The sequence below is a fragment of the Pseudoalteromonas sp. SR44-5 genome (genome assembly GCF_014163675.1).
In the GTDB taxonomy this organism is placed as follows: Bacteria; Pseudomonadota; Gammaproteobacteria; order Enterobacterales; family Alteromonadaceae; genus Pseudoalteromonas; species Pseudoalteromonas rhizosphaerae.
Map to the genome: position 1 here is coordinate 115,343 of NZ_JACJDT010000008.1, position 51,047 is coordinate 166,389.

A 51,047-nucleotide genomic window follows, 5' to 3' on the forward strand; every position below is an offset into this window, starting at 1 on the left:
AATCCTTTATCAGTTGCTCTGAAGGAAAATCGTCCTGTTGCTATGGCTATAAACACGCAGTTAATTAGCCGGCAAGGTATGCTGCACCGAGTCGAAGATAGTGCGGCTCCAATATTAGATAAGGATGGTAATAAGCGTGGTGCAGTAATGGTTTTTCAAGATGTTAGCGAAGTCCTTGCTATGTCAGTTCAAATGACTTATTTATCTCATCACGACCAACTAACTGCATTACCCAATCGCGTATTGCTTCATGACAGGTTAACTCAAGGAATAGCTAGAGCCTCATTTAATAATACTAAAGTGAGCCTGATGCTTCTTGACTTAGATAAATTTAAGTACATAAATGATGCTTTAGGACATCATATTGGTGATGAAATAATTGCCCATATAGGTCATAGCCTTGATAAATTTGCATGTAATGATATTACTGTTGCAAGAGTGGGCGGCGATGAATTTGCACTTGTTGTTCCCTATGAAAAAGACACATTCGGTCTTGAACCGCTTATTAGTCAAGTGCTAGATGTCATCGCTAAACCTTTCAGATTAGCTGATGAGCAACATGTCCTTTCAGCAAGCTTGGGGATAAGTGTGTATCCTGATGATGCATCAAGTGTAGAGGAAATGCTTCGTCATGCAGATTCAGCAATGTATAAAGCAAAACAAGAAGGCGCTAATAGCTATTATTATTTTAGTAATGATCTCCAAGTTGAAATGACTAAGCGTTTAAAAGTGGGTAATTGCTTACGCAACGCGCTAGATAACAATGATCTTGTTGTGCTTTATCAGCCAAAATATGACTTAGTGACTCACGACGTTATTGGTGCTGAAGGATTAGTGAGGCTAAAAGATGACACTGGAGAATTTATATCTCCACTTAATTTTATTGAATATGCCGAAGAATCAGGACTAATTTACCGTTTAGGTGAACAAGTTTTGGAGCAAAGTTGTATTGATGCTAAAAAGTGGCTTGATGCAGGATACCCAAAGAAAGTCGCTGTTAATATTTCAGCTAAACAATTCACTGGTATTTCGCTGGTTGATACGGTTGCATCGATATTAGAAAAAACTAAGCTACCAAGTCGTTATTTAGAGCTGGAGGTAACCGAATCAGCACTGATTGATAATTTCGAACAAACGATAAAGCAATTACAGGCGATCGCTGATATGGGGGTTAGCCTTGCGCTTGATGATTTTGGCACGGGGTATTCTAGTCTGTCATATTTGAGACTATTTCCTCTTGATGTGCTGAAGATTGATCAGTCTTTTGTGCGTGATATGATTAGTGACTCTCAATCGCTTGATATTGTTACTGCAATTATCGACTTGGCTAATTCATTAAGCCTACAGATCGTGGCGGAAGGTATTGAAACAAGCCAACAAAGAGATAAGCTACAATCTCTAGGCTGTGCCATTGGTCAGGGATACTTACTTGGTAAACCAATGCCCTTTTTAGAGATGATGGACGTGCTTACTCAAGCCAAAAATAAAGGAAATATATGCACCTAGCTCTTAAGCCATTAACGCAATGTAAAATATTAATAGTTGATGATGATGAAATAATTCGCTTTTCACTACAGGCTATCATGGAAGATTACTTTGAAGTCGAAACACTAGCTATGGGCTTACAAGCGTTAGATTATTGCAAATCCAATATCCCAGATCTCATTTTACTTGATGTAAATTTGCCAGACATCAGTGGCTTAGATGTATGCAGAGCGTTAAAACAGGATATATTGTTTGCGCACGTTCCTATTGTATTTATTACTGCAACTTATGATACTGATTCTCAGAATGCTTGTTGGGAAGCTGGTGCAGCAGATTTTATTGATAAACCAGTAATTGCCTCAACGCTTATACATCGAACTACAAATCACGTAGAGAATAAGCTGCGCTTAGAAGTGTTGATGAAGTTGACTTATAAAGATTCTCTTACAGGACTTTATAATCGGCACTATCTAGACAAGGAAGTCAGTAATGCGCTGAAACAATCAGAGCGTGAAAAAAAGCCGTTTAGTGTGTTAATGACCGATATTGATCATTTTAAACTTTATAACGACCATTATGGTCACCTTCAAGGTGATATTTGTTTAAAACAAATTGCCGATGTGTTTGCCAATAGTTTAAAAAGGCCTCATGACGTAGCGATTAGATTTGGAGGTGAGGAGTTTCTGATTGTGCTGCCTTATACCGACATTGAAGGGATGTCGCACGTATGCAAACAAATAATTCTACAACTTAATGAGTCAAATATTGAGCATAGTCAATCATCCATTGGGCACGTTACTGTTAGTATTGGCGGAGTAACGTATGAGAAACAGGGCACAATGGAGCTTAATGAGTTGATCTCATTGGCTGACGAAGGACTATATTGCGCCAAGCGAGATGGCCGTAATTGCTATAAATTACAGGTTGTTTAATTTGGCTCCTTAGTAGTTTTAATTAATTATGAGATCTAATTTGCTGTTTTTTTTATTGTTTAGTCTATACTTTTTCTCTTAGGGACATTGGTATTGGATAAATAATAATGAGTTATTCACCTGATCGTAGACACTTCCTGCGTACAGTTGGTGCCGGGGCCGCTGTATCAACACTCGCATTCAAAGCGCCTTATGTATTTGCTAAAAAAGTAACAACTTTGCGCGTCATGGGCACTCACGTTACATTGCAAGAAGAGCTTCGGCAGCGAGCAATGCGAGAGCTAGGTATAAATTTACAATTTATACCTATGGGTAGTGCAGCTGTTTTACAAAAAGCTGCTGCGGATCCAACTTCTTTTGACCTTTATGAACAGTGGTCAGACTCAATAAATATCCTATGGCAAGCCGGTGCTATTCAACCAATAGACGTCGATAGGCTTGTCTACTGGAATGAAATAAATGACCTTACTAAAATAGGTAAAATAACCCCCTCGGCCAAACTAGGGGCAGGTGATGCACCAAACAAAATTTTATTTGTTCAAAATGATGGCTCATTAGCAAGTACACCTACAAAAAAAATAAGCTTTATGCCATATGTCCACAATGTTGACTCATTTGGCTATAACACAGATTACATCGAAAAGGGGCAAGCCTATGAAACTGAGTCTTGGTCTTGGTTGCTGGATGATAAAAATAAAGGAAAAGTGGCCCTTGTTAATGCACCAACAATAGGCATATTTGATGCTGCGCTTGCTGCTCAGGGCCAAGGTCTGATGACATTTAACGACATTGGCAACATGAGCATTGGCGAATTAGATAAATTGTTTGCAATTTTATTATCGAAAAAAAGGCAAGGCCACTTTTCTGGTTTCTGGACATCAGTACCGCAGTCAGTGGATTTTATGAAGACAAAGCGCGTTAATATCCAAAGTATGTTTTCACCGGGTGTGAGTGCCTGTAGAGGCCAAGGTATCCCTGTTGTCAATGCATCCCCGAAGGAAGGGTATCGTGCTTGGCATGGTGTTATGTGTTTATCTGCTAATACCTCGGGGCATGTAAAAGATGCGGCTTATGAATATATGAATTGGTGGCTATCTGGTTATCCTGGAGCCTTTATTGCTCGACAAGGTTACTATATATCTAACCCACAGCGTAGCCAGCCGTTAATGTCTAAGCCTGAGTGGGATTATTGGTACGAGGGAAAAGAAGCAACCACTGAGCTGATTGGAACGGATGGTAAAATTTCTGTACAAGCTGGCCAGACTCGCGATGGTGGAAGTTATATTAAACGTTTTTCAAATATAGCTGTGTGGAATACCGTAATGCAAAATTACGATTATAGTTTAGATAAATGGTATGAACTACTTAATGCTTAAGGACGTCGTTTGGTACATTTAATATCGCGTTCTATTGCAGCGAAAATGACATTAGCGTTAGCACTGGTGGTAATTACACTCAGTATCAGCTACATCGTCATGGATAAACGCTTAGAAGCAATTGATACATCGGTAAATAATATTACGGATATTAGTAGTCATGCCATTGGTATTTTACGAATAAACAAAGATATTGTTGAAATGCAACGTGATATTTCGGTCTATGGCGCATCAGGGAGTGATGCGGTATTTGCTAAGATTGAACAGAACTACCAAAGTATTGACCAGCGTTTAAAAGCAATAGATAAAAAAAATAATGAAGTTGACGATAAAATTTATATCGATGCCATGTCTGAACTCGTGCTTAGGTATGGTGATAATCTAAGCGTGCTAAAAAAGCGCTATAATATAAAAACAGCATTGATAGATACAGAGCTGCCACGTATTTATTTAGGCGCTGTTGCCCATTTAACAGGCTTACTACAACTGACCGCAGATTTAAAAGATAAGTTGTTAATTACGCAAAATATAAATATATGGCACACATTACACCACAATGCGCAGCTTTATTTAACTAAAAAGGACTATTCTAAGCGTCAACAAGTCATTAAGGCGCTGCAAAGTCTCTCAAGCTCCAAATTAGCTTTGCAAAAGCAGCAAAACAGGATCGAAAACCCAACAGTTCAGTTAGCTGTAGATTACCAGCAAGCTTTTACTAAAAGCGTCCAAGCAAATCGTAACTATTTAAGTCTAGTTAATGTTGTTATGGCGGGTGATGCCATTGAGTTTAGTGCATTAGCAAATACACTTAGAGAGCAGTCACTGTCACGTTTAATTACAATAAAAGAAACCGGCTCAGTTAGTATTTCAAAAACAGAGTATGTTTTACAGCTACTCGGAGTAGGCGCTATCTTGTATATCATTGGACTAGCGTTATTTTTTCACTTTCATATAGCACATGCTATTAAACTATTGACCAAAAGTTTTCAAAGCTTTCTTAATGGTGACCTATCGGCGCCCATTCACGATTTAACACGCAAAGATGAAATCGGTTTGTTAGCGGGTGCTGCAAATCGTTTCAGGGCGTTAAGTAAAGACTTTATTTCTGCAAAAAAAGCAGCGGAACATACTTCTAAGGTCAAATCTGAATTTTTGGCAAATATGAGTCATGAGATCCGCACTCCTATGAATGGAATTTTGGGGATGGCGCGACAGCTTGGCAATACCTCTTTGACAGATAAACAAGCAAGAATGTTAGAGATTATTCAGTCTTCAGGCGCCAGCCTGCTAGTTATCATCAATGATATTCTCGATTTGAGTAAAATTGAAGCCGCAAAAGTTGAGCTTGAAAACCAATCAATCGATTTACATAAAATGCTAGATGAGTTAAAGCTACTATTTAGTGAACAAGCAAATGCAAAACAAGTGCAGCTTTTTGTTTCATCGCCGACAGACGAAGAGAATATTATTTTTGCAGGAGATGAAACACGCATAAAGCAAGTACTTATAAATTTGTTAGGCAATGCCATTAAATTTACTGAAAGAGGAAGTGTTGCATTAAATGTAAATGTTCAGAAAGAGGCGAATAATGAGCTTATATTGTCGTTTGGTGTGTCGGACACTGGTATAGGTATATCACACGAGCATATTGAGACACTCTTTGAAGCTTTTTCACAGGCCGATACCTCGATTACACGCCGATTTGGCGGAACAGGCCTCGGTTTAGCTATTACCAGTAAGTTATTAGCGCTTATGGATGCACCTTTAAAGGTAGAAAGTGAGCTTGGTAAAGGCTCGCTTTTTTATTTTGAATTAAAGACTCAAAGGGGTGATAAACAAGCGAGTCGACAACATGAAAATACTAAATTACCAGCACCGCAAGAGATTGATCTGTCTAACTTAAACGTATTAGTTGTTGAGGACAATGAGATTAATCAAATTGTTATTGAAGCGCTTTTGAAAGAGTTTAATATCACTTGTATCAATATAGCCGGTGATGGTGAGCAGGCGATTGCACAGTGCGAAATGTGTGCATTTGATATTATTTTTATGGATATGCAAATGCCTGTTCTTGATGGGCCTCAAGCAACACTTAAAATTAGAACGATGCCAGCTTTTTTAACAACACCGATAATAGCTTTAACTGCAAATGTACTAGGTAGCGATAAGCAGCGTTGTTTTGAATCTGGTATGGATGATTTTATCGGCAAACCAATAAGTTATGAGTGTTTAAGAGCGGTACTATTAAAGTGGTGTAATCCCCTAACTAAGCATTAGTAACAAAGGGCTAAAGATGAATATTTCCATGAAAGCAAATAAGTCAGTTGTATCTTCAAAGACGTTTCTTAGGTGGATCACGTTCTTTTTTGGTCTGTTGTTGGTTTTGGCGGTTTTACTATTTGAAACGCATGTAAAAAAAGATGTGTTAACGCAAATAGACAGCGAGTTTTCAACAACAAATCAGCGATTAAGGGAGGTGGTGACTTCATTTATATCTCGATCAAAATCAGATATTAGTTTTTTACACTCTACACCGCCGATTTCAGGGTTACCAAGAGCCCATTATAATAATGGTATAGACCCATATGATGGAACCACTTATAAACAGTGGAAAGAGCGATTAGAAACTATCTTTATTGGCTTTATGGAAAATAATTTAAATATTGAGCAATTGCGTGTTATTGCCGTTACCGCAACAGGAGAAGAGCTTATTCGTGTGCAGCGCCGAGGTGCTTCAGTTGAGGCTGTACCCGATTATTCGTTACAACCCAAAAGTGGGGAGCTGTATTTTTTACCGAGTTCGCAGCTTGAAGCTAAGCAAATATATTTATCGCCTATGTCGTTGAATCGCGAGTTTGGAGAAGTGACATTTCCATATAAGCCGATGTTACGGTTTTCTATCCCTATTTACAGTGAAGAAGGTAAGCGTTTTGCTTTCTTAATTATGAACGTTAGCGCAAATACCTTAATTGAAAAATTAACAACCACAGTGTTTGACTATTCTCAGCTTATAATTAGCAGCTCTGAAGGCGACTTTTTATATCACCCTATCGAAAAGTATCGATTTACAAGAGATTTAGCACCGAACATCACATGGGATACGCTATATGAGCAGTCGATCCAATATCAAGGACTTTATCGTGTGGATTCGAAGCAAAAAGTGGGCGAACAATACTATATGTTTTCCGATACAGTTCAAATGCGACCAGGGAAAAAGTTTAGTTATATTGATTTAAGTACTGTCGTTCCAAAGCTGTATATCGATAATATGATTAGTGATAAACGGCTTTTGACTTATGGGTTTTTATTGGTAATCATCTTTTTTACTGAAATACTGCTTATTACTTTTTATCGAAATGCAACCAAAAGCCAGGTGCTAGCTGAAGCACGTAGAGAGTCATCAGCCATTGTCGATGGTTCAATTGATGCCATTGTTGGATTAAATCTTCAAAGTGAACTAACCAGCCTTAACTTTAGTGCAGAGCGATTATTATCAACGTCTAAATCTTTATCTATAGGTATGCATACTAATGAATTGATATTACTCCAACAGCTGCCGATAGATAAGTATATTGCTGATTTGGAAAACTCGAAATCACAAATCAAAGATGAACGGTCCGTAGAGGTAAATGGGCAATCTTACTTTTTTGCTATTTCTGTAAGCCCGGTATTTTCTGAGCAGTTTGCACTCAATGGCCTTGCACTTATTATTAGGGATATTAGTAAAGAAAAAGCGGCCGAAGTTAAGGTAAAACGTTTGAACTCAGAGCTTGAGTCAAAAGTTAGAAACAGAACGAAAGACCTTGCTGAAGCGAAAGAGCAGGCTGTCATAAATAGTGATATTAAAAGCGCATATATTTCTAATATCAGCCATGAACTAAGAACCCCACTTAATGGTGTGATTGGAACATTAAATATTTTAAAGCGTGAAGAATTACCAGAAAAATCACGTAGGTTGATTAGTCTGATGGAGTTAAGTGCCACTAATTTAAACTTGTTGATAAACGATATATTGGATTTGTCTAAGATTGAAGCGGGTAAACTTGAATTAAATTTTAGAACATTTAATCCTAAATATTTGATTGAATGCTTAGTTGAATCGTGCTCCATAATGGCCTTTGATAAAGAGCTTGAGGTTTATCTTGATACACGAGGTTTAAATTGCCAGCGAGCTGTATCAGACCCATTAAGGTTAACCCAAATAATCAATAATTTAATTAATAATGCGATTAAATTTACAGAGCGTGGTTTCATAAAGATCAAAGTTGAATCAGAAAAGATTGAGGATCAAAAACACAAATTAATTATTAGCGTTCAAGACACCGGCGAAGGCATTGAATATAGTGCCCAGAAACACCTGTTTAAAGCATTTAATCAAGTCGATAGCACTATAAACGCTGAGTCTGGCGGTACGGGACTTGGATTATCAATATGCAAAGAGTTATGCCTGATGATGGGGGGGGATATAAAAGTCAGTTCGGTCCCACATAAGGGCAGTACGTTCAGTTTTGATATAATAATTGATAGTGAAAGTAGTGTGAATACACCACAGAACAAGCATTATTTGTCTAAAAAAGTCTTAGTTATTAATAATAATAAAGAATCACAAGAGCTACTAGGAGAGTTAATTCGTCATGAAGGGGGCGAGGTAGAACTCTCAAATTTTGAAGATTTAGCCGATATAACTGCTGAACCCTATGACATTATTTTCTTAGATGCAGAAGACAATAAAAGTGGTGAGTTAGAACAAATAATTGATGATTTCATACACCATAAATCAAACCTTAAAATTGTTGTGTTACATAAACCCGGATTGCCATTAACTAAAGGTATTTCAAGTAAGGTCACGACAATTAGTAAACCATTCACACAAAGTGATTTACTAAGAGCTATTGGATTAACTCTGAGTAAGGTTGAACAATTGCAGTTGCTTAGTGTAGAAGCAAGCGAAAACAGTAATATACCAGTACGAACTTTAGATCAAATTGATGGGGGGAGTATATTAATTGTTGATGATAATGAGATAAATATCGCAGTAGCAGTTGGAGCACTAGAATTTTTACCTATTTATGTAAAAACAGCAATTAACGGTGAACAAGCAATTGAAGCACTAAAGCTTAGCCGCATAGAAGGCAAGCCAATACGTTGTATTTTGATGGATTGTCAAATGCCTATCTTAAATGGTTACCAAGCTTGTGAGAAAATTCGTGCAGGAGATGCCGGTAATGAGTTTATAAATATACCTATTATTGCTATGACAGCTAACGCCATGATGGGCGAAAAAGAAAAGTGTTTATCGGTTGGCATGAACGACTATATTAGTAAGCCTATTCAAGCAAATGAGGCGCAAGCTAAAGTAATAGAGTGGACATTATCTAATTACGAAAAAAATGAACACTCTGTCACTGAAATTTTGGCTGAAAAAGAAGTGTTATGGGATCATGGTGCTGCACTTTCTCGTTTACTTAACAAAGAAGCTTTGCTTATTAAAATTTGTACTATGTTTATTAAAACAGCACCTGAAAAATTTAACCAACTAACAGAATTTGTCGATGATCATAATTATGAACAAGTTCGTCAAGTTGCGCATTCTCTTAAAGGTTTATGTGGTGAGATAAGCGCCGACAGGTTAAGAAGTTTGTTTGCAGAGATTGAATTACAAGCAAGCAAGGGGCAACTAGATATTGAAAAAGAGTTTTCACTTCTGGAAAAGCTGCTTCCTGCGTTATTGAATGACATGAATGAGTGGCTAGAAGAAAATAACAGTTAGATATGAGTTATTTCATGAAGTGGCACATATCAGCCTCTTAAGTTTTAACCGGATTGCGGTGATCATCTAAAACTATATGAAATTAAGCAAATAAAAATAATTCTCAATTTTATGCGATTATTAATTGCGAACTGTTTACGTTTAGATTAATATACAAGCTCGAATGTAATTGAGAGTGGTTTGTATTCATGTATATCTGTTTATGTCACGGTGTGACAGATAAAAAAATTGAACAAACAATCGACGAAGGTGCGACTACAATGCGCGAGCTTTCTAAAGAGCTTAAAGTCGGTAGCCAGTGCGGCAAATGCTGCGGCTGTACTAAAAAGATCCTCAATCGTAAACTTATCCAAATCGCTGATATTACTGAGCAAGTGGCGTAGCTATTGCTGGTGATTGTTTAATCTAAGTGACATTTATCTGTATTATAAAAACTAAAAAAGCAGCCTAAGCTGCTTTTTTTGATATTAACCAAACGTTATATTTGCGACTGCAGGTAGTTTTCAATACCGGTGCTTTTAATTAACTGTTGTTGCGTTTCTAGCCAGTCAATTTGCTCTTCTTGCTCAGATAAAATGTTATCGAGCGCTTCGCGGCTAATATAATCTTTTTTACTTTCAGCAAGTTTGATCGCATCTTTTAGATCAACCAATGAATCTAGTTCAAAACTCATGTTGCAAGCAATCATTTCTTCGCTGTTTTCGCCAATGCGTAAACGGCCAAGATCTTGAAGATTAGGTAGGCCTTCTAAAAATAAAATACGCTCAATTAAACGGTCAGCGTTTTTCATTTTTTGAATCGAGGTTTTGTAATCAGCTTTGTCTAATACGCTAAAACCAAAATCTTTAAACATACGGGCATGCAAAAAGTATTGATTAATGGCAACTAATTCATTTGCCAGTATTTTATTTAATGCAACAAGAACGTCTTTATCGCCTTTCATAATTTAGCTCCTATTCGCCCATTTGTGATTGGTGATAGTTTTGGCTACCAATTTTATCAATCAAACCAAGTTGTTGTTCAAGCCAGTAAACGTGATCTTCTTCGGTATCGAATAATAGCTTTTCAAGGATCTCACGTGACTGATAGTCTTTTTCTTGCTCACAGACTGCAATTACTTCTTTAACACATTCAACGACTTCAAGCTCTAGGGTTAAGTCATTTTGCATCATTGATTTAACATCATGACCAATAATAAGATCACGGCGTTTGGTCATGTTTGGTACGCCTTCGAGGAATAAAATACGCTTAATTAACCAATCAGCGTGATCTTTTTCTTCTTCCATTTCATGATTAAGGCGTACATAAAGTTTATCTAAACCCCAATCATCGTACATACGTGAGTGGATAAAATATTGATCGATTGCTGCAAGTTCATTTGCAAGCAATGTGTTAAAGCTGTCGATAACTTTTTGATTACCTTTCATAACGGCCTACCTTGAAATTCATAATTGCGACAAGTTTAGTGTAAAATCACAAGATTGCAAGTATTTTCCTTTTAAATCATATGGTTAATATTGCGTGTGATTCTCGTTTAAGTTTGCATTGTTGGTTGCTTTGTGAACAGATTGCTATTTATATTTAAGGTTAAAGATGAAATTAAGAAAGGCTCGTTCATTGCACCGCGCAATGAACGAGTTTAATGATGCTTAAAATTTATATTTAACGCCAACAGTTGCTGTTGTTCCTAAACCTTTGATGTTGTAGCCGCCGAATGTATATGACTGAGCACGGGCTGGAAAGTAATCTTCGTTAAATAAGTTCTCGATACCTGCAAACCCTTGCCAGTTATCAGCAAATTGGTATTGGCCAGTTAAGTTAAAAATATTATAATTTTCGACAGGACCCTGATCGCCCACATATTTGCCATCGTCATTTGCTGCAAAGCGTTTTCTATCGCCGACATACAGGTAACTTAATGTTAGTGACATAGCATCACTAGGTTGCCAGTTTAGGTTAGCTGTCGCTTTTGGTGGGCTGATCTGTTTAGAACCTAAATAAACATCTGCTTCAGTGTTTTTACCTTCAACATAGCTATACGTTGCCAGTAATTTTAGGTTTGCAGAAATTGTATAATCTACCAGTGTTTCGTAGCCCCAAATTTCCTGTGGTGCTCGCACTGGTTCATATACGCCGGTCACTTCATTAAATTTATTGGTTGTGCCAAGTTCAGAGGTACTACGATAGGCGGCAACTTCAATACGTACATTATCAAATTGTGAATTAAAACCAATTTCATAGTTGTCGATGATCGAGGCTTCAGTTTGGATCTGTCCAATATCGTTTACCGTGGCAGCACGCAACAAACGGCCAATATCTGAAATATCGGAGCCTTGTGAGTAGCTTAAAAATGGGCTGAATTTTTCATCAAGGTTGTACTTAATACCAACATTATAGGTTGTCGCATCGTAATCTATAGTGTCGCCTTTAACGTTAATAGGTACTGAGCACTGAGTTGGCGTTTTACATAGTTTAAGTGTGCGGTAGTCGTCTACCGTTAAATCAATGCTTTCTTTGCGAACACCGGCTTTGACAATAAGGTCATCAGCAATCACCCATTTGGTTTGTAAAAAGCCAGCAACACTTTGCATATCCATCTCTGGAACCCAGATACGGCCATCAACAAGTGGCTGCGAAGTCACATCGGTTAATGCATCGATACCATAAATAAATGAGGCTTCGATAGAATCAAAATCTATTAGGGTATTAAATGTTGCGCGTGCGCCTTTTTTCTCAGATCTTATAATTGACTGGCCGCCGTCATAATTTTCGTCTTGATTAGCAAGATTGGGGGAGAAGAAAAACACGTTTTCTATATCTTGCATATAAAGATCTAAGGTCATTTGGGTGTTATCAAATAGCGCGTAGTCTATGTACTTTAGGGTGATATTTTCGTTGCCTTCGGGGCCTTGTGGTTTACCTTGTTTTTGTAATTCAGGTGGTACATGGATTGCGTAGGTTTTTTCGCCTAAGCTGATATCGCCAGCAACATCGCCAAGGTCAGTTTTTTGCTGCGAACTGAAGTAGTTATAACTAAATTGTAGCTGTTTTTCGTCATCAAAATCATAGCCCAATTTAGTAAAGTAGTTTTGTGTAACTGCGTCAGATAAACCATATTGTAAACCGAGTATGTCACCCTGGGCATCGCGTTGTACGCCATTTTCTTCATAGCTGGCAGTAACTAAATAGCTAAATTTGTCAGCACGGCCATTAATGGCTGCTGATAGCCTTGCACCGGCACTTTCCTCAAGTTTTACCGCACTAAAGCGACTCGATAAACTTATTTCACCTTCGGTTTTACCATCACTTTTTGCTTGTTTAGTGATGTAATTAATAATACCGCCTGATGCACCGTTACCGTAAATAGAGGTGGCACCTTTGATCACCTCAATGCGGCCGATAGCACTTGGGTCGAGGCTCTTTATACCTAAAGAGCCATTACGCAGTGGGGTTGATTGCGGCACGCCGTCAATCATTATAAGTGGTGCGCGACCACGCAGCGTTTGCCCGGTATTACTCGAACTACCTGTATCAGGGGCAAGGCCCGGCACCATTTGCGCAAGTAAGCTTTGTAGCTCTGGATTTACTTTTAAATGCTCTTCGATTTGCTGTTGATTGATAATAGTAATTGATGCGGGAACCTCATCAATGCTTTCAAAAACACGGCTACCAGAGACAACCACACGCTCCATTTGCGTATCGGTTAATTGGTTTTTATTGATTGCTTCATCGGCAAAAGTGGCAGTGCTTACAGCGAGGGCTAATAAAGTGAAAGAGGTTTTAAACATGAAGATCCTTTACGACTATGTAATTATGAGATATTGCTGTTTTTATTGGCGCAATAATAAGTGTAAAGAAGTGTAAAGGCAAGGGTATTGATAGTTATTATCAATTGCATTTTGTTTTTTTGCTATTCAAAAAAGTTAAACATCAGCATTATGCTTGCAAAAAATGCCAACCAAAGCGGCGCACTTGCTTGATATTTTCCGACATTAAAAAGTTGATAACAAAAACCAATAAGCAGTAGTAGCTCAATAAGTAGCTGGAGTGGAAAACCCACAAAGGCATAAATGATTCCTATCACTGAGAGAAAGCTATTACCTGATAGTTTGCTCAAGGTGCCAGTAAAAAACTCGGCTGCTATAAAAAAGCACAAGTGGTTGATTATAAATAATAATAGAACACTTTTCATAGCTCTCGTCCTTAAGCTTTTTTCCTGATGCGCTAATAAGTGATTAATTCCATGTAATTGGTACGATTAATTTTAGGAGCTAAAATAGGAAAAATAAAGCAACGTCACTTGTTTAAAGTATGAGTTGCCACAAGGCAAAAAGTACATTTACATCGAGTCAGGAACGGCAGTTATTTGAAAGGTAAGGGTGGCATGAGTTGATCTGATAGTGTTACTGGTGGTGTGAACTTAAAGTTATTGTTCAACATCACCAGTGCGAGCTGATTTATTAAAACGTTATAATGCTGAGTTATCTATAATGGCGCTTATACCAAAAGTAACCCCCGCTGATAGTAAAAAAAGCAGGCAGTAGTGCAACCAATAGCCATAACATTTGCACCAAAAAACCGGCAAAATCGCCAATATGAAATTTGTATTTAAAATTCCACGCGCGAGTTGTAAGGTTGGCTTTTGAGGCATCGTAAGATTGCAGGACTTGACCGGTGTATTGATCGGCCCATACCCAACTATAAGCATGACTTTCATCAGGGTTTCTTACTCTAAGTGCAACTGGGTCGCTGGCTTTTTTAGGCAAATAGATACGAAATAATTCAGCCTCAGGAAATACAGCTAATGCGTTTTGTATAGCCACTGCAAAGTTATCGCCATTGATTATATTTGGCACCTCGAGTTCCGGCGCTTTAGGGCGTGCCTCTACATTATTTTGTGTTACAAACTCAAGCACTGCTTTGGTCTCGTCTTTCCAGTGAAATGCCATACCAGTAAAGGCAATTAAAATAAGAGGGATAAATAGATACATGCCAATCACTGTATGGAGTTGGTAAAGCAAAATACGTAATTTAGCCTTGGGTTTTATTACTAAACGTTTTAGGCGATTTTTAGGTTTAAGAAACATGTATACGCCAACGAATATATTGATAATAAAAATTAACGCACAGATAGAGACCCAATTGCGCAGCGGCTTTTTGCCATCTGTATCTTGGTATAATAGCCAACGATGAACGGCCATGGTAAAGCCATACACTGTACTGTAATAATCATATTTGAGCAGTACTTGTCCGGTATATGGGTTAACGCTGATATAGTTTTTATCAGCAAGCTGGGCTTGCCATGCAACAGTGGGCTGCTGCTCTGGCATAAGTAAAGTGACATTTTGTTTGGAGTGAACAGCCAGCGTATTGATAAGCACCGGATAGGCCAGTGGTGTTGATTGCGGGGTTACTGTCCAATATTGCGGGTTAATGATTTGCTGAATGTCTTTTGCGTAAATTAAAATAGCGCCGGTGATGCTTAAACAGATCAAAAACAGCCCACTAACTAATGTCAGTATTAAATGAGTACGGCGTAACCACAGCTTTAACAACACAGATATCCTATGATATTTATAAAAATAAAGATGCGATGATAAATGAGAACGCGAGCTGTTTTCAATAAAAATACGATTAAATGCAATTATGAGCTCGCATCATGGTTTGTTATTGTGGCTGTTTATATTCAATAATACATTGCTCAATAGCAAATTCATGGTGTAAATAGTCTTTAATTGCGTCAATATCAAGTGGCTGAGTAGCTATGATCACCAGTTCACAACAGGTCGTTTTCTCATCAATTTGCCAGGCTTTAATGCTGTGTACTTGGCTAATTGTAAAGTGCTTTTGTAACGCATTAGTGATTGCTTCACGATTAAAGTTATTGGGCGCAGCTTGCATAAGAATTTTGCAACTTTCAATCAGTAGTAATACCCCGTGATAAATTACATATGCCGAAATGAATACTGTGGCAATCAAATCAACAATATACCATTGATAGAGAATAATTAAGGTACCAGCCACAATTACCACGATCGAGGCCATAGCATCAGACACATTATGAATAAATGCAGCGCGAATATTCATGCTATTTTTTGCCCCCGCACGAAAGGTCAACACCGCCGTCGCAACATCAATTACTAGTGCCAATGCTGCTACCCACACTACAATCCAGCCATCGATTGGAGTGGGGTTAAAATAGCTGTCAATGGCTTCTAGTATTAAAAATCCACCAATAATGATTAAGGTGCTGCTGTTTAACAATGTGGCTAAAATTTCTGCACGTTTATAACCAAAATGATAGTGCTCGTTAGCGGGTTTATTACCAATTCTACGGGCGATTAATGCGATAAAAATAGCCGCTGCATCACTGAGATTATGCAGTGCATCGGCAATTAAAGACAGACTGCCAGAGATGAGACCGCCAACAACTTGGGCAATAGTAAGTAGCACATTGATAAAAACAGCGAAGCCTAGCTGGCGATCACTTTGGTCGTCATTGTGATGACTATGAGAATGTTGATGAGCCATATTGAGTATTGCCTAAGTTGTTATTATATTGATACTACAATACTAAATGAGCATTGCTGAATTAGCCAGCGGCATAAAGTTGGCATCTGTCGCGAGCGGTTAAGCACTTCTCAGTAACGAAAAGATATGTTAAGTTAGCTTGGAAATCGTTCAAAGGATATATTGCTTGAAGCAATTAGTGTTGTTAATCTTAGCGTTTGTACTACTTCAGCCTGTGCTGGATAGTTTTGACGTGGCTGATCATAACACTGCTATTAATGTAACCTCGCAATTATTATATCAACAAAGTCAATTAGACGAACACTGCTCTGTCAATAACGATCATGATATTCACCAACTGCAACATCAGCAATTAAGCCAAGCCTTAGCTGATAACGCCGATGATGCGCATTGTCATGTATGTCATATTCCTGCATTTTTTACTGAGCCGTGGCAGCAGCATGTCAATTTACCAAGCTACGACATTATTAGTTTGAACGCCCCTGCATTTAATTCGCGTCTGCTTATTCCTGATCTACGCCCTCCAATTACTCACTCACTAAGTTAATTTTTAGCTGGCCAACATCATGGTCACCGATTTATTTAGTAAGAGTATATGTTATGAATTTATACAAACCATTTGGGTTTGCTTGTCTGTGTGCGACTGTATTAGCTGCACCATCCGCATTGGCTACGCCAACGCATAATACCGGCGATTTAACCTGGTTGTTGTCGCAATTAAAACAACACCCAAATTTACAGGCTGATTTTCAGCAGCTGCAAAGTGCCACTGCATCTGTGCGAGCCGCAGGGCAATCTCTATATAATCCAAACCTTGAGTCGAGTATTGAAAAAGAAGGCGATGCTAATAATTTTAGTATTGGGCTGAGCCAAACATTTGATATTAATGATCAACAACAGGCACAACACAGTGCGGCGCTACTGACACTGGTTGCACAGCAGCAGCGTTTGCAATTAACATATTTACAATTAGTTGAACAAACCCTGATTGCGCTTATCAATTGGCGCAGTAGTAAAGCAGCTTTTCAGTTAGCGCAACAGCAAGAGCAGCAATTAGAGCGTTTAGTTACCGTGGTTAAGCGCCGTCGAGCGGCCGGAGAAGTCGGGTTGCTGGATGAACAATTAGCGTTGTACTCACTATCAGAAATTTTGAATCAAACCGCCCAACAAGCCAGTGCTTATGCAGATGCTAAATTAGCTGTGCAGGCACTGTTACCAACGTGGCACGAAGATGGGCAGCTGACACCTGAACAGTTACTCAGTGGTATTAAACTCACTACAGATACTGAAAATGTGGTCCAACATCCACAACTTTTGCTGGTGAAATCACAATGGCAACAACAGCGTCAGCAAGTAAAGGTGATCAAAGCAGAACGAGCCGTCAAACCAACCATTGGGCTTGTAGCAGGTAAAAATGGTGATGATAACCTTGTCTCTGTGAGTTTTTCTATGCCGCTGAATATAGTGAATAATTTTAGCGATGAATACCAAGCCGCTGAATTTACGGTGATGTCAAAAGAAGCCGAATATCAAGCTTTAAAGCGCACTATGACGTTTCAAGCACAAGCCAGTAAAGAGGTGATGCAAGCGTACGCTCAGCGCGTTAAGCGTTGGCAGTCGATTAACCAAGCAAATGCAGATAGCAGCCTTGCGTTGATAGAGCAACAATGGCAAAGCGGTGATATCAGTACCGCTGAGTACTTAACCATGCGCCAACAGCGTATTTCAGGATTACTTGCTGGCATTGAAATTGTTCAGCAGAGCCAACTGGCGAGTGTGAATTGGTTAACGCAAAGTGGTCAACTTAGCCATTATATTTCTACCTTTACGGATCCCCTAACTGATGGAGCTGCACTATGACGCGCTTAAAAATTATTCTTTCTGCTCTGCTATTTATTTTTAGCAATTTAGGGCAGGCAACCACTGTTGCACAACAAAAGTTTGATGATACAAAAACAGGTCATCAACACAGTGAAGAAGCACCGCACGCTCATACACCAGATGCAGCCCTTGATCATAGTGCTACCACAGCAGTACAACCGAGTGAGAATGTTGCACATGATCAAGCCGGCGGGGTACGTTTAACCCCGACACAAATGCGTTTAGCAAATGTGCAGATCAGCCCATTAGAAAAGCACACTTATCAAGCGCAGTTGTATGCCCCTGGTGAAATCAAAGCTAATGGTTATAGCAGTTATGTGTTGTCGCCACGAGTAGATTCAATTGTGGTGAAACGTCACGCAACCTTAGGACAACATATTCAAGTAGGCGCACCGTTAGTGACTTTATTTAGTGCTGAGGTCGCCAGTGCACAAACCACTTATCGATTAGCTAAAGCACAGTGGCTGCGGGTGCAAAAAATGGGCAAAGGTACGGTGAGCGAAAAACGCTTACTCACAGCCAAGGCAGAATATGAAGTGGCTCACAGTCAACTTGTGGCGTTTGGTTTATCGGCTAAAGCAATTGCGCAAAGTGCGGTAAGCCCAGCCGATAAACTGGGGGAGTACACATTATTTGCTGGCACCTCAGGAGCTGTGCTCAGTGATAATTTTGCACAAGGGCAGCGGGTCGATGCAGGAATTGAACTTATGCTGATTGCTGATGAAAGTCTACTATGGGTTGAAGCGCAATTGTCGGCAAATCAAACCATTAATATTGATACAGGCACAATAGCGCAAGTGAAAGTGAATCAATTCACATACCCAGCCAAGGTGATCCAAGAAGCACACACTATAGATCAGATCACTCGTTCACGGATTGTGCGTTTAAGTGTACAAAACAGCCAGCATCAATTACACCCAGGGATGTTTAGTGACGTGTATTTTGAATTTTCAACTGAGCAACAAGTGTTGGCAGTACCAGAGCAAGCTCTACTTAGGAACCCAGATGGTGATTGGGCGGTATATGTGCAAGATGAAGACGGTGAACTCATAGCAACTGAAATTGAACGTGGCCGACGGTTTGGTCAGCTTCGTGAAATTAAAGGATTAGCTGAGGGCACTAAAGTCGTTACTCAAGGAGCATTTTTTGTCGCATCAGAACTAGCTAAAGGCGGTTTTGATCCGCACAACCATTAGGAGCTAACACTATGTTTAATAATATAATAGATAGTGCGATTGCTAATCGACTACTGGTTTTGCTGACTCTTTGTGTATTAATTGTCACCAGTGTTGTGGTGATCCCAAAACTCAACCTTGATGCTTTTCCAGATGTTACCAATGTGCAAGTGGCTGTTAATACCGAAGCACCAGGTTTGGCTGCCGTTGAAGTTGAGCAGCTGATCACTTACCCAATTGAAGCGGTCATGTATGCATTACCTGATGTAGAGCAAGTTCGTTCGATTTCTAAAACGGGGCTTTCTGGTGTTACCGTGGTGTTTAAAGAAGGGGTGGATATCTATTTTGCCCGCCAACTGGTATTTGAGCGTTTGCAAGCAGCGAAAGAACTGATCCCGGACGGGATTGGCTTGCCAGAAATGGGCCCGAATACGTCAGGGCTCGGGCAGGTTTACCAATACTTATTAGCGGCATCACCTGAGTCTGGCTTGGATAGTATGGCGCTGCGCAGCTTAAACGATTGGATTGTGAAGTTACTCATCTTACCCGTTGATGGGGTTACCGAAGTACTGTCGTTCGGTGGTGATGTGCGTCAATATCAAGTAAATCTTAACCCAAATAAGTTATTAGCTTATCAGCTCGAGCAACAACAAGTGGTAACTGCGCTGGAAGAAAACAACACCAATGTAGGTGGCTGGTATATGAACCGCGGCCAAGAGCAGTTAGTTATTCGTGGAACAGGTTGGTTTAATGCCGGCACACTAGGGCTGCAAGAAATAGCACAAACGCCATTGAAAACCATCAATGGCACAGTGATCACCATTGCCGATGTGGCAGAGGTGACGCTTGGCAGTGAAATTCGCCAAGGTGCCGCTACGATGAGTAAAAAAGATGGTCAAGGTAATGTGCAATCATTAGGTGAAGTGGTGACAGGAGTGGTATTAAAACGCATTGGTGCAAATACCAAGCAAACCATTGATGGTATTTGCGCGCGGATTGCGATGATCAATCAAGCACTACCAGAGGGAGTAACGTTTGAACCGTTATATGACCAAGCTGATTTGATCACCAAAGCGGTTGATACTGTGGTAGATGCCTTGCTATTAGCGTTTGTATTTATTGTGGTTGTGCTGGCGTTGTTTTTAATGAATTTACGCGCCACATTATTGGTTTTATTGTCTATACCAATCTCCATTAGTATGGCTTTATGTGTCATGTCGTGGTTAGGGCTCTCGGCTAATTTGATGTCACTCGGTGGTATTGCTGTGGCAATTGGTATGCTGGTGGATGGCTCTGTGGTGATGGTGGAAAATATTTTTCGTCACTTAACTAACAATACTCATGCTGATCACTCACCGGCTAAATTGATTTCTATGGCGGCTAAAGAAGTTGCCAGGCCGGTATTTTTTGCTGCACTAATTATTTTAGTCGTGTTTATGCCGCTGTTTAGTTTTGAAGGTGTAGAAGCTAAATTATTCCAGCCAATGGCTATAAGTATCATGTTAGCCATTATTTCTGCTGTGATTGTTGCGCTAGTAATCGTGCCAGCAATGGCAGTGTATTTATTTTCTAAAGGTGTCACAGTTAGGCGCAGTGTATTACTTGAACCGTTAGATAAAACTTATCAAACATGTTTACGCTGGGCAATGAACGCACGTAAAACGGTGATCTCGCTGGCGGGAATATTAGTGATGATTGCTGGTATCTTATTGCCGCAACTAGGCACTGAGTTTGTGCCAGAGCTTGAAGAAGGCACTATTAACTTACGGGTAACACTGGCACCTTCGGCAAGCTTGGATACAGCATTAATGGTCGCTCCTAAGTTGGAAGCGATATTATTGGCCTTTCCTGAAGTTGAGTATGCACTTAGCCGAATTGGTCGCCCAGAAGTCGGGGGGGATCCAGAGCCAGTTAATAATATTGAAATTTACTTAGGTTTAAAGCCGGTGAGTGAATGGCAATCAGCTGCTAATCGTGCACAACTGCAAGTGTTAATGGAACAAAAATTAGCGCAGTTTCCTGGTTTATTGTTTAACTTTTCACAGCCGATAGCCACGCGGGTGGATGAGCTACTATCAGGGGTGAAAGCGCAACTAGCGATTAAGCTGTTTGGTGCTGATTTAGATGTGTTAGTCGCTAAAGGGCAGCAAATTGAGCAAGCTGTAAAAGGTGTTGCTGGCGCTAAAGATGTGGCAATGGAACAAATTGCTGGTGAAGCACAATTAGTGATAAAACCGAACCGCTTAGCACTTTCTCGCTATGGTTTATCTGTGGGGGATTTAATGTCTATAGTGCAAGATGGCATTGGCGGCACTGCGGCAGGGCAAATTATTAATGCCAATGAGCGGTATGATATTTATGTGCGCATTGGTGCAGAGTTTCGTGACAGCCCAGAAGCCATTGCAGACCTGCGTTTATTATCACCGACAGGTGCCGTGGTTAGGGTTGGGGATGTCGCAACGGTTAATATTGAATCTGGTCCGCCACAAGTGCGTCGTGATGACGTTCAGCGCCGAGTAGTGATCCAAGCCAATGTACAAGGGCGCGATATGGGCTCAGTCGTCGCGGATATTCGCCTTGCCATAGCTGAGCAAGTTGATTTACCCGCAGGTTATGGTGTGAATATCGGCGGTCAATTTGAAAACCAACAACGGGCGCAGCAACGTTTATCTATCGTGGTGCCTATTTCGCTGGCTTTGATTGCATTACTTTTGTATTTTGCATTTGGCTCAATAGGCCAAGCATTGCTGATTTTAGTCAATGTGCCGTTAGCAGTTATTGGTGGTGTGGTTGCACTTTACGTATCGGGGCAATATTTATCAGTGCCAAGCTCTGTGGGTTTTATTACCTTGTTTGGGGTAGCTGTGCTTAACGGCGTGGTGATGGTTGAGAGTATTAATAATCGTGTTAAAGCGGGAGATAGTCTACAAAGCGCAGCATTTAATGGCGCACTATCTCGGCTGCGACCCGTACTAATGACGGCGTTAACCTCAGCGCTTGGTTTGATACCCATGTTGATATCAACAGGGATCGGCGCTGAAATTCAAAAACCATTAGCAACGGTTATTGTTGGCGGATTATTTACCGCAACCTTTCTTACCTTATTTGTATTGCCGGTACTCTACACTCAATTTAGTCAGCAGTTTTACCGTGTCAATGGGAATAAAAACTAGCTCTACTGCAGTACCTTACACAAGGCGCATAAACTTGCGTCTTGTGCTATTTAGTGCATTAATATAAGTAAGTTTCTAAAACAATAAAAAGTTGATTATGGAAATACAATGCTGAATGGCCTGTTAAAAAATAAAAGCCAATCTATACGGACGAAACTGATTGTTACTTTTATTGTCATTGCGCTAGCACCATTATTTTTAATGTCTTGGTTTAGTCTTCAACATGTAAGCAACTCCCTTGAAAAAAGCGCCCAAACTGAACTTGGTGAATTAAGCAGTATTGGTAAGCAATTTGCGAATATTTGGTTTGCAGATCACATTAAAGACCTATATCTATTAAATGATCAACTAAGTCATAGCCAGCTAAATAAACGGCTACTGATTGATGAGTTTGTTGATCGATATGATTTTGTCAATGAAATTCATATTATCTTCGACCCCTCAAATACCCCAAACCCAGTTAATAACAGTGCGTTTTCAGCCTTAAATCGTGATCAGTTAATTGCGATGCTAGCGGCTATTGAGCAAGGGCAAAAAAGTGTATTTATATCTTCAATGGGGGCTGAAACACATCATTTTGTGGCGTTACCTATGATAGACGAGCAACGCGGACTTTATGCAATAGTATTAGCGAATATAAATTTTCAAGGCTTGCTCGATAATTTAGAACATATTAATAATAATGAGGGACTAACTTTCTTTATTGTGAAAGCAGGTGAAATCAAAGGTGCCCAATTGCACCCGAGTGTATTACCAAAAGCTGATTATTTTACTAATGTGGCAAATACTGAACAGGTTTTTACCTATCGAAAAATAGATGACACATTACACTATGCCATTTTAACGGACTTGAATTTTGCAAACGCCACAGGCTGGCAGCTATTGGTTGAAAAGCCTGCAGCCGTTATGTTGCAAGGTGCCAGTGACTATAAGTTTGCAGCTGTGGTTGCTAATGCTTTTGCATTTTTAGTGATCTTAATTCTATCGTGGTGGTTTGGACGACGTTTATCTCGCCCGTTCATTAGCCTTGCCAATGCCAGCGCTGAAATAACCCGAGGTGAGCGCAACAATATTCCTATTCTGGAAGACAGTAGTGAATTACATCAGCTGTCGATTGATCTAGAACACTTAGTCAGTAGTAAGGTACAACAGCAAGAACGGCTAGAGCATCAAAGCACAGCGCTTCAGCTTGCCTTAAAACAGTTAGCGGAACAAAAAAGTGCACTTGATGAACATGCAATTGTTGCTGTGACCGATATCAAGGGCACGATCACCTTTGTTAATAAGAAATTTTGTGAGATCAGCGGTTACAGCGAAAGTGAATTGTTAGGAAAAAACCACCGTATTTTAAACTCTGGGACTCATCCTAAAGATTTTTTTAAGGACATGTATAAAGCCGTAACCGCAGGCAATGTATGGCATGCGCAAATCTGTAATCGAGCAAAAAATGGTGACTTTTATTGGGTCGATACTACAGTTGCGCCTTTTTTAGATGAACAGGGCAAGCCCCAAAGTTATATCGCTATTCGCACCGACATCACAGCATTAAAACTACAAGAATTTGAACTCGAACAACACAAAACACAATTACAATTAGTGTTGGACAGCACTGCAGTAGGGATTTGGGACTGGTATGTAGATACTGGCAAAGCATACTTTAATAACCGCTGGGCGAGTATTATCGGTTATAAATTGGAAGAACTACAACCAACTGATTTTAATACATGGAACAAATATACTCATCCAGATGATCTTGTTACTTCAGGGCAGCTTTTAGAGCAGCATTTTGCGGGTGAGAGCGATTATTATGTCTGCGAAGTTCGTATGTTGCATCGTCTCGGACATTGGGTGTGGGTACTGACCACAGGACGTATCGTTGAGCGCAATAGTGATGGCTCTGCAAAACGAATGATAGGTACTCACCTTGATATTACAGAGCGAAAAGAAACAGAAGCACAATTACAATTGAGTCGCGACCGATTTGTGTCTCTGGTCGGCAATATTCCAGGCATTGTGTATCGATGTAAATACGATGCCCAATGGAGCATGCTCTACCTGAGTGAACAAACAAAAGTTATTACCGGCTATGAACCAAATGATTTAGTTGATAATCATAAGCTTAGCTTTGTTGAATTAATTCACCCGGATGATGTTGCTAGCGTGGCTGAGAAAGTGAGAGTCGATATTGATGCTCGTCAGCCATGGTCATTAGAATACCGTTTGGTCGCTTCTGATGGCTGTATTCATTGGGTACATGAAAAAGGTCAAGCAGTGTATGATCAGGCTGGCAACGTATTGTATTTAGATGGTTTTATTCATGATATAACCGAGCGTTATCATACTCAATCGACACTTTATCGCCAACAAAGTTTACTTGAAGCAATGAGTAAACAAGGCCAAATTGGTGCCTGGGAAGTGGATTTAGAAGCACAGACAATGTATTGGTCCGATGAAGTCAAAGCAATTCATGAAGTCGCTGACGACTACCAGCCAGTAATAGGGCAAGCTCTTGATTTTTATAAGCAAGGTGAACATCGTGATAAAATTAGCGAACTGTTTGAAGATGCAGTTATTAATGGTAATAGCTGGGAAATTGAGTTAATCCTTGTCACAGCGTTAGGCAATGAAAGGTGGGTTAAGTCGATAGGGCAAGTTGAATTTAAAAATGAACGTTGCGTGCGTGTGTATGGTTCATTTCAAAATATTGATACTTATAAACATCTCGAATTAGAGAGTAAAAAAGCCAACCAATATAATAAAAACCTAGCGAGTTTAACCGTCTCACCTGAGTTATTGGCAGGTAATTTCGATGTAGTAAAAAATTTAGTGACGCAGTCAATGTGTGATGTACTTGATGTGCAACGCTCAGCAGTGTGGGTGTTTGATGAAGCTAGCGATGAAATGACGTGCGTGAGTTTATTTATCGATGATCAAGGTTTTGTTGAGCAGCCTTTAGTGCTTAAAGCGAGTGAATTTCCCGCTTATTACAAAGCAATATTTGCACAAGGTTTAGTGGCAATTAATGATGTTAATAGCCATCCTGCAACCGCCGAATTGATTGACACTTACACAACACCATTAAATATTAATTCGATGCTCGATGCCGTTATATCTACCGGTGAGGGTATATTAGGAGTGCTCTGTGCGGAAAGTGTCGGTAGCTATCGCTGTTGGAGCCAAAATGAAGAAACCTATTTACGCTCTTTAGCGACCTTAGTGGGCAGCGTGTTAATGTCGCAAAGGCGTAAGCAAACCGCCCAAGAGCTGAAAATTGCATTAGTCAAAGCCAATGCTGCTGCAACAGCAAAAAGTCAATTTTTAGCAACCATGAGTCATGAAATTCGTACCCCAATGAATGGGGTGTTGGGTATGCTTGAGCTGATCGAACTTGAAGCGTTGACCAAGCCGGTGCGAACGAAAGTCGCGATAGCAAAAAATAGCGCGCATTCTTTATTGTCGGTGATCAATGATATTTTAGATTTTTCGAAAGTTGAAGCCGGTAAAATCGAGCTAGAAAGTATCAACTTCAATGTCTGTAATTTACTCGGAGAGGTGGCGGAATCTCAAGCCCTTGCGGCGCAAGATAAAGATATCGAAATCATTATTGATTTAGTGGCTGTGACACCGGTGCAATTTAAAGGCGATCCGGGGCGTATTCGCCAAGTGCTGACCAATTTACTGAGTAACGCTGTTAAGTTTACTGCGCAAGGTGAAGTAGTGATCCGCGCATCAGTAACTCCTATTGAACAACAATATCAGCTCAGTATTTGTGTAAAAGACTCTGGCATCGGAATTGATCTAACCAAGCAAGAAGATTTATTCAGCCCATTTTCGCAAGTAGATGCCTCGACTACGCGTGAATATGGCGGCACTGGATTAGGTTTGGCGATTAGTAAACAATTGTGTGAGTTAATGGGTGGAGAAGTAACGTTAGTCAGTGAGGTAGGGCATGGTTGTGAGTTTACCGCGACAGTGATGCTAGAGGCGGGAAGTGACACTGAGCGTAGTATACCGACCATAGATATGACCAAGCTCACTATATTGGTGGTTGATGATAACGAAACCAATCGGATTGTGATAAGCCAACAGCTTGCTCATTGGGGTGCAAAAGTTGAGCTTGCTTGTAATGCAGCACAAGCCTTGCAGTTATGTAAAAAGCGCCTTGCAGATAAACTTAATTTGTATGATATTGCCGTGTTGGATATGCAAATGCCAGGAATGGATGGCTTAGCACTGTGTCGAAAATTAAAAGCCGATGATGATTTTAAAGCAATGCCATTAGTAATGATGACCAGTATCGCTGGCATGGAAGGAGTACAACGTTTTAGCGATGCAGGGTTCCAAGCGTATTTTCCAAAACCTATCACTACGGCTGATTTGATCAGTGCCATGGCGGTGATCGCTCATGGTGGTAGCGCCGATTTACCTTTAGTGACATCAAGTTATATATCCTCACTGCGTAGTGATCAGCATAGAGCAAATAGCCATATTTTATTGGTTGAAGACAATCCGATTAACCAGCAAGTATCTAAACTAATGTTAAGTAAACTGAATTTTACCGTAACGCTAGCGGAGAATGGTCAGCAAGCCCTTGATATTTTAGCGAAAGTACCTGCAGAACACTTTAATTTAGTGCTCATGGACTGCCAAATGCCGGTGCTGGATGGATTTGACGCTACTCGCGCAATTCGTGCCGGTGAGGCGGGTGCTAAACATCAACAGATCACAATTATTGCACTCACAGCCAATGCAATGGATGAAGACAAACAGCTGTGTTTAGCGTCTGGAATGGATGACTACTTGGCTAAACCAATTCAACTACAAATATTAAAAGATAAACTAGATCAGTATTAAACAATGCAGTAATAAATAAGAGAGCTTATGACAGACCAAAAAACGATTACCTTAAGAGATGCGCAGCCTTCGGATGCTGCTACTATTTTGCATTTTATTACCGAATTGGCAATTTATGAAAAAGAGCCCGATGCGGTTAAAACCGATGAACAGGCGATTTTAAAAACCCTGTTTAGTGAAGGTGCAACAGCGCATAGTTTGATTTGTTTTGAAGGCGATACGCCAATTGGCTTTGCGGTGTACTTTTACAATTATTCGACTTGGCTTGGCAAGAATGGCTTGTACCTTGAAGACTTATATGTCAGCCCAGATAGCCGAGGTAATGGTGCGGGTAAACTGATTATGCAACATTTGGCACGCCAAGCTATCGCAAAAGATTGTGGCCGTTTTGAATGGGTGGTACTTGACTGGAATCAACCTGCGATCGATTTTTACAATAGTATGGGGGCAGAGCCACAAAATGAGTGGATCATTTATCGGCTTACAGGACAAGCATTAATTGATTTTGCCGAGAAATAAAAATACGTAATATAAATAAAAGTCATTTGCATTAAGTTGTTTGGCTGTGTAAATTAATCACATCATTTAATTTTGTGCAGGTGATTTTTATGTCACACCCACAGTTTCACAGCAGCAATAAATTGTCTCAGGTTGAGCAAGTATTAAGTCCTTGGCAAGCCAACATCATTGCTGGAAATACAGCGTTTGAACGCGGTGCTTTAATTGAAGCTCGCGATAAATACACGACAGCACACACCCTCTCAGCTCGTTTATTAAGCCAATTTAGCCAAGCAAAAATATGCCAGTCAGTTATTAGCGCAATTGAACATTGCTGCCCCGCATTCGTTGTTGCCGCTCATAATTTAGCGGATACATATCGAGCCATGAACCAAGCAGAGCAAGCGTGTCAGTGTTTGTGTGATGTGCATATAAGTTTAAGTCATTTGCTCCAGCATCCATGCGATACGGTGCGTACAGTGGTTGTGCACCATCATCACAAAACCTACACAGAGTTAGTACAGTTTGCCAAATTGCACAGTCATTACCCGCAATTAATAGAACAAATCAATCAGACGTTAAGTTACACCCCAGATCAAACTGCCACTGTGCATTGATCACTTATCTTAATCCGACAAGGAACAATTATGGCGTTTACATTACCCCCATTACCATATGAGTACGATGCGTTAGAGCCACATTTAGATGCTAAAACTATGGAGATCCACCATACTTTGCATCATCAAACATATATCAATAAAGCCAATGCGGCACTTGAAAATACCCAGTATAGTGATACTGATGTACATGAGTTACTCGCAAAGATTGACACGTTGCCAACTGAGCTGCAAAAAGTAGTGCAAGAGCATGGTGGCGGACATGCAAACCATTCATTGTTTTGGACAGTAATGAGCCCCAATGGTGGGGATCAGCCAAAAGGGAGCTTATTAGATGCGATCACAGAGCAGCTTGGCGGCTTTGATAACTTTAAAGAGTCATTTACAGCGGCAGCTGTTAGTCGCTTCGGCAGTGGCTGGGCGTGGCTAAGTGTTAATAAAGATAACCAGCTTGTGGTGGAAAGTAGTTTAAATCAAGATAGTCCATTAATGCACGGCAACACGCCGATTTTAGGTTTAGATGTGTGGGAGCACGCCTATTATCTGAAATACCAAAACCGCCGCCCGGAGTATATCGCAGCATTTTATAATGTTATTAATTGGGCTGAAGTTGAGCGTCGTTATTTAGCTGCTACCAGTAAATCAATCAGCGAATAAAGGTTGAGTGCCGAAAATGGCTAGTAAACTGTGTTTTTTCACGTACTCTATTAGCAGATGTATAGTTAAGAGCACCTTATGGATACTAGCCATTGGCAACTTGCCAGACAAAGCCGCGACCATCGTTTTGATGGACTCTTTTTCATCGGTGTTAAAAGCACCGGTATTTATTGTCGGCCAATTTGTCCTGCCCCTACTGCAAAAGAGCAAAACGTAGAGTACTTTCAATATGCGCACAATGCTGCCCAGGCTGGATTTCGCCCGTGCATTCGTTGTCGTCCAGATAGCGCCCCTGGAAGTAGCGCATGGCAAGGAACAAAAACCACAGCGCTGCGAGCCAAACAGCTGATAGACAGTGACTTAACAACGCAACATAGCTGTGAACAGTTAGCTGAGCGACTCGGCGTGAGTAGCCGCTATTTAAGGCAGTTATTTCAGCAACATTTTGGTATCTCAGTAACTCAGTATCGGTTATTTAATCAATGTCATTTTGCTAAAAAACTGCTGCAAGAAACTAATTTATCGGTATCTCAAGTTGCTTTTGCAGCGGGCTTTAATAGTATTCGTCGCTTTAATGATGCGTTTTTACAGCAGTTACATATTTGCCCGTCAAAAATGCGTGGTGAGCGCAGCACAACACGTGCGATGTTGACGCTTAAATTACCTTTTCGGCCCCCTTATAATTGGACTGCGTTACAGCAATTTTTAGCTAAGCGGTTAATTTCACCTCTTGAGTGGCTTGGCGAGACATATTATGGTCGCAGCTTTAAAAATCAGCATTGCCAAGGTCAGTTTACGGCTGAGTTTGTAGAGCACAAACATCACTTTTTAGTCAGCATTGATATTGATCAGCCGCGCTTTTTACAGCCTATTTTAAGTGAAATTCGCAGGGTGCTCGATTTAGATGCCGATACTGCGCAAATCGAACAACACCTAGCAACTCAACTTCAAGGGGCAATTGTGTTAACCCAAGGATTGCGGTTACCGGGTATTTGGTCGGTATTTGAGGCTGGTATTCGTGCGGTACTTGGCCAACAAGTAAGTGTAACTGCCGCGCATAACTTAGTGACTCAGCTGGTGGATGAACTGGGCGAACAAGATGGCGAGCGAGTGTATTTTCCAACCCCTGAGGTAGTGGCAAACAGTGAGCTGGCATTTTTTAAAATGCCTCAAGCGAGAAAGAATGCGCTGCGTAATTTAGCGCAGTTTTGCGCCGATAACCCTGATTGTCATCAGCTTGATCAATGGCTGCCACTCAAAGGGATTGGACCTTGGACAGTAAACTATGCAAAATTACGCGGCCAAAGTCAGCCCGATATTTTATTAGCGGGAGATTTAGGCGTAAAGAAAGCCCAAGCGGGGGCAAAACCATTTAATGATGAGATGTGCGCGCCATTTCGCTCCTATTTAACCTTTCAACTATGGCAGCAGCTAACATGACTATTATCCAAACCCGCATACCCAGCCCAATTGATGAGATTATTATTCAAGGTAACCAACACGGGGTCAGTTATGTGGGCTTTTATCCAGTTATAGAGTGCTCAGAAACCCCATTTTCAGATGTTGAGCAGCCACATATTTTAAATTGTGCTGCGCAGCTTAATGACTACTTTGCAGGCAAGCGAACAACCTTTGATGTCACTCTAGCCACCCATGGCACTGCTTTTCAACAAGCGGTATGGCAAGCGCTCACCGCGGTGCCATTTGGACAAACACAGAGTTATTCAGATATTGCTCATGCACTCAATAATCCCAAGGCAGTTCGCGCAGTGGGGGCTGCTAATGGTAAAAACCCAATCAGTATTATTGTGCCGTGTCACCGTATTATTGGTGCCAATGGTAAATTGACCGGCTATGCGGGTGGGCTAGAGCGCAAGCAGTGGTTACTTGAGCACGAAGGGATCATCTAAATTTTTTGGTTTAGTTACTAAACAATTCATTTTTTCGGTCTACACTTTAGATGAAACGTCTAGGGAGCAAGATAAAATGAAACAAAATAAACGTGTTAGGGATAATTTATTGGCGTTATTGGTACTCAGTAGCGGGTGTAGTTTGCTATCAACAGCGGCAATTGCTAACTCAACTGAACTAATTTTTTGTTATGAAGATAAAACTGTCGCGCCGATGTTTTTAGCGCAAAGCAATGAAATGTTAGGTACTCAACCAGAAGCATCGCTAGAAATCCTACAAAATCTTGATAATACACTTTCACAACTGTCTATTCGTTATCAGCGTAAAGCTTGGCTAAGTTGTTTAAATGATCTGCGTACAAATAAAGTGAATGCGGTTATTGCTACCTATCGACCTGAACGAACTGAATTTGCCCAATACCCAATGGATGGAACTCAGCAACTGGATCCGCGTTTTGCAGTGAGTGAATTTGGCAGTTGTCTCATCGGCGGAAAAAAATTTCACCAGCAATGGCAAAGCCGCGAAGTATTTCAGACCAGGGCTTTTACATTAGCTATTGCGAACGGTTATGACTTAGGCAAGGTATTACATCAAGAGCCTTTTTTTGTTCAACATACTTCCTCAGTCGAAAAAGCCGTTGAGTTGATCGACCGTGGAGTCGTTGATGCTACGCTTGACGTGTGCCAAGTTGGCGATCGGAAAGTATCAAACTTCCGGTATAAAACAGCCCAAGTACAAGCCATTTATCCTCCACTTGAAAAAGCCCAAGGCTATTTGCTTTTCTCTAAGCAGTTTTATCAACAGCATAAGGCGCTTAGTCAACGTATTTGGCAAACCATCGCTGCACAAGATAATGCCAAGTTGTATGTTGAATATTTAGATAAAACTAATCACGAAGCTAGGGTCGTCAGTAGCAGGCACCGTTGAGTTATAGTTCTATAACACGGGTAAAAAAGGTGATGTTCAATCAAGATTAAGGTAGCATTAGCGCACTTTTTTCAGGGTAGGCATTTTCATGGCTCAGCTGTACTTTTATTATTCTGCAATGAACGCAGGTAAATCTACCACGCTTTTACAATCGGCATTTAACTATCGCGAACGCGGCATGGAGCCCGTTATTTTAACGGCTGCATTGGATGATCGTGCTGGTGTTGGTAAGGTATCTTCTCGAATTGGTTTACAAGCTGAGGCACATATTTTTGATGCTGACAAAGATGTTTTTGAACTGATCAAACAGCTTAATAGTGAACAAAAACGTCATTGTGTGCTGGTGGATGAATGTCAATTTTTATCACGTCAGCAAGTAATGCAACTGACCGATGTGGTGGATGAATTAGGCATTCCGGTGTTGTGCTATGGCTTGCGTAATGACTTTAGAGGCGAGTTATTTAGCGGCTCGCAGTACTTACTAGCGTGGGCTGATAAACTGGTTGAACTTAAAACGGTGTGTCATTGCGGTCGCAAAGCGAACCATGTATTGCGTACGGATGAGCAAGGCAAAGCGATTGCCGATGGTAATCAAGTGGAAATTGGCGGCAACGACCGTTATGTGTCGGTGTGCCGCAAACACTATAAAGCTGCGTTAAACATGCAGCGCCGAAGTTAACGCTGCTATAAATTGATCAATATCGGCTCGAGTGATCTGTAAATGAGTTACTAAACGCAAAGTTTTGCTTGGGCTGAATACTATCCCTTGTGCTTTTAGTTGCTGTGCAATGGCATTAATATCAACACTATCAGCAACATTTGCATAGACCATATTGGTTGTATCGCGCGACAAGTCAACGTTAAAGCCTTCAATGGCACTGAGCTGCTGCGCTAAGTAACGCGCATTGCTGTGATCGTCGGCTAAACGGCTAACATTGTGCTCAAGTGCATAGTGGCCAGCGGCTGCCAGCATACCAGCTTGGCGCATAGCGCCGCCAAGTACTTTACGCCAACGCCTTGCTTTATTGATCAGCTCAACAGAGCCAAGTAGTAATGAGCCTACTGGTGCGCCTAAGCCTTTTGATAAGCAAATAGACACGGAGTCAAAGTGTTTAGTTATCTCGGTAATATCTACCCTAAGCGCAACCGCAGCGTTATAAACGCGAGCACCATCCAAATGCAGTGCTAATTGATGGCTGTGAGTGAACTCACGCGCTTGGGCTAAATAACTTAATGGCAGCACTTTACCGCCAATGGTGTTTTCTAAACTGAGTAAGCGGGTATTAGCAAAGTGAAAGTCTTTGGGTTTGATAGCGGCGCGTATTTTGTCAAAGCAGAGGCTGCCATCATTTTCATTCTCGATAGGTTGCGGTTGGATTGATCCAAGCACTGCCGCGCCACCGCCTTCAAATTTATAATTGTGTGCATTTTGCCCACAAATATATTCATCACCACGTTCGCAATGAGCCATTAACGCTAATAAGTTTGCTTGGGTGCCGGAGCTACAAAACAATGCACTGGCAAAGCCATGACGCTGTGCTGCAACGCTTTCTAATTTATTAATACTGGGATCATCACCATATACATCATCACCTAAAGGGGCGTTGAACATAATTTCGCGCATTTTAGCGCAGGGCTTAGTGACAGTATCAGAACGAAAATCAATCATGATATCTCCGGTTGTGTAAATTGCTGGCTGATCTCTTGGCGAGTTTGTTGATCAAAATAACTCCACGCAATAAAGCGACTCACTTTTTGCCCTTGCGCCATTTCAATGATTTTAACTTCAGCCACAGGGTGTGTTTTTAATTGTGCTTGTAACGTGGCTAAGTTTTCTTTTTTTGAAACTAAAGAGGTAAACCACATACACTGCTCAGCAAATAGGGCACTTTCATCGATCATGGTACAAATGAATTGCGCTTCGCCACCTTCACACCAAAGCTCATTATGTTGCCCGCCAAAATTTAAAGCCGATTTAGGGGCTTTGCCTAAGTTTTTCCATTTCCGCTCGCTACTTTGAGCCGCTTGTTGTTCACTGGCATGAAAAGGAGGGTTACACAATGTAATATGAAAAAGCTCTTTTGCATTTATTACCCCCTGAAAAATATGTTGCGACTGCTTTTGTAGCTTGACGGTAATTTTGCGATTATTAAATTGTACAATTTGTTTGGCTAATTTTACAGCGCTCGGATCTATATCTGAGCCTGTGACGCTCCAGTTATATTCATGACTTGCTAGTAACGGGTAAATTATGTTCGCACCAGTACCTATATCCAGCACTTTAACTTGTCTGCCTTGAGGTATAACGCCTTGATTATCGTTTGCTAGTAAATCGGCCAAGTAGTGAATGTAATCAACGCGTCCTGGAATCGGTGGGCAAAGGTTGTGTTCAGGTATATCCCAAAAATCAACGTTATAGTACGCTTGCAAAAGTGCTTGATTAAGCGTTTTTACTGCTTTGTTATCACTAAAATCAATACTTTTAGTACCATTGGGAGTAAGCACGATATATGGTTTTAAAGTGGGCACTTGAATACTTAGGTAGTCTAAATCATAGCCTTCGTTATGGCGATTTCGAGGGTGTAGTTTTGATTTTAATGGTGTTGATTTCATAACAAATAATTAGCTTAACAAACAAAAAAGTTATTTTACCAGAGAAACACATTGACGTGTGATCTTGTTTAAATTACTGGTAGGATGAGTTGCGGTTCATAACAATGACAACAAGGAACTGAAATGGCGATCGTACAAGAATCAGTATTTATTAAACTAACTGAGCTACAAACATTACATTTGCGCCGCATAGCAGATAACAGCAAAGCCGCTGGGCCAGCTGTGTTGTTTATGCATGGTGCTGTTGAAAACGGTAAAATATTTTATACGCATTCAAATAAGGGTTTAGCACCTTTTTTAGCTGAGCAAGGATATGTGTGTTATGTGGCTGATCTACGAGGTCGTGGTGGCAGCAAACCGGCTATCTCAAAGCATGCTCACTATGGCCAAACCGAAGCTATTATTGAAGATATTCCCGCTTTTATTGCTAAAATTACCGAGCGTGAAGGTAGACCACCAGCGTATTGGGTAGCCCATTCCTGGGGTGGTGTATTAATGAACAGTGTGTTTGCGCGTTTCCCACAGTATATCAATGATGTAAAAGCATGTGCTTACTTTGGTACTAAACGCTCGCTTTATAATCATCATCCACAAAAATACCTTCAAGGAAATTTGATTTGGTATTTTTTAGCGCCAATACTGGCTAAAAAACATGGTTATTTACCCGCCAAAAGACTCAAGTGGGGCAGTGATGATGAAACTAAAAAGTCGCATTATCAAAGTATGCAATGGGCTAAACGTAAACCATGGTTAGATAGCGACGACGGGTTTGATTACGCTCAAGCTGTGGCTGGCTTAAGTTTGCCACCGACCTTACACATAGGGGGGGTGAAAGACAAAGCGCTTGCACAACAAATTGATATTGAAAAATTTATTGCCGAGTCAGGTACTGGTATTCAACACCTGCAAATGTACGGGAAAAAACACGGCCATCAATATGATTACGATCATATTAATATGTTAACGCACGCCAGTGCTAAAGCAGATCAATTTAAGGATCTAGTGACGTGGTTTGAGCGTCATTCAGCAACGCCCTGAGTGGCGTTTCAAAACGTTTCCAGTGTTCTATTGCACGGTTATGTAGCGGTTTTCGTACTGCGGCTTTGCTAAGCGTGGTAACTGGTTTTTTTGATTTATAAAAGTCTAAACATTGTGCTTCAAATGCGGTACCTAAAAATGTAAATACGCTTTTTAACGTATCGCGCGGCTCGCTGATCAGTTGCTCATAATGAACATCTAAGATAGCCGAAGGTATTGCTTGTTGCCAATGCGTCATCAAACCTTGGTATAAATCATAGTAACGTTTAAATTCAGGTAATGAGCAAAAATAAGGTTCATTTTCTGCAAAGTAATTACTATAAACGGACCAAGCTGTGGCATTAAAATCGCGCTGCAAGTTAATAAACTTAGCATTTGGAAACAATAAATAGATAAGCCCTAACGATTGATAATTCGCGGGCAATTTGTTGATCATAAACGCGCGAATAGGTTTAGCTTGTTTTAACCGTGCGGTATAAAGAGCCCGCGCTTGCTCAATCAGTTGCGGTGTTAGTGCGCTAATACATTCAGGGTAGGGCAACTTGGTTTGTTGCTCTATGAATGCAACAATTTGCGAGCTAATACAGCGATCTTCCCCAAGGCTTGCAAATTCACTATGTGAAGCTAACATTTGTTCTAATAATGTTGAGCCACTGCGTGGCATGCCAATAATAAAAACGGGCGTAACAGTACCAGTAAATCCAGGCTTGATAGTGGCAAATAAACTTTTTGGATTATAACGCATAATACTTTGATAAAACGGCGTTAATTGTTCAGTGTTGAAGCTACTCAATTGCAGCTGCAATTTATTGGCTAGTTTATAATAATTTACAGCTTGTTCTATATCATTGAGTTGATCATAACTTTTTGCCAAGGCGTAATAACAAACCATTTTTAAACGTAAATTATTGGTTTGTGTGAGTAAATGATGCAAGTTACTGATGTAGTTATGCTGTTGATCAAAGCGGCCAAGTTGTACCAGTTCAAATAAAATATAAGCAGTGACAGGATATAAACCAATACTTAGTGCTTGTGCAAAGGTGGTGTGTGCTTTATCTAATTCGCCATGGGTTAAATAATGTTGTGCGAGATAATAGTGTGGCTCTGGGTTATGACTAGCAATGCTTTTTGCGTACTCCAGTACGGTTAATGCATCATTTGGCGAATTAACGCCATTAAATGCATCCGCTAACGCGTGCAGTGGCTCCAACATATTAGGCAGACGTTCACAGCTTCTTTGTAATAAATAAACTGCAGCATCAAAGCGCTCTAAGCGCAGGGCAATACGGCCCAAACCAAATAGCGCTTCGCCATTTTGGGGATCACTTTCAAGCAAGGTTTTATAGTGAAACTCCGCTTCTTGGAGTTTGTTTTCGGCAAGTAGTTGGTTAGCTTTTTTTAGCAACATGCATCACTTTTTTTATTTTTTAGTTACTAGATTTATTATTTGGGTATAGCACGAAAAAGGCGAAATGTCTTGAGCATTTCGCCTATCTTTTCAATGCTTAGCTACGTTTAAAAAGTATACGTTGCTTTGACATAATAGAAACCACCGTTAATACCATATGGCGAAGTTTCATAGTATTTACCACCCCAGTTATTATTAGGTGCCACGGTAAAATCAAGTTTCTCTGCTTCTTGGTCGAGCAGGTTTTGTGCGCCGACTGAGAAACTAATCGAATCATTCAAAAAGTAAGTTACTTCAGCGTCGAGCGTAATTGCTGCATCTGCCGTTTTTGCTGTTTCGTCATAATCTACATGCACACCCTGGTATTCACCAAAATAATTTGCACGAGTAAACATTGAGAAACTTTCCCATTGTTGTGACCAACTAAGCGTACCACGGTGGTTTGGTAAGTCGTTCTCTAAACGGCTTACTTTAAACGGCCCAGTAATATCAGTTGAACGGGTAACCTCAGTTTCATTCCAGTTGTAGGCTAAACTAAATGTTGAGCTACCGCCGAGTAAATCTGTGGCATAGTTTGCTACAAAGTCTATACCTTGAGTGGTGGTGTCAAAGTCATTAGTAAAGAAGCTTACTTGCGCTAAGCTTTGCACGTTTGGCACACCAGCGGCTTCAAGCGTATCTTTATCAGCTTGGCTCAGCTCGATTTTTTCAGATTGACTAATACGGTCATCAACTTGAATATTATAATAATCAATAGTTAGGAATACTTCACCGATGGTGTATACCGCGCCAAAGGTATAACTTTGCGACTCTTCAGGCTCAAGCTCTGTACCGCCTAACTGTACCGCAATTGGATTGGTCGGTGGTAGTAAAGCAGAGTCGACCAATACGCCACTGCTTAGGTTTGTTTGCACGTTACTGACATTGGCTTGACCAACAGTCGGTGCGCGAAAGCCGGAGCTGATTGAACCACGCACGTTTAAATCATCGGTTAAGTGATATTGAGCCATTAATTTATAATTAACCGTAGAGCCAAAGGTATCATAATCTTCATAACGCAGCGCTAGACCCATTAAAAACTCTTCGGTAAATGGGGCTTCAATATCGACATAAGCGGCGTAGTTGCGACGAGTATATTCACCAGCGTCAGATGGTTTAAAGCCAGGGAAACCATTTGAACCGATACCAAAACCTTGATCCGTTAGTGGGCCTGCTGTAAATGATGCTACATCGCCAGAGGTAACTGTAAATGTTTCCTCGTGCCATTCAAGGCCACCGGCTATGTTCACATCGTATGCTAGATCAAAATCAAAGCCTTTTGATAAATCAAAATTAAAGTTTTTCTCTAATTGTGAGTATTTACCTGGGCTAAAATCACGCGGACTATCAGGGCCTAATGATGCATTAACAGTATCGTAAATAAAGTAACGAGATTCATTAAAGCCGACCGTACCGCTTAAATCGTAGTACGCACCTTCTAACATACCACCAGTGAACTCGCCTTTAGTACCTATCGTAAGCGAAGTATCTGTGATGTTGCCACCAAAGTTAGGTGTAAAACCACCAGGCAATGTTTGGTTAAAGGCAAAGCAATTTGCAGCACTTAGAGAATCTATAGCAGCTTGATCTGGTGCGCCATTGGCTTGCAGTTCGACAAGAGGACAGTTTATTTGCTGATCATATCCATCCAGTGAAGCGACTAACACTGTTGGAGTTGCATCATCCCACAGTTTTTGACCCGCTGGATTATCATCACCAGGGCGACGCATATTTGTACCATTAACATCACGAATTGTTCCGCCATAAACACCAGGACGAGTTGTTGGATTACGATAATAAAAACCACCGCGTACATCACGCTCTGAATAGTTACCAAACATATAAAATTCGGAGTTTTTAGTCAGCTCAAGGCCGACATTACCAAAAATAGAGATATCGTCATCAACTTCTGGTGCGCCCCATACCTGTGTGATCGGAGCAATGTCAGGAACACCAGCTGCGATAAGGGCCGTAGCATCGGCACGTTGTACAGAGCGGCTAGTAGCGTCAGCCGTTTTGTATTGGAAACTTAAATTTGCGAAGCCATTGTCGGTAAATGGTAGACCAATGTTACCGGAAATCTGTGTTGTATCACCGTCGCCTTCATAGTACTGACCTTGGCGTACTTCGAAACTGCCGCCTTCTGAGGCATCTTTTAGTACAAAGTTGATAACCCCTGCAATCGCATCTGAGCCGTACTGAGCGGCTGCGCCATCTCTAAGTACTTCAACTTGTTTTAGGGCGATACTTGGAATAACTGAAATGTCTGCGCCTTGCGCACCATCATTTATGCCGCCACCTAAAAAGGCAATAACAGAGGCACGATGACGACGTTTACCATTGAGTAATATCAATGTACTGTCAGAAGGTAGGCCACGTAAGTTCGCAGGGCGAACTAAAGATGCCGCATCACTAATAGGCATTGAATGCACGTTTAATGATGGAATTGCGCCTTTTAATAGCTCGAGCATATCCGTATTACCTGATTTACCAAGTTCTTCACCACCGATGATATCGATAGGTACTGGTGAATCACCAATAGAACGCGGTGCAGAGCGAGTTCCCACTACGGCAATTTTTTCTACATTTTTATTTACTTTAGTGACTTCAGCTTGCTCATCTGCAGCTAAGGCAGTTCCTGAAATAAATAAGCCTGCGGTAGTTGTCGTTAATGCAAGTTTAACGGCATGATTTAATAAATTATTTTTAAATTTCATTCTAATTTCCCCAGTTAGAATTATTGTAATTTCGTAACTATATGATTTTTAAAAAGCCAAATAGTCTATTAAAGTTATACAACTTGTTAAATAATTGTGCAAGGTGTTAAATAGTTTGGTTTTTTTTATGTTTTCTATAGAGGAAATTCGAGATTTACTTACCTACATGAAAAATAATGATATTTTTAAGGCGGGGATTAGAAATTAAGCATTTAATGTAATTTTTATTGTAAAATAAATCAGAAAAAAAATAATAATTTTGTAAATAGAAGTTTTTAGACTGGAAACTGTTCAGTAAAGTTCAATGGTAATTATAGGTTATCAGTTTGTTCAGGATTTTGTTGTCGCCAAGCTTTTAACGCTTCTCGGTATTCATCCCAAACACATGGGCAACAACTGCCACCACCGCAGCACTGATCAGCAGCCGGTCTGGTTGGTTTTGTGTCATCAACTCGGTTTGCTATATCGGCTGTGTTTTGCGGTATTTTATTCATTACTTATAGGTTTAATAATATGGGCCGTTTATTGGCCAGTGATTATACTTAATCATGGCTTTTTTACTAGCTGAGAAATAATCTGGATCTGTTAATCGGTGATTGTATTAAATTATGCTTTGTGAAGTGTTAAGGCTATGTGAGAATAGCGTTATGCGACTATATAAAGTTATTCATCGTGCCCCAATTCGAGTGGCAAAAATTACTACAAAACGCCAACAGTTGCGTTTCAAGCGCGCTATGGTAGCACTTAAAATTGCACTGGCGCAGGAAAAGCAAGAAACCAAAGAAATGCTCACAATTTATCGTCGCTACACCCAAGGAGATGTGAGTAAAGAGGATCTGCAAAAAGCGAATGCCCAGTTTGTTGATATTCTCAAAGGATTGGGTTTAGGTGTTTTTGCTGTTTTACCTTTTGCACCTGTGACTATTCCACTGGTTGTTAAGTTGGGTCAATGGGTTGGGGTTGATGTACTGCCAAGTTCATTTAACATCAATAAATCACTTAAAGATATTGACCAGCAGATCGCTGATGAAGAGCAGCAACACCACCACGCTGAAAAAACGGCAAAATCAGACGTAAAACCACCTGTAAAAAAATAATGCCATGCAGTTTAAAGGATAGTCTTTGTGCTATACCTTTTATGCTGAGTTATTGATATGCTTGATCATCATATAATTTTAAACGAGTCATTTAATGAGTACATTAATTCGTCATAGTTCTACGGGTATTCCTTTATCTTTTATTGTTAAAAATGACTTAGCTACATGGCAAGCACAGCAGCCAATTTTTTTACAAAACTGGCTAAATAGCTGTGATTTTGCAAAACAAGGTTTAGCCTTGGTGGTCAATCCACAAAGTGGAGCGCTAAGTCAGGTGTATTGTTTAGTTAATAGCGTTGATGACTTTTGGCTCGCGGGTGAATTAGCCAGCAAACTGCCAGCAGGAATTTACCAAGTTCAAGAGTGTGAACAACAATTAGAACAGATTGCTCTGGGTTTTATACTTGGTGGTTATGAATTTAGCGAATATAAAGCCAAAGGTGCTGTAAAAGCACAATTAGCAATAGCCGATGAAGCATTGTTTGCGCGTATTACACGCCAAGCAAATGCGATTAACTTAGTTAGAGATCTAGTTAATACGCCTGCCGCAGACATGATGCCACAGCACTTATCACAAGTGATGGCTGATTTAGCACACACTTACAATGGTCAATTCAATGAATGGATAGGGGATGAATTATTAGAACAAAACTATCCAACTATCCACATGGTAGGCCGCGCCAGTGAAAATAAACCGCGTTTACTTGATTTACACTGGGGCGCTGCAGACGCTCCTTTGATCACCTTAGTCGGTAAAGGTGTTTGTTTTGACTCTGGTGGTTTAGATCTTAAACCAAGCTCAGGTATGCGCAATATGAAAAAAGACATGGGCGGCGCAGCTCATGTAATTGGTTTAGCGCAGTTAATTATGGCGGCAAATTTACCAATTCGTTTACGCGTGTTGGTACCCGCTGTTGAGAATGCGGTATCGCGCAATGCATTTCGCCCTGGCGATGTAATTAAAACACGTAAAGGCATTATGGTCGAAATCGATAACACCGACGCAGAGGGGCGTTTAGTGTTATGTGATGCACTCACGGAAGCACAAAATGACAATCCTGAGTTGATCATTGATTTTGCAACCTTAACCGGTGCTTGTCGTATTGCGTTAGGCACTGAGTTACCAGGGTTTTTCTCAACTGAGCGTGATGTTGCCAATGGCATTATTGACGCCGGTATTGCAGTAAGCGATCCCGTTTGGCAATTACCGCTTTTTGAGCAATATAAAAGTTTATTAAAAAGTGATGTTGCTGATATGGCTAACTGTGCAAGTACCCCATTCGGCGGCGCAATTACTGCTGCACTTTATTTAAAAGAATTTGTAGAGCCAACCACACCATGGGTACATTTTGATGTAATGGCATGGAATATCCGCTCATTACCAGGTCGTCCAGTCGGTGGTGAAGCACTCGGTATTCGTGCCGTATTTAACTACTTACAAAGTCGTTTTAAATAAATTTATTGAGCTTTGTGAGGTTATGCCTCATAAAGCTCAAGCGGTAACCCATCAGGATCTGCAAAAAAGGTAAATTGTTTACCTGTGTATTCATCAGTTCGAATCTCTTCTACTGCCACACCTTGGCTTTGCAAATACACTTTACTTTGCTCAATATTGGCCACTTTAAATGCTAAATGTCGTAAACCTTGTGCTTCTGGGTAACTAGGTCGCTTTGGTGCATTATCAAATGAAAATAGCTCTATTTGGCTACCATCAGGCAAGGCTAAATCTAATTTGTATGAATGGCGATGTTGGCGAAAATGCTCTGCAATTATCGGCAGCTGTAAGATCTGATGATAAAAATGTTTTGAGCGGGTGTAATCGCTGCATATAATAGCAGCGTGGTGAATTCCTAGCAATTGCATCATTTTTAGCTATCTGTGGTAAATGGCGCAGTATAGCTGCGCCATATTGAGTATGTTATTGATCACTGCCTTTGCAAGCTGCTACAGCGGGGGCCACTAACTCTAAACCGGTTTTATCACACGGTGGTAGTGCTGCATCGCTAACGCTGATTGGTGTGACGCGTTCGCCCCATTTTATGTAACTAGCAGCCCAAGTTAATCCGGCACCAAATGCTGCAGACATGATATTAGCATGTGGTTTAATTAATCCTTGCTCAACAGCTTCACATAATGCGATTGCAATAGTTGCTGCCGATGTATTGCCGTATTCGCCAATGTTAACCATTACTTTTTCATCTGGCACTTTTAAGCGATGTTGAATGGCTTGAATGATACGTAAATTTGCTTGGTGTGGCACAAGTACATCGATATCATCAAGGCTCAAATTTGCTTGTGTGAGCACATCGTCACAGGCTTCACTCATGCCCTTTACTGCGCGTTTAAAGATTTCGCGACCTTCAAATAATAAATCAGATGGCCCAATAGGCACATATTTATTTAAGTCACTACCAAAGTTAGTGATATGCAAGATATCACGGTCTTCGCTATCACAGCCTGTTTTTGTCGCGAGTAAACCCGCTGGCGTGTCTGCTGCTTCAAGTACTACGGCACCGGCGCCATCACCAAATAACACCGCACTGTCACGGCGATCCCAGTTTACATACCAGGTCATACGTTCAGCAGCAATTACTACAGCTTTTTTGATCATACCGGCTTGAATTTGTGCAGTCGCTGCTTGTATTGCATATAAAAAACCAGAGCAAGCTGCATTGGTGTCCATAGCGGCAGCGCCAACTGCACCAATGTTTTTTTGTACTAACGAAGCTGTGTTTGCCACCATAGTAGAGGGCGTACATGTTGCTAATAACACTAAGTCGATGTCTTTAGCATTAATGCCAGCACAGGCTATTGCATGTTTAGCTGCTACAGTGGCAAGCTCTGCAGTACTAACGTGGCTTACTCTACGGGCTTTTATACCAGTGCGGGATGTGATCCATTCATCATTGGTATCAACTAATTGGCTAATTTCATCGTTGCTAATACGCGCTGGTGGGATACATTTACCCCAACCCGTTATGTGTGCGTAGGTCATAGTGTGCTCTCTTTAAGTGGTCAGACATGTGTTATCTATGTTTGATTTATACCAAAAATCCAGTTCTAAGACTAGTTTATAACTTAGCTTACGTCGTAAATAGTGGTAATTAAACGTAATTTAGGCTAATGGTAGTAGAAAAATGAGGTAAACATGAAACAAAAATTAATTACTATCTTGGCTGCATTGGGTACGACGGTATATTCTGCGGCGAGTTTTGCAACACAAACTCAGGTTATTTACGCAGGATCAGTGTTAGCAGGTGCTGAACAAACACTAGAAAAGCAACGCACTATTGTTATAGAAGACGCTATCATCACGCGCATCGAAAAAGGCTATGTGAGTGTTACCGATCTAGCATTGCCCGATGCAAAGATCATTGATTTAAAAAATCAATTTGTTATGCCTGGATTAATTGATATGCACGTACATGTTACATTTGAGCGTGACGCAAGTGCTAATCCACATCGCTGGCTAACAGAATATGAGGCTGATTATGCGCTGCGCTCAATTAAATATTTACAGCGTAGTCTTGATGCCGGTTTTACCTCGGTACGTGATTTAGGTAGCAGTTATAAAGTGATCTTTCCACTACAGCGTGCCGTTGAGCGTGGAGATATTCAAGGGCCACGTATTTTTGCTGCCGGAGATACAATTACCCCAACAGGCGGGCATGCTGATCTGCACGGTTACCGTAAAGATATTAGTGATGTGATAAGTGGGGGGTTAGGGGTGTGTGATGGTGCTGATGATTGTCGCCGCGCGGTTCGTGAAGTAATTAAATCAGGTGCTGATGTAATTAAAATTACCGCAACGGGTGGGGTGTTAAGTAATACCGCAGCGGGTGTCAATCAGCAGTTCACAGATCAAGAGTTGATGGCGATTGTTGATACTGCACATAACTTAGGGCGCAGCGTAACAGCCCATGCTCATGGTACATCAGGGATCAAAGCGGCATTACGTGCAGGTGTTGATTCAATTGAACATGGCTCTTACCTAGACAAAGAGACTGTAAAGTTATTTAAGCAATACAACGCTTATTTAGTGCCCACGTTATTGGCAGGCCAAACGGTCAGTCAAGAAGTTCTCAGTAACCCAAATATGCCAACAGCTATTGCTGATAAAGTACGCACCGTTGTACCAAATGTTGCAGCTTCATTTAAGCTGGCATTAAAAAACAATGTTAATATTGCTTTTGGTACAGATTCTGGCGTATCACGCCATGGTAATAATGCTGATGAGTTTTTATGGTTAGTTAAATATGGCATGACTGAAAAGCAGGCTATTATGTCAGCAACAATTGATGCTGCCAAGCTACTCGGCCAACAAGACCGACTAGGGCAGTTGAGTGTTGGTAAACAAGCAGATATCATCAGCGTTAATGGCTCTCCTCTTGATGATATAACGACATTGCAAAATGTACAATTTGTGATGAAAGCAGGGCAAATATATAAACACCAATTGTAGGATACAGTATGGGCAGCAAAATCAAGGCATCATTGTTTAATCATTTGATTGACGCTGAGCGCCAGTTATTAGATCCTGAGATCCGTCAATCTGAGCAGGCATTGGATGCTTTGCTCGATGATGATTTTATTGAAATTGCCGCTAATGGTACTGTATTTAATAAATATCAAGTATTAACGCGGTTACCTACCGAAGTCGTGCCGCAGTTTTACAATCAGCATTTTAAAGGCCGAATGCTTAGTGATGATATTGCCCAACTAAGTTATCAAGCGGCATATCGGCGCTCTGCGCGCGCTGAGTTTAACTATTCGTTACGGATGTCGCTGTGGCGATTAACCGAAGGCCAGTGGAAAATGGTGTTTCATCAAGGAACGCCGTGTGCTGTGTTTAGTATCTCTATGGATGATGATTAGGTTAACCTTCTTTAATTAGGCATTTTTTATTAGGTATTTTTTTGTTAGGTAATTATGTATGGCGTTTTTAATGCGCACTGATCCTGCGATTAGCCGTTTACTGATGTTACGCAGTGGTGCAATTGCAATTCAACTATTGGCCGTTGTAGCAGTCTATTTTTTACTTGAGCACCAAATCCCTTTATTGCCTCTACTGGTAGTGATCTCCCTTGAAGCCGTATTCCAAATTTTAAGCGTGATTGCTTATCGTAATGTCAGTAAAGCGAAAGAACTTGGGATGTTAATGCAGCTTACGGCCGATGTGCTTTTTTTATCGGTATTGCTGTCTTTGAGTGGTGGTGCGACCAATGCATTTGTGTCGTTACTGTTGTTACCAATAATGATTGCTGCGGTGAGTGTCAGTGCTCGCGGCTTAGCTTATATTGCTGTATTAGCGATCACCGCCTATAGCGTGCTGCTATTTAAAATGCCTCAGCACAGCATGCATCATATGCAAATGACCAGTCACTTTGTGGGTATGTGGGTTAACTTTGTGATCAGTGCTAGCGTTATAGCATTCGTTATCGGCACTATGAACCGTGCACTGCATTCGCGAGAGCGCACAATTGCAACTGTGCGAGAAAAACAATTACGAGCAGAGCAGTTAGTCACGCTTGATGGTGCTGCGGCACAAATTACTCATCAATTAGCCAGCCCAATCGCCAATTTACAATTATTGTATGAAGAGCTTCTTGAAGAGCAGCCCGATAATGAGATTGTGAAAGACATGCAGCAGCCCTTGTTGCAATGCGCACAGCAGTTAAAACAGTTTCGTACCCTGTCATCTGAACTACGCACACAAACGGTTGCAGCGACTGTATCGTTAAACGCATTAGCTCAACAAATTAGCGATACAATGCTATTACAGTATCCCGATCAACAGCTTAATTGGCTAAATGCAGCGCCTGCTAGCTCGGTTACTAATGATGCTATGTTACTGCCAGCGATATTAAACTTGTTGCAAAATGCTGCTTTTGCCAATCAACAGGCACAGCAACAAACACTGGAATTGAACTGGCAACAGACTCCAGATAACCCTAAAACAGTGAGTTTAGTTATACGTGATTTTGGTAAAGGATTTAGCGCAGCACAATTGGCAGAGTTAGGGGGTCAGTTAATGCCTAGTGAAACGGGGATGGGGCTAGCAGTTATGCTTTCAAATGTAACATTTGAGCGTTTACAAGGCTCTTTAACATTATTTAATCACCCACAAGGTGGCGCGGTTGCCAAAGTACAATTAACCATTGATGAGCCACAAGTTGAGCCTGTATGAAGCTATTAATTATTGAAGATGATATTAATCTTGCCAATACGTTAGCGCGGCGCTTAACCAAACACGGTTTCGCATGTCAGCTGGCACATAATAAAGCCGAGGCTATCGGTGTAGCTAAAAACTTCGCACCGACACATATTCTGTTAGATATGAAATTAGCTGACGATAACGGTTTAGCTCTTATCGCACCACTGAGAGCCTTACTAACAGACGCACATATTGTATTATTAACAGGCTATGCCAGTATTGCCACAGCGGTAGAGGCTATGCGCCTAGGTGCAAATGATTATTTAACAAAGCCCGTTGATATGCTCACGTTATTACGAGCCTTAACAGGCACATGCGAGCCAACTACTGAGTTAATTGCAGATGATATTGTAACTATGTCGCCAGAGCGTCTTGAGTGGGAACATATTCAGCAAGTGCTGCATACCAATCAAGGCAATATTTCAGCAACTGCTCGGCAACTTAATATGCATCGGCGGACTTTACAGCGTAAGCTACAAAAAAAACCAGTTCAGCAGTAAATCCTAGCGCAATAGTGAGCGTTATTTCGGATCACGGTTTCCGGTTTAGTAATGCTCAGTAAGTTTATTGTTGCCTTTTAGGTAATAAGTTTTACCCGGTCAACTAAGTAATACAGTCGCCTGTAGTCACTTGAAATGAAGCTCAGGTTACTTTAGTGCATTTATATTTGGGCACCAGCCACGCATCATAGATAGTTTTGCAGTTTAGATAGTTGCTGCAATGGCGTTCATTAACTACAGTAAAAATATCATTGTATTTTTTGCAATCAGCATAAGTAGTCATTATGGATTTATCACAACTGGATTTTGTAGCCGTATTATTAGCTGCCATGTCTTCTTTTATGTTAGGAGGCGTTTGGTATTCACCTTGGTTGTTTCAACGAGCCTGGTTAGAAGGCTGTGGATTAACGGAGCTGGATTTAAAAGCAACAAATCCAAAATGGGTATTTGGTGGCGGTTTTGTTTTATCTTTATTTATCGCTTTTGGCTTATCACTGTTTTTAGGACCACATCCACATTTAGGGGTTGCGGTAGGCGTTGGCTTTGCGGTTGGACTATGTTGGGTAAGCAGTGCCTTAGGAATGAGCTATATTTATGAACAACGACCACTAAAGCTGTTTTTAATCAATAGCGGTTACCATATTTTACAGTTTACTTTAATGGGCTTAATCTTTGGACTTTGGCCATAAGCTGTTAATCTATTCGCGTGTTTGTAGTAAAAGTAACAAAATAATGGCAAAACCGAATAAAAAAGGCCCTACTAAAACGGTCGATATTTTTTGTAGTCAATGTAAAGCTCCCCTATTCAAATATCGTAAAGGCGGCAAAGGGGCATTGGTTAAATGTTTTATCGAACGGATCAGTCAAGATTTCACCACTATTCCTTGCGTATGCCCCAACTGCTCACGCCCTTTTGCTCGAGAAGCAATTATCCGAGGCGCACCCGCGTATAAAATGATCGGCGGCAAAGTTACGTTTAAGTAGTCATTTAATTTGAGCGTATATTCATATTTCATTCATTTAATCATCTTTTAGTCTGATTGTTCCTGTATCTGATTTAACTATAAATAAACCATAACTCTTTAATTTAATACGACTTTAAATAGTAATTGCACAGTTTTTTATGATATTGATGGTATCCGAGGTTGGTCTACTTCGGAAATTGAAACAATAGGAGCTGCATTTTTGAGAGGGTTTAAGAAGTACAGCGCAAAGGTACACGGAGCTGCGTATGCAATTGAGCATCGTCTAGATTCATTTTCTATAGATGCACTCGGAGCTTCTTACGAAGTTGGATATGGGGTAATGTATATGCAAGGAACAAAGAAAACATACTCTAGTTATGTCGCGTTTTGTAAATAGTTTTAGAATCAATAAGGAATAAAAATGATTAAAAAAGTAATTTTTATTTTTATTATATTTCAATTTTTATTGGTGATTAGTTTAAATCACCACTATGGGATAGCCATAGCGTTAACCACTTGTGTTTTTTATATTTTTCGTTCTAAATCCAATTTCTTTTCTTTGAGCTTTCTTTTTGAAGATGTAAAAGAAAATGCATTTACTTTACTATGTGTGTTTTCAATAGTTGCATTGACAATTTGCCAAATCTCTTATAGTTCAAATGATTGGGGGTTGTTGACAATAATAGTACCATTGTCGTTATTGTTTTATTTCTTCCTTACACTTTTTAGTTATACTGCTGATTGTATATATAAAATATTCGGAAAGTTTTTTAGAGGGAAGTAAGTGCTCGTAAAGTAAAATAGGAAAGGCACAAATTTTTCGATAGTGCATCAAGGAAATATAATGTCAAAATATAGATTTTTAACTTTATTATTTTTAATAGTTAATTCACAGGTATGCTTTTCAAATGCGATTGAAAAACCACCTAAAGCTATTGAAGCCGTAGTATATACTATTTGCGATTTGGTATATTGCAATACGAGTGTTGTTTTAAGAAATAATACGGCATTTGAAATTAAAGTAATTTCAAATTATTTCGATGAAACTCATTTTACTGAGCATGCTTTTAAGTTTTATAGAGCAAAAGACGTGTATGCAACGAGTAACCCGTTTGACAACCCATTATCGTTTAAAAATGTAGAGTTTTCGCCACTTGAAGGAGATGTAATATTTAAACCTCTTGAAGTCAAAACTTACACTACGCTAATAAAAAGAGATAGATTGAATTTTGAAAAAGGCATTGAGTACGTTGTTTTTTCGGTAGTTATGGATGCGCAATATGTGATAGATAAAAAAAAGTCAAGATTCATTTCATTGCTTAGTAAGTTAGGAATAGTTGATGATTTACTTACCTTGCCTGATGATTAAACTAACAGAAAAGTAAATAGAGTCACCCTTTAGTAACAAAGTGAATAGGGTCAGGTCTTTCTTTTTGTCTTTATGTAATTAGTGGCAAAAAACAAGATCTGACCCCGATAGTTATATGACCCCGATAGTTATAAACCAGAGGAGAAATCATGGTGGTCGCGATAGGTCCGACGATTCTAGCTATTGCAAGTGTTGTTAGTACTAGTAATTTGCATGTTAGCTGTGGAGAAAGCGTTCTAAATAACCAGCATAAGCTAATGGTAATGAAGAAATTAAATGGCGCAAGGGGCAAATTCCATTTTAAATGTGGTGATACAATATTTGTAGAAGAGCCTTCGAATACTGATGGCATTTGCTACAAAAAACATTATGGCGTGGTTGGCGGATATAAAGTTGAGCCCTATGTTGCCACATTGGAAGTCGCTGTGACTAATCAAAGTTGTAACTTTGATGGAGCCATCCGTTTAGAGCCTACCGTTGCTATAGAAGATTATGGGGTTATCTGGAGGTTTATGGAAGAGTTGAGAAATAACAAAGAGAACGCCATTAAAAAAAGGGTGAATATGTTTGACTGGTTTTTTGACAGTCAATTAAATAAATTCACCAGTATTCCTGGCGCTGTTTCAATGAGTCCAGTAGTAACAGGCTTATTTGAAAAGAATGCATACTCTATAAAAGTTTATATAAATTCTCAATTGTGGAAAGCTAATATTCATTTGAAAGATAATAAAGTTGAAGTTACCTCCATATATTCAGTAGAGTAAAAAATAATGGGGTCAGGTCTCAGGGTAAGATCACGAACTTTATCTTGACTTAAAAGTATGATCTTATACTCCTTTTTAAGGAGCCCCCATGCCTGAGATTCAACTATTCAACTATTTAAATATTTCGAATCAATTGATGACCCTCGCCAGCAGGGGAAAGTTGTCAATAAACTACTTGATATCATATTCTTAGCTGTCAGCGCTGTCATATCTGGGTGCCAAGGTTGGGAAGATATTGAAGATTTTGGCCATGATAGATTAGATTGGCTCAGGAAGTACGTTCCTCTTTAGCAAGGTATCCCTCGCCATGACACAATCGCTCGTGTGATGAGTCGCATTGATATGACGCAGTTTCAAGATTCTTTTTCTTCTTGGATGAAAGACTGTTCTAAATTAACTCAGGGCGATGTAGTTGCGATTGATGGTAAGCGATTGAAAGGTTCATTTAATCAGTCAGATAGGCGCGATGCACTTTATATGGTCAGTGCATTTGCGTGCGAAAATGGTGTTGTTTTGGCGCAATGCCCTGTTGATAA

Annotated in this window: 42 protein-coding genes and 1 pseudogene (1 of these 43 cut by a window edge); 31 read left to right on the top strand and 12 right to left on the bottom strand. The window is 40.4% G+C overall.

Annotation, left to right across the window (positions count from 1 at the left end):
* From H5154_RS06615 to H5154_RS06640, 6 genes are all read left to right on the top strand, one after another.
* Positions 1 to 1,506, top strand: the 3' portion of a protein-coding gene (locus H5154_RS06615; RefSeq protein WP_182717809.1) for an EAL domain-containing protein. Its footprint begins 609 nt before the window's first position; 1,506 of the gene's 2,115 nt are visible here — the last part of the coding sequence; the start codon falls outside the window, past its left edge; it ends in the stop codon at positions 1,504 to 1,506.
* Entirely contained in the window at positions 1,497 to 2,417 is a 921-nt protein-coding gene (locus H5154_RS06620) for a diguanylate cyclase (RefSeq protein ID WP_182717810.1), read from the top strand. Before H5154_RS06615 ends, H5154_RS06620 begins: the two co-directional genes overlap by 10 nt.
* Before the next feature lie 107 nt (positions 2,418 to 2,524).
* Entirely contained in the window at positions 2,525 to 3,793 is a 1,269-nt protein-coding gene (locus H5154_RS06625; protein ID WP_182717811.1) for a PotD/PotF family extracellular solute-binding protein, read from the top strand.
* A 9-nt stretch (positions 3,794 to 3,802) separates the two neighbouring features.
* Positions 3,803 to 6,070 carry an ATP-binding protein gene (locus H5154_RS06630; RefSeq protein ID WP_182830687.1) on the top strand — a complete coding sequence of 756 codons (2,268 nt, stop codon included), beginning with the start codon at positions 3,803 to 3,805 and terminating at the stop codon, positions 6,068 to 6,070.
* Positions 6,071 to 6,086: 16 nt separating this feature from the next.
* Positions 6,087 to 9,563, top strand: a complete 3,477-nt coding sequence (locus H5154_RS06635; protein WP_182717813.1) for an ATP-binding protein — start codon at positions 6,087 to 6,089, stop codon at positions 9,561 to 9,563.
* A gap of 188 nt (positions 9,564 to 9,751) precedes the next feature.
* On the top strand, positions 9,752 to 9,946 hold the full coding sequence (locus H5154_RS06640) for a (2Fe-2S)-binding protein (protein ID WP_145236256.1): 195 nt from the start codon (positions 9,752 to 9,754) through the stop codon (positions 9,944 to 9,946).
* 95 nt (positions 9,947 to 10,041) lie between these two features.
* Here the strand turns inward: H5154_RS06640 and bfr (H5154_RS06645) are convergent, their stop codons facing one another.
* The 5 genes from bfr (H5154_RS06645) to H5154_RS06670 form a co-directional block, all read right to left on the bottom strand.
* Positions 10,042 to 10,506, bottom strand: a complete 465-nt coding sequence (gene bfr, locus H5154_RS06645) for a bacterioferritin (protein ID WP_182717814.1) — start codon at positions 10,504 to 10,506, stop codon at positions 10,042 to 10,044.
* Between the two features lie 10 nt (positions 10,507 to 10,516).
* Positions 10,517 to 10,990, bottom strand: coding sequence for a bacterioferritin (gene bfr, locus H5154_RS06650; RefSeq protein WP_149980077.1), 474 nt, complete (start codon positions 10,988 to 10,990; stop codon positions 10,517 to 10,519).
* Between the two features lie 222 nt (positions 10,991 to 11,212).
* Entirely contained in the window at positions 11,213 to 13,351 is a 2,139-nt protein-coding gene (locus H5154_RS06655; protein WP_182717815.1) for a TonB-dependent receptor, read from the bottom strand.
* Positions 13,352 to 14,044: 693 nt separating this feature from the next.
* Positions 14,045 to 15,118: a PepSY domain-containing protein gene (locus H5154_RS06665; RefSeq protein ID WP_182717837.1), complete on the bottom strand. Its 1,074-nt coding sequence runs from the start codon at positions 15,116 to 15,118 to the stop codon at positions 14,045 to 14,047.
* Positions 15,119 to 15,230: 112 nt separating this feature from the next.
* A complete protein-coding gene (locus tag H5154_RS06670; RefSeq protein WP_145236243.1) occupies positions 15,231 to 16,094 on the bottom strand; it encodes a cation diffusion facilitator family transporter in 864 nt (287 codons plus the stop codon).
* A gap of 166 nt (positions 16,095 to 16,260) precedes the next feature.
* Between H5154_RS06670 and H5154_RS06675 the strand changes: the two genes are divergently transcribed.
* From H5154_RS06675 to H5154_RS06730, 12 genes are all read left to right on the top strand, one after another.
* A complete protein-coding gene (locus H5154_RS06675) occupies positions 16,261 to 16,641 on the top strand; it encodes a hypothetical protein (protein ID WP_182717816.1) in 381 nt (126 codons plus the stop codon).
* Between the two features lie 53 nt (positions 16,642 to 16,694).
* Complete coding sequence (locus H5154_RS06680; protein ID WP_182717817.1) at positions 16,695 to 17,954, top strand: TolC family protein; 1,260 nt, start codon at positions 16,695 to 16,697, stop codon at positions 17,952 to 17,954.
* Entirely contained in the window at positions 17,951 to 19,171 is a 1,221-nt protein-coding gene (locus H5154_RS06685) for an efflux RND transporter periplasmic adaptor subunit (protein ID WP_182717818.1), read from the top strand. The genes H5154_RS06680 and H5154_RS06685 overlap by 4 nt, the downstream gene beginning before the upstream one ends.
* Positions 19,172 to 19,182: 11 nt before the next feature.
* Positions 19,183 to 22,323: an efflux RND transporter permease subunit gene (locus tag H5154_RS06690; RefSeq protein WP_182717819.1), complete on the top strand. Its 3,141-nt coding sequence runs from the start codon at positions 19,183 to 19,185 to the stop codon at positions 22,321 to 22,323.
* 108 nt (positions 22,324 to 22,431) lie between these two features.
* Entirely contained in the window at positions 22,432 to 27,177 is a 4,746-nt protein-coding gene (locus tag H5154_RS06695; protein WP_182717820.1) for a PAS domain-containing protein, read from the top strand.
* A 27-nt stretch (positions 27,178 to 27,204) separates the two neighbouring features.
* Positions 27,205 to 27,696 carry a GNAT family N-acetyltransferase gene (locus H5154_RS06700; RefSeq protein WP_149980086.1) on the top strand — a complete coding sequence of 164 codons (492 nt, stop codon included), beginning with the start codon at positions 27,205 to 27,207 and terminating at the stop codon, positions 27,694 to 27,696.
* An 89-nt stretch (positions 27,697 to 27,785) separates the two neighbouring features.
* Positions 27,786 to 28,292 (top strand): hypothetical protein, encoded by a 507-nt coding sequence (locus H5154_RS06705; protein ID WP_182717821.1) that lies wholly within the window; start codon positions 27,786 to 27,788, stop codon positions 28,290 to 28,292.
* 30 nt (positions 28,293 to 28,322) lie between these two features.
* Positions 28,323 to 28,949, top strand: a complete 627-nt coding sequence (locus tag H5154_RS06710) for a superoxide dismutase (RefSeq protein WP_149980088.1) — start codon at positions 28,323 to 28,325, stop codon at positions 28,947 to 28,949.
* A 78-nt stretch (positions 28,950 to 29,027) separates the two neighbouring features.
* Complete coding sequence (locus H5154_RS06715) at positions 29,028 to 30,389, top strand: DNA-3-methyladenine glycosylase 2 family protein (protein WP_182717822.1); 1,362 nt, start codon at positions 29,028 to 29,030, stop codon at positions 30,387 to 30,389.
* Positions 30,386 to 30,859, top strand: a complete 474-nt coding sequence (locus tag H5154_RS06720; protein ID WP_149980090.1) for a methylated-DNA--[protein]-cysteine S-methyltransferase — start codon at positions 30,386 to 30,388, stop codon at positions 30,857 to 30,859. Before H5154_RS06715 ends, H5154_RS06720 begins: the two co-directional genes overlap by 4 nt.
* Positions 30,860 to 30,935: 76 nt before the next feature.
* Complete coding sequence (locus tag H5154_RS06725) at positions 30,936 to 31,787, top strand: amino acid ABC transporter substrate-binding protein (RefSeq protein ID WP_246175464.1); 852 nt, start codon at positions 30,936 to 30,938, stop codon at positions 31,785 to 31,787.
* A gap of 88 nt (positions 31,788 to 31,875) precedes the next feature.
* Positions 31,876 to 32,466 (top strand): thymidine kinase, encoded by a 591-nt coding sequence (locus H5154_RS06730; RefSeq protein WP_182717823.1) that lies wholly within the window; start codon positions 31,876 to 31,878, stop codon positions 32,464 to 32,466.
* On the opposite strand, the gene ltaE is transcribed toward H5154_RS06730, so the two are convergent.
* Together ltaE and rlmF are read right to left on the bottom strand one after the other, a co-directional pair.
* Positions 32,443 to 33,456 (bottom strand): low-specificity L-threonine aldolase, encoded by a 1,014-nt coding sequence (ltaE, locus tag H5154_RS06735; RefSeq protein ID WP_182717824.1) that lies wholly within the window; start codon positions 33,454 to 33,456, stop codon positions 32,443 to 32,445. The genes H5154_RS06730 and ltaE overlap by 24 nt on opposite strands.
* Positions 33,453 to 34,400 (bottom strand): 23S rRNA (adenine(1618)-N(6))-methyltransferase RlmF, encoded by a 948-nt coding sequence (gene rlmF / locus H5154_RS06740; RefSeq protein ID WP_182717825.1) that lies wholly within the window; start codon positions 34,398 to 34,400, stop codon positions 33,453 to 33,455. The genes ltaE and rlmF overlap by 4 nt, the downstream gene beginning before the upstream one ends.
* A 123-nt stretch (positions 34,401 to 34,523) precedes the next feature.
* Here rlmF and H5154_RS06745 point away from each other — a divergent pair, with 123 nt between their 5' ends.
* Positions 34,524 to 35,438: an alpha/beta hydrolase gene (locus tag H5154_RS06745; RefSeq protein ID WP_149980093.1), complete on the top strand. Its 915-nt coding sequence runs from the start codon at positions 34,524 to 34,526 to the stop codon at positions 35,436 to 35,438.
* Here the strand turns inward: H5154_RS06745 and H5154_RS06750 are convergent.
* The 3 genes from H5154_RS06750 to H5154_RS06760 all read right to left on the bottom strand — a co-directional run bounded on the left by H5154_RS06750 (position 35,392) and on the right by H5154_RS06760 (position 40,096).
* Positions 35,392 to 36,846, bottom strand: a complete 1,455-nt coding sequence (locus H5154_RS06750) for a sulfotransferase (protein ID WP_182717826.1) — start codon at positions 36,844 to 36,846, stop codon at positions 35,392 to 35,394. The two genes, H5154_RS06745 and H5154_RS06750, sit on opposite strands and share 47 nt — an antisense overlap.
* A gap of 107 nt (positions 36,847 to 36,953) precedes the next feature.
* Positions 36,954 to 39,602, bottom strand: a complete 2,649-nt coding sequence (locus H5154_RS06755) for a TonB-dependent siderophore receptor (protein WP_182717827.1) — start codon at positions 39,600 to 39,602, stop codon at positions 36,954 to 36,956.
* A gap of 311 nt (positions 39,603 to 39,913) precedes the next feature.
* Positions 39,914 to 40,096 carry an oxidoreductase-like domain-containing protein gene (locus H5154_RS06760; protein ID WP_149980096.1) on the bottom strand — a complete coding sequence of 61 codons (183 nt, stop codon included), beginning with the start codon at positions 40,094 to 40,096 and terminating at the stop codon, positions 39,914 to 39,916.
* 153 nt (positions 40,097 to 40,249) lie between these two features.
* Here H5154_RS06760 and H5154_RS06765 point away from each other — a divergent pair, with 153 nt between their 5' ends.
* Both H5154_RS06765 and H5154_RS06770 read left to right on the top strand, forming a co-directional pair.
* Positions 40,250 to 40,699 carry a hypothetical protein gene (locus H5154_RS06765; RefSeq protein ID WP_182717828.1) on the top strand — a complete coding sequence of 150 codons (450 nt, stop codon included), beginning with the start codon at positions 40,250 to 40,252 and terminating at the stop codon, positions 40,697 to 40,699.
* A 94-nt stretch (positions 40,700 to 40,793) separates the two neighbouring features.
* On the top strand, positions 40,794 to 42,155 hold the full coding sequence (locus H5154_RS06770) for a M17 family metallopeptidase (protein ID WP_149980098.1): 1,362 nt from the start codon (positions 40,794 to 40,796) through the stop codon (positions 42,153 to 42,155).
* 20 nt (positions 42,156 to 42,175) lie between these two features.
* Here the strand turns inward: H5154_RS06770 and H5154_RS06775 are convergent, their stop codons facing one another.
* The gene (locus tag H5154_RS06775; protein ID WP_145236314.1) at positions 42,176 to 42,562 is read right to left on the bottom strand and encodes a VOC family protein; all 387 of its coding nucleotides are present in this window, start codon (positions 42,560 to 42,562) and stop codon (positions 42,176 to 42,178) included.
* Positions 42,563 to 42,617: 55 nt separating this feature from the next.
* Positions 42,618 to 43,694 carry a ketoacyl-ACP synthase III gene (locus tag H5154_RS06780; protein ID WP_182717829.1) on the bottom strand — a complete coding sequence of 359 codons (1,077 nt, stop codon included), beginning with the start codon at positions 43,692 to 43,694 and terminating at the stop codon, positions 42,618 to 42,620.
* A gap of 153 nt (positions 43,695 to 43,847) precedes the next feature.
* On the opposite strand from H5154_RS06780, the gene H5154_RS06785 reads away from it, so the two are divergent.
* From H5154_RS06785 to H5154_RS06830, 10 genes and pseudogenes are all read left to right on the top strand, one after another.
* Complete coding sequence (locus tag H5154_RS06785) at positions 43,848 to 45,161, top strand: amidohydrolase family protein (protein ID WP_182717830.1); 1,314 nt, start codon at positions 43,848 to 43,850, stop codon at positions 45,159 to 45,161.
* An 8-nt stretch (positions 45,162 to 45,169) separates the two neighbouring features.
* On the top strand, positions 45,170 to 45,574 hold the full coding sequence (locus H5154_RS06790) for a DUF4440 domain-containing protein (RefSeq protein ID WP_145236175.1): 405 nt from the start codon (positions 45,170 to 45,172) through the stop codon (positions 45,572 to 45,574).
* A gap of 70 nt (positions 45,575 to 45,644) precedes the next feature.
* Complete coding sequence (locus H5154_RS06795) at positions 45,645 to 46,886, top strand: ATP-binding protein (RefSeq protein WP_145236312.1); 1,242 nt, start codon at positions 45,645 to 45,647, stop codon at positions 46,884 to 46,886.
* Positions 46,883 to 47,413: a response regulator transcription factor gene (locus H5154_RS06800; protein ID WP_182717831.1), complete on the top strand. Its 531-nt coding sequence runs from the start codon at positions 46,883 to 46,885 to the stop codon at positions 47,411 to 47,413. Before H5154_RS06795 ends, H5154_RS06800 begins: the two co-directional genes overlap by 4 nt.
* 284 nt (positions 47,414 to 47,697) lie before the next feature.
* Entirely contained in the window at positions 47,698 to 48,102 is a 405-nt protein-coding gene (locus H5154_RS06805; protein WP_145236169.1) for a DUF1761 domain-containing protein, read from the top strand.
* A gap of 43 nt (positions 48,103 to 48,145) precedes the next feature.
* Positions 48,146 to 48,397 (top strand): hypothetical protein, encoded by a 252-nt coding sequence (locus tag H5154_RS06810; protein ID WP_149980101.1) that lies wholly within the window; start codon positions 48,146 to 48,148, stop codon positions 48,395 to 48,397.
* 825 nt (positions 48,398 to 49,222) lie between these two features.
* A complete protein-coding gene (locus H5154_RS06815; protein ID WP_182717832.1) occupies positions 49,223 to 49,747 on the top strand; it encodes a hypothetical protein in 525 nt (174 codons plus the stop codon).
* A gap of 149 nt (positions 49,748 to 49,896) precedes the next feature.
* Positions 49,897 to 50,511, top strand: a complete 615-nt coding sequence (locus H5154_RS06820) for a hypothetical protein (protein WP_182717833.1) — start codon at positions 49,897 to 49,899, stop codon at positions 50,509 to 50,511.
* A 105-nt stretch (positions 50,512 to 50,616) separates the two neighbouring features.
* Positions 50,617 to 50,802, top strand: coding sequence for a transposase family protein (locus H5154_RS24160; protein ID WP_182717838.1), 186 nt, complete (start codon positions 50,617 to 50,619; stop codon positions 50,800 to 50,802).
* Between the two features lie 51 nt (positions 50,803 to 50,853).
* A pseudogene (locus H5154_RS06830) lies at positions 50,854 to 51,047 on the top strand (ISAs1 family transposase); the annotation flags it as partial.

Coding starts and splice junctions, on each gene's coding strand:
- H5154_RS06690 (WP_182717819.1), top strand. CDS start 19,183: ATGTTTAATAATATAATAGATAGTGCGATTGCTAATCGACTACTGGTT.
- H5154_RS06625 (WP_182717811.1), top strand. CDS start 2,525: ATGAGTTATTCACCTGATCGTAGACACTTCCTGCGTACAGTTGGTGCC.
- H5154_RS06680 (WP_182717817.1), top strand. CDS start 16,695: ATGAATTTATACAAACCATTTGGGTTTGCTTGTCTGTGTGCGACTGTA.
- H5154_RS06780 (WP_182717829.1), bottom strand. CDS start 43,694: ATGACCTACGCACACATAACGGGTTGGGGTAAATGTATCCCACCAGCG.
- H5154_RS06800 (WP_182717831.1), top strand. CDS start 46,883: ATGAAGCTATTAATTATTGAAGATGATATTAATCTTGCCAATACGTTA.
- bfr (WP_149980077.1), bottom strand. CDS start 10,990: ATGAAAGGTAATCAAAAAGTTATCGACAGCTTTAACACATTGCTTGCA.
- H5154_RS06640 (WP_145236256.1), top strand. CDS start 9,752: ATGTATATCTGTTTATGTCACGGTGTGACAGATAAAAAAATTGAACAA.
- H5154_RS06710 (WP_149980088.1), top strand. CDS start 28,323: ATGGCGTTTACATTACCCCCATTACCATATGAGTACGATGCGTTAGAG.
- H5154_RS06760 (WP_149980096.1), bottom strand. CDS start 40,096: ATGAATAAAATACCGCAAAACACAGCCGATATAGCAAACCGAGTTGAT.
- H5154_RS06720 (WP_149980090.1), top strand. CDS start 30,386: ATGACTATTATCCAAACCCGCATACCCAGCCCAATTGATGAGATTATT.
- H5154_RS06655 (WP_182717815.1), bottom strand. CDS start 13,351: ATGTTTAAAACCTCTTTCACTTTATTAGCCCTCGCTGTAAGCACTGCC.
- rlmF (WP_182717825.1), bottom strand. CDS start 34,400: ATGAAATCAACACCATTAAAATCAAAACTACACCCTCGAAATCGCCAT.
- H5154_RS06785 (WP_182717830.1), top strand. CDS start 43,848: ATGAAACAAAAATTAATTACTATCTTGGCTGCATTGGGTACGACGGTA.
- H5154_RS06775 (WP_145236314.1), bottom strand. CDS start 42,562: ATGCAATTGCTAGGAATTCACCACGCTGCTATTATATGCAGCGATTAC.
- H5154_RS06635 (WP_182717813.1), top strand. CDS start 6,087: ATGAATATTTCCATGAAAGCAAATAAGTCAGTTGTATCTTCAAAGACG.
- H5154_RS06755 (WP_182717827.1), bottom strand. CDS start 39,602: ATGAAATTTAAAAATAATTTATTAAATCATGCCGTTAAACTTGCATTA.
- H5154_RS06685 (WP_182717818.1), top strand. CDS start 17,951: ATGACGCGCTTAAAAATTATTCTTTCTGCTCTGCTATTTATTTTTAGC.
- H5154_RS06705 (WP_182717821.1), top strand. CDS start 27,786: ATGTCACACCCACAGTTTCACAGCAGCAATAAATTGTCTCAGGTTGAG.
- H5154_RS06820 (WP_182717833.1), top strand. CDS start 49,897: ATGGTGGTCGCGATAGGTCCGACGATTCTAGCTATTGCAAGTGTTGTT.
- H5154_RS06695 (WP_182717820.1), top strand. CDS start 22,432: ATGCTGAATGGCCTGTTAAAAAATAAAAGCCAATCTATACGGACGAAA.
- H5154_RS06795 (WP_145236312.1), top strand. CDS start 45,645: ATGCGCACTGATCCTGCGATTAGCCGTTTACTGATGTTACGCAGTGGT.
- H5154_RS06770 (WP_149980098.1), top strand. CDS start 40,794: ATGAGTACATTAATTCGTCATAGTTCTACGGGTATTCCTTTATCTTTT.
- H5154_RS06815 (WP_182717832.1), top strand. CDS start 49,223: ATGTCAAAATATAGATTTTTAACTTTATTATTTTTAATAGTTAATTCA.
- H5154_RS06730 (WP_182717823.1), top strand. CDS start 31,876: ATGGCTCAGCTGTACTTTTATTATTCTGCAATGAACGCAGGTAAATCT.
- H5154_RS06725 (WP_246175464.1), top strand. CDS start 30,936: ATGAAACAAAATAAACGTGTTAGGGATAATTTATTGGCGTTATTGGTA.
- H5154_RS06670 (WP_145236243.1), bottom strand. CDS start 16,094: ATGGCTCATCAACATTCTCATAGTCATCACAATGACGACCAAAGTGAT.
- bfr (WP_182717814.1), bottom strand. CDS start 10,506: ATGAAAGGCGATAAAGACGTTCTTGTTGCATTAAATAAAATACTGGCA.
- H5154_RS06765 (WP_182717828.1), top strand. CDS start 40,250: ATGCGACTATATAAAGTTATTCATCGTGCCCCAATTCGAGTGGCAAAA.
- H5154_RS06805 (WP_145236169.1), top strand. CDS start 47,698: ATGGATTTATCACAACTGGATTTTGTAGCCGTATTATTAGCTGCCATG.
- H5154_RS06715 (WP_182717822.1), top strand. CDS start 29,028: ATGGATACTAGCCATTGGCAACTTGCCAGACAAAGCCGCGACCATCGT.
- H5154_RS06810 (WP_149980101.1), top strand. CDS start 48,146: ATGGCAAAACCGAATAAAAAAGGCCCTACTAAAACGGTCGATATTTTT.
- H5154_RS06745 (WP_149980093.1), top strand. CDS start 34,524: ATGGCGATCGTACAAGAATCAGTATTTATTAAACTAACTGAGCTACAA.
- H5154_RS06790 (WP_145236175.1), top strand. CDS start 45,170: ATGGGCAGCAAAATCAAGGCATCATTGTTTAATCATTTGATTGACGCT.
- H5154_RS06750 (WP_182717826.1), bottom strand. CDS start 36,846: ATGTTGCTAAAAAAAGCTAACCAACTACTTGCCGAAAACAAACTCCAA.
- ltaE (WP_182717824.1), bottom strand. CDS start 33,456: ATGATTGATTTTCGTTCTGATACTGTCACTAAGCCCTGCGCTAAAATG.
- H5154_RS06700 (WP_149980086.1), top strand. CDS start 27,205: ATGACAGACCAAAAAACGATTACCTTAAGAGATGCGCAGCCTTCGGAT.
- H5154_RS06620 (WP_182717810.1), top strand. CDS start 1,497: ATGCACCTAGCTCTTAAGCCATTAACGCAATGTAAAATATTAATAGTT.